Raw genomic sequence first — 57,671 nt, forward strand, 5'->3', positions numbered from 1 at the left:
CGCACACGCGATCGATCGTAGCCAGGGCCTACGCCCCTTCCGCGTCCCGGTGCGACTCCATCAGCTCGTCGTGCGCGGCGACGATGTCCCAGGCGAGGACGGTGACCATCTCCTCCCGGGTCGGCGTGGAGTCGCTGTGTGCGCGGAGTACAGCCGCAGATCGCGCTGCGCGGACGCCTTCGCGCACAGCTCGCGGGCGAACCGGGCGTTGCCCACCAGGTCGGCCTTGCCGCCGTCAACGATCGCCGTGCACAGCGAGTTGAGCACGTCGAGCGCGCCCGGGTCCGGTTCGTCGCCCTGCGACGCCAGCACCGACCGGGCGATCAGGACCAGTTCCTCGGCCGAGTACGAGGGGAAGTCGACGCGGGTGTTGAACCGGGAGACCAGTCCGGGGTTGGTGGCGAGCAGCTCCGACATCTCGTCCCGGTAGCCGGCGAGCACGACGACGAGCCGGTCCCGGTCGTCCTCCGCCCGCTTCAGCAGAACCTGGATCGCCTCCTTGCCGAAGGCGTCGCCGCCGTTGAGCCCGGTGATGTTGAGCGAGTACGCCTCGTCGATGAACAGCACTCCGTTCAGGGCCGAGTCGATGACCTCGTTCGTCTTGAGTGCCGTCGACCCCAGGTGCTGTCCGACCAGGTCGGCGCGCTGGGCCTCCACCACATGCCCCGAACTGAGCAGCCCGAGCCCGGCGAAGACCTGGCCGATGATGCGGGCCACGGTCGTCTTGCCGGTGCCGGGCGGCCCCGCGAAGACGAAGTGCCGGGGCCGGGCCCCGCCGGGCAGGCCCTGCTCCTCGCGCAGCGCGGACATCCGCAACTGCGCGAGCAGCGTCAGCACCTGGCGCTTCACCGGCTGCAACCCGATCATGGCGTCGAGCGCCCGCTGCGCCTCGGCGAGCACCCGGGCCCGGTCCTCGGCCGACAGCCCGCCGGCGGCGTCGCCCTCGCCGCCCGAACCGGTCGTGGCCGGACCGCCGCCGGCCGTCGCCGCGACCGGGGCCGCGGGCGCCGGGGCGGGCTTGCTCACCGGGCGGGCCTGGGCGCGCGACTCCACGTCGAGCAGGTCGGGCGCGCACCGGAACGCGTACTGGTACCGCTTCAGCGCCTCCTCCTCACGGCCCAGCGCCTCCAGCGACCGCCCCATGAAGTACTTCACCTCGGCGTCGAACCTGCTGCCCCGCTCCAGCTTGCCCGGCAGCGCGGACAGCACGTTCAGCGACTCGTGGCAGACCCCCTGGGCGAACAGCGCGCAGCCCACGTACAACTGCGCCTCGTCGCGCAGGAAGGCGTCACCGATCCCGGGCGCGAACTTCAGGACGAGCGGCCAGTCCTCCTTCAGGAACGCGTACCGGGTGCAGACGAAGCGGGTCTCGTCGCAGTCCAGCAGCGCCGTGGAGAGCCCCTTCCACGCCTCGTCGAGCCGCCGGTCGTCCAGGAACGCCGACATGGCCGCCAGCCACAGATCGCGGGAGTTCTCCAGCCGGAAGGTGACGTAGTGCCCGATCTGGAAGGTGGACCGGAACGGCGACCGGTGCTTCGAGCGCAGCGCCCCGAACTGCGCCGAGGACCGCAGCAGGCCGTCCAGCGCCGCTTTCTGGTCCGTGCCGGTCACATGCAGGCCCAGCCAGGCGTCGGCGGCCATCGGGTCGTGCCGCGTGGCGAGCGCGAACTGCGAGGCGGCACCCGCGTTGTCCCCCTGCCGCATGAGGACCATCCCCTGGTTCCACGCCTGCTCGGCCTTCCTGGCCGACCCCCGGCTCGCGGCACCCTGCACGTGACTCTCCCCTCGCCGGGCGCGCCCGTGGCCCCCCGGCCGCCCGTGATCACATCCGCAACGGTCGTCAGGATAGCCAACACCGGGCGAGCGGCCCCCGGACGCCGACCCCCTCGGATACGATTTCGCTCCCCGTCTCCGCTCCCCACCGTCACCGCCGGGAAGTCCGCCTGATGCCCGCCCTCCCCAGCAGCCGGACCCCGGACCGGCTGCTCCGCAAGGGGGTGCGCGCCGCGCTCACCACCCTCGGCACCGGCTTCCTGCGCCACCCCGCCAACACGGCCCTGTGGGCGAACGCCGACGCCCCCGCCCTGCACAACGCCCTGCTGCGCCTCGTCTTCCGGCTCCTCTTCCTCTTCGTCACCGAGGACCGTGACGCACTGCTGTCCCCGGAGGCGACCGCGCGGGCCAGGGCGCGGTACGCGGCGCACTTCTCCACGGCCCGCCTCCGTGCCCGCGCCCGCGGCGCCGCGGAGCACGGGAATCCGTACGCGGCGCTGCGCGCCGTACTCGACGCCCTCGGCAATCCGGACGGGGACCCCGGCCTCGGCCTGCCTTGGCTCGGCGGCGTCTTCACCGCCACGGAGGCCGACGCCCCGCTGCACGGCCTGTCCCTGTCCGACGCGGACCTGCTCGCCGCGGTGCGCCAGTTGTCCGAGGTCCCGGAACCGGGTACGCGGCGCGCCCGCACGGTCGACTTCGGCCGCCTGGAAGCGGAGGAACTGGGCTCCGTCCACGAATCGCTCCTCCAGTTCGTCCCCCGGATCGACGCGGCGGACCGCACCTTCGCGCTGGTCGGGCTCCCCGGCAACGCCCGTAAGACCTCGGGCTCCTACTACACCCCGGCCGCGCTGGTGGAGTGCCTGCTCGACGCCACCCTCGACCCGGTCCTCGACGCCGCCGTCGCACGCGGTGAGGCTTCGGACGCCGCCGACCCGGGCGAGGCGGCGGCCCGGGAACTGCTGGCCCTCACCGTGTGCGACCCGGCCTGCGGCTCCGGCCACTTCCTGGTGGCGGCGGCCCGGCGCATCGCCAGGCGCGTCGAGGCCGTGCGCGGACGCGGCACGGAGCCGTACCGCGACGCGCTCCACGCGGTCGTCGCCCACTGCGTGCACGGGGTGGACCTGGACCCGACGGCCGTCGAACTGGCCAGGATGGCCCTGTGGCTGGAGGCCCCGGAGCCCGGCCGGCCACTCACCTTCCTCGACGCCCGCGTCAAGCACGGCAACGCCCTGATCGGCGCGGTGCCGGACCTGCTGCGGCACGGCATCCCGGACGCGGCGTTCACCCCGCTCGCGGGCGACGACCGGGCGCAGGCCAGGGCCCTGAGGAAGCGCAACAGGGGCGAGCGGAATGCCTCGTGCGGCCCGGCCGACGAGCCGGGACGCGACGCCGCCGATGCCTGGTGCGCCGCGTTCCTGTGGCGCAGGACGGCGGACGCCCCGCCGGCGGTGACCGACGCGGTCCTCCGCGATCTGCGGGGCGCGCCCCGGGCCACCCACGAGGAGATCGCGCGGTTGCGGGACCGGTACCGGTTCTTCCACTGGCACCTGGAGTTCCCCGAGGTCTTCGGCGCGGACGCCGGCGGCGGCTTCGACTGCGTCCTCGGCAACCCGCCCTGGGAGCGCATCAAGCTCCAGGAGCAGGAGTTCTTCGCCCAGCACGACCCGGAGATCGCCGCCGCGAAGACCGCCGCCGCGCGCAAACGCCTGATCGCCGCGTTGAAGGAGGATCCGGACCGCACCGCCCTGCACACGGCGTTCGAGGCGGCCAAGCGTACGGCGGAGGGGACGAGCCACTTCCTGCGCAACGGCGGACGCTATCCGCTCACCGGGCGCGGTGACATCAACACGTACGCCGTGTTCACCGAGGCGGGCCGTGCGCTGACCGGTCCGCGCGGCCGGACGGGCATGATCGTGCCGACGGGCATCGCCACGGACGCGACGACCCGCTTCTCCTTCAAGGACCTGGTCGACAGGCGCGCGCTCGCCACCCTGTACGACTTCGAGAACGCCGCGCCCGTCTTCCCCGACGTCCACCGCTCGTTCAAGTTCAGCATGCTGTCCCTCACCGGCCGGGCGCTGCGCGAACCCGCCGCCAGATTCGCCTTCTTCCTCCGCGATCCGGCCGAACTCCGTGAAGAGGGGCGGGTGTTCACGCTCACACCCGAGGAGATCAGGCTCCTCAACCCCAACACGGGCACCTGCCCGGTCTTCCGGACCCGCCGCGACGCCGAGATCACCCTCGGCATCTACGCGCGGCTCCCCGTCCTCATCGAGGAGGGCGCCCCGGACGGCAACCCGTGGGGCGTCGCCTTCGGCACGATGTTCCACATGGCCAACGACTCGCACCGCTTCCGTACCCGCGAGGAGCTGACGGCCACCGGCTGGCAGGCGGCCGGAAACCACTACGTCAACGGGGAGCGGGTCATGCTCCCGCTGTACGAGGCCAAGATGGTCGACGCCTACAACCACCGCGCGGCCGACGTGGTCAAGAGCGCCACCGCCGTCAAGCGCCAGAACCAGCCCGCCTATCTGACGGCCGACGCCTGGGCCTCCGCGTCCCGCCTGGCCGTCCCCGGCAACTGGGTGGACCGTGCCGACACGCCACCCGGTACCCCGCCCGGCCGCCTCGCCTTCCTCCGTATCAGCAGCCCCACCAACCAGCGCACCATGATCTCCGCGATCCTGCCCCCGGCGGCGATCGGCGACTCCGTCTTCCTGCTGCACACCAGGAGCTCACGCGACAGCGCCGCCCTGGTGGCCCACTTCAACTCCTTCGTCTACGACTACGTCACCCGCCAGAAGGCCGCCGGGCTCAACCTCAACTTCTTCTACATCCGCCAACTCCCCGTCCTGCCACCGGAGACCGTCCACCGCCACACCGGATTCCTGACCCCGCGCGTCCTTGAACTCACCTGCACCGCACACGACATGGGGCCCTTCGCCGCCGACCTGGGCGACACGGGCGGCCCGTTCCGCTGGGACGAGGACCGCCGCCGCCAGATCCGCGCGGAACTCGACGCGTTCTTCTTCCACCTGTACGGGGTCGGCCGCGCCGACACCGCGTACATCCTGGACACCTTCCCCATCGTCCGGCGCAAGGACGAGGCCCGGTACGGCGGTTACCGCACCAAGGACCTCATCCTCACCGAGTACGACCGCATGGCCGACGCGGGCCTCGTGACGGGCGGCACGTACACCTCGCCGCTGAGTCCGCCGCCGGGCGAAGGGCCCCGGCACCGGTGCCGCGCGTGACCTCGGCGAGCGCGTCGTAGCAGGCGCGGGGCCGCCGCTCGAAGTCCGTCCGGGCGGACACCGCTCAGCCGGGGCCGACCAGGCCCACCGTGACCAGCGGAAGCCCGGACAGGATCAGCCGGTCGGAGAGCGCGATGCGCGCGTCGTAGATGTCGTCGTCCTGGCCCAGGGCGTACAGCTGTCCCTTGTCCGCGCCCTCCGCGACCACGAAGCCGGGGGTCCAGCCGTGCGCGGTCCCGGAGCCGTAGGAGGGTGTTGCGGGCCCGTTCCTGCCTGCTCCGGGCAGTTTGCCGGGGTGCCCGGGGAATGGACCCGGCCGCGCTGGGTAGGTTCGCCGACTGTTCCGCCCGGCGTCATTCCGTGCACACTGCAAGGGTCTTACGCGGAGACCGGCGGGTCTGGAACACTCCAGTCGCTTCCCACCCCACATCCCCCCACCGCGAAGGCTCCCACCCATGGCAGAAATCGACCGCCGCCGGCTCCTGAAGCTCGCCGGGGGCTCCGTCGCCCTCACCGCCCTGTCGAGCAGCATCGCCCGCGCCGCGTCCCTTCCCGCGCGGGGACGAACGGGGACCATCGAGGACGTCGAGCACATCGTCGTCCTGATGCAGGAGAACCGTTCCTTCGACCACTACTTCGGGACGATGAAGGGCGTACGCGGCTACGGCGACCCACGGCCCGTCACCCTGCCCAGCGGCAAACCGGTGTGGCACCAGGCGGACGCGGCCGGCAAGGAGGTGCTGCCGTTCCGGCCGCCGGCCGACGCGCTCGGGATGCAGTTCCTCCAGGACCTGAACCACGACTGGGCGGGCGGCCACCGGGCGTTCAACAAGGGGGCGTACGACCAGTGGGTGCCCGCCAAGACGGCGACCACGATGGCCCACCTCACCCGGGAGGACATCCCGTTCCACTACGCGCTCGCCGACGCGTTCACCGTCTGCGACGCCTACCACTGCTCGTTCATCGGCTCGACCGACCCCAACCGGTACTACCTGTGGAGCGGTTACACCGGCAACGACGGCGCCGGCGGCGGCCCAGAGCTGGGCAACGACGAGCGTGGGTACGGCTGGACGACCTACCCGGAGCGCCTTGAGGAGGCCGGGGTGTCGTGGAAGGTGTACCAGGACATCGGCGACGGCCTGGACGCCGCCGGGTCCTGGGGCTGGATCGGGGACGCGTACCGGGGCACGTACGGCGACAACGCGCTGCTGTACTTCACCTCCTACCGCGACGCCGAGCCCGGTGACGTCCTGTACGAGAAGGCCCGCACCGGCAGCGACCTGAAGAACGGGGGCAGTCTGCTGGACGACCTGAAGGCCGACATCAAGGCCGGCACACTGCCCTCGGTGTCCTGGATCGTGGCGCCCGAGGCATACAGCGAGCACCCCAACTGGCCCGCGAACTACGGCGCCTGGTACATCGCACAGGTGCTCGACGCGCTGACCCCGGACCCGGAGGTCTGGGGCCGCACCGCCCTCTTCATCACGTACGACGAGAACGACGGGTTCTTCGACCACGTCGTGCCGCCGTACGTCCCGTCCGGGCCCGCGCAGGGGCGGTCCACCGTGGAGACCGCCGCCGACTACTTCCCGGGCGACCTGCGGTACGCGCCGGGTCCCTACGGACTCGGCCAGCGGGTGCCGATGACCGTGGTGTCGCCGTGGAGCACCGGTGGCTACGCCTGCTCGGAGGTCTTCGACCACACGTCCGTCATCCGGTTCATGGAGCGGCGCTTCGGGGTGCGCGAGCCGAACATCTCTCCCTGGCGGCGGGCCGTCTGCGGCGACCTGACCTCGGCCTTCGACTTCCGGCGTACGGACCCCTCCTCGCCCGAGCTGCCGTCCACCGCCGCCTACGAGCCCCCGGACGGCGACCGGCACCCCGACTACGTGCCCGTCCCGCCCGCCACCGGTGCGGTGCCGAAGCAGGAGCCCGGGGCGCGTCCCACCCGCCCGCTGCCCTACGCACCCCTGGTGGACGGCGCCGCCGACCCGGCCGCCGGGACCTTCCGGCTCACCTTCGGCGGGGGACCGGCGGCCGGCGCGCAGTTCCTCGTGACGTCCGGCAACCGCACGGACGGGCCCTGGACCTACACCACGCACGCGGGCGCCTCGGTCGCGGACACCTGGAACACCGCGTACTCCAAGGGCGTCACCGACCTCACCGTGCACGGCCCGAACGGCTTCCTGCGCGCCTTCCGCAACCCCGGCAGGGCCGCGGGACCGGAGGTGACGGCCCGTCACAACGCGGCGACCGGCTCCCTCGAACTCACCCTCACCCACACCGGCACCGGCTCCGTGCGGCTGACCCTGCGCAGTGACGCCGCCTACGGGGGAGAGGTGCGGACCTTCGCCGTACGCGCGGGCACGTCCGTGGCGCACACGCTCGACCTGCGCCGCAGCAAGCGCTGGTACGACGTCACCGTCACGAGCGACGCGGACGCCACCTTCCTGCGGCGCTTCGCCGGGCATGTCGAGACGGGAGCGCCCGGGGTGAGCGACCCGGGGCTGCGGACCGGGTGAGGGGGCACGCGGACCGGCCGGTGCGACCGTCCAGGGTTCGGGATTGATCGCGAATGACCATCCTGCTGCACATAAAATCCTTATAGTGAGCGAGAGTTGACCGCGTGATCGTGGCGCGTGCAGTCGTCCGCCACAGGAGTCAGGATTCATGACGCGCCCCTCCCCGGCCGAGTCCGCGCCGGCGTCCCCGAACGCCCCGACCGGCTGCCCGGCACACGCCGGCGCCGTGCCCCTCTGGGGGCCCGGCTTCCAGGCCGAGCCCCAGAGCGTCTACCGCGCGATGCGCCGCGAGCACGGGCCGGTCGTCCCCGTCGAGCTGCTGGGCGGCTTCCCGGCCTGGCTGGTCATCGGATACCGGGAGCTCCACCGGGTCACCAGTGACGGCGGGCTGTTCCCGCGCGACGTGGGCCTGTGGAACCAGTGGCCGAACGTCCCCGACGACTGGCCGCTGCTGCCGATGGTCGGGCGGCCCCTGCCGTCCATCTACTTCAGCGCGGGCCAGGAGCACCTGCGGCACGCCCGCATGGTCACCCCCGCCCTCGAAGCGGCCGACCCGTTCCGCATCCGGCAGCACTGCGAGCAGCTCGCCGACCGGCTGATCGACGCGGTGTGCGCCCGGGGCACCGCAGACCTCGTCGCGGAGTTCTGCGAACCGCTGCCCGTGCTCGTCCTGGCCCGGCTCGTGGGATTCCCCGACGAGGAGGGCGGCGCCATCGCGCGCGTGCTGAAGGACCTCGCGGACGGCGGGCCGGAGGCGCAGAACGCCCATCAGCGGTTCGGGGAGCACATGGCCCGGCTGCTCGCCGCGAAGCGGGCCGAGCCGGGGGACGACGTGGCCTCCCGGATGCTGGACTTCCCCGAGGAGTTCACCGACGAGGAGTACACGCTCGACCTGATGGCCGTCACGGCCGCCGGGCACCTGCCGACCGCCGACTGGATCAGCAACTCGGTCCGGCTCATGCTCACCGAGGACGAGTTCGCCGACTCCATGGCCGGCGGTCGGCGCAGCATCGGCGAGGCCATGAACGAGGTGCTGTGGGAGGACACCCCCACCCAGATCCTGGCCGGCCGCTGGGCCGCGCGCGACACCCAGCTGGGCGGGCAGCGCATCCGGGCCGGGGACATGCTCCTCCTCGGGCTCGGAGCCGCCAACACCGACCCGCTGATCCGCCAGGGCGTCTCCGGCGGCACGGGGCCCGCCCGGGGCGGCAACGGCGCGCACCTGGCCTTCAGCCACGGCGAGTACCGGTGCCCGTTCCCGGCCCAGGAGATCGCCGAGATCATCGCCAGGACCGGCATCGAGGTGCTGCTCGACCGGCTGCCCGACCTCCGGCTCGACGTCGCCGTCGAGGACCTGGTCCGTCGGCCCTCCCCCTTCCTGCGCGGCAACACCACGCTCCCCGTCCGGTTCACCCCCGTACGCATGACAGGAGATTCCTCGTGAACTGCCCCCACGCCGCCCCGGCCGCGGCCCAGCAGGGTGCCACCGTCGTCATCGACCCCATGGTCCAGGACCTCGACGGCGAGACCGCGCGACTGCGCGAAGCCGGTCCGCTGGCCCGGATCGAACTCCTCGGTGTGCCGGCGTGGACCCTCACCCGGCACGCGGACGCCCGGCGGCTCCTGGTCGACCCGCGCCTGGTCAAGGACATCGACGCCTGGGGGCTGTGGCAGAGCGGTGAGGTGACGCACGCCTGGCCGCTCATCGGCATGATCGACGCCGGACGGTCCATGTTCACCGTCGACGGCGCGGAGCACCGCAGGCTGCGGACCAAGACCTCCCAGGCGCTCACGCCCCGCCGTCTGGAGGCGATACGCCCCGACATCGAGAAGTTCACCGCCGAGCTGCTGGACGCGTTGGAGGAGGGCGGCCGGGACGGGGCCGTGGTGGACCTCAAGTCGGTGTTCGCCCAGCCGCTGCCGATGCGGGTCGTCGGCATGCTGATGGGGGTCGACCCGGCGGAGAACGCCATGCTGACCCGGCAGTACAAGGCGTTCTTCTCCATGCTGACCCCGCAGGACGAGCGGCTCGCGCTCCTCGCCGACCTGGACGTCTTCTACGCCGGACTCGTACGCGAGAAGACCGCGCACCCCACCGACGACCTGACGTCGGCGCTGATCCTGGCCGAGGAGGGCGGCGAGCCGCTGACCGAGGAGGAGGTCGTCGGGAATCTCAAGGCGATGGTCGCCGCCGGGCACGAGACCACGATCGGGCTCATCCTCAACGCCGTACGCGCCCTGCTGGCCCACCCCGACCAGCTCCGGATGGTCCTCGACGGCGAGGTCTCCTGGGACACCGTGATCGAGGAGACCCTGCGCTGGGACACCCCGACCACCCATCTGCTCATGCGGTTCGCCACCGAGGACATCCAGGTCGGCGACGCGGTCATCGCCAAGGGCGAGGGCGTCGTGATCTCGTACCGGGTGATCGGCCGCGACCCCGAGCAGCACGGCCCCGACGCCGACGCCTTCGACATCACGCGCCCCACCCCGATCCGGCACATGACCTTCGGGCACGGCCCGCACATCTGCCCCGGCGCGGCGCTCTCCCGGGTCGAGGCGGGCATCGCCCTGCCGGCGCTCTTCGCGCGCTTCCCCGGCCTGCGGCTCGCGATCCCGGACACCGAGCTGCGCAACCTCCCGGTGATGACGCAGAACGACATGGAGTCCTTCCCCGTCCTGCTCGGCAGCTGAGCCGGTGTGAAGCGGAATCGGGCGGCGGGCATATCGTTGCGGTAGCCGACGCGTGCAGAGGTATCGAAGCGCTTCGACAGTGGTCTGGACATGCCGTCACGGCAGGGCTAGGCTCGCGCTGTCTCTCCACGTCACGGCTGGAGAGAGCGGAGTCGAAGCGCTTCGCCACATCTGACCGTGAGGGAGAACCGCATGGTCACCCTGGCCGAGGTCGCGCAGCACGCCGGAGTCTCCGCGAGCACGGTGAGCTACGTCCTGAGCGGAAAACGCTCCATCTCCGTCGCCACCCGCGAGCGCGTCGAGCGGAGCATCCAGCAGCTCGGCTACCACCCCAACGCCGGGGCCCGGGCGCTCGCCAGCAGCCGGTCGAACATCATCGCGCTGATGGTGCCGCTGCGCACCGACATGTACGTGCCCGTGATGATGGAGATCGCCATCGCGGTCGCCACCACCGCGCGCACCCACGGCTACGACGTCCTCCTCCTCACCGGCGAGGAGGGGCCCGCGGCGGTGCGGCGGATCGCCGGCAGCTCGCTGGCCGACGCAATGATCCTGATGGACGTCGAACTGCACGACGAGCGCCTGCCGTTGCTGCGCGAGGCCGACCGGGCCGCCGTGCTCATCGGCCTGCCCGCCGACACCGCGGGGCTGACCTGCGTGGACCTCGACTTCGAGGCGACGGGAGCGCTCTGCGTGGAGCACCTGGCCGGCCTCGGACACCGCGAGATCGCCGTCATCGGCGAGGCCGCCGCGGTCTACGAGCGCCATACCGGATTCGCCGAGCGGACCGTCGACGGCGTACGCGCCAAGGCGCAGGAGACCGGCGTGCGCATCCTGCACCGGCCGTGCGAGGGAGGGTACGCGGCGATGGCCCAGACCCTGGCCCGGATATTCGACGAGCGCCCCGGCACCACCGGCTTCATCGTGCAGAACGAGGCGGCCGTCGAGCCCCTGCTCAACCTGCTGCGCCAGCAGGGCCGGGCCGTGCCGGAGGACGTGTCGGTGGTGGCGATCTGCCCCGAGCAGGTGGCCACCCAGGCATCGGTGCGGCTGACCTCCGTCGCCATACCGGCCCAGGAGATGGGCCGCCGCTCCGTCGAACACGTGGTCGCCAAACTGTCCGGCCGCGGCACCGACGAAGTCGAGCTGCTGGCCCCGGAACTGACGGTACGTGAGAGTACCGGTCCGGCCCCGGCGTGACCCATGAGCCGGCCCCCGCGCGGGGGCCGGCTCCTCAGGTGGTGCGGGTCAGCTCGCGGAGACGCCGAATCCGTTCGTACGGAAGTCGAGGCCGCCGGCCGACGAGGTGATCTCGTAGCCGAACTGGACGTCACCGATCGTCTCGTTGCCCCACCAGCCCTTGGTGTCCTTGATCCACTTCAGGATCGGCAGGATGTCCACCGTTCCCGACGTGGAGTCCGAGGTCCGCAGGAACGAGAAGACCTGGTTGGAACCGTTGTCGCCCTTGTAGACGGTCCAGGTGTGCCCGCCCAGCGTCAGCGTGCCCTGCGAGGTGCCCAACGGGCCTACGGCACCGTTGTAGTTGACCCAGAGCATGACCTCATAGTCGTAGTCGCTGTCCCAGATGTCGTACGAGGTGTTGTACGCGCCGGACGACGGGACGGTGACGCTGTACGTGCTCCTGAGCGACGACAGCGAGCCGATCGGCTTGTTCACCACCTTCTTGGCGTTCGGGTACGACTTGATGCCGCCGGTGTTCGGGTGGTCGGCCCGGACGCCCCAGTCCGAGGAGGAGTTGGCCCAGATGGACTGGGTGCCCGCGCCGGAGCCCCAGATGTTGTTGTAGAGGGTGTAGTTGTCGGCCGTGGTGTACGTGCCCCACTGGTCCGACGTGGACCAGACGGCCGCCTGGGCGGGGGCGGACGCGAAGCCGACGAGGGCCGCCAGGGCCACGGCCGGGGTCAGGGCGAGCCTGGTGAGGGTGCGGGTGCGTCGTGCCATGGTTGTCCTTCCATGGTGGGTGGGGGGAGAGCTACCGCGGCCGGAGTTCCAGCACGCGGTCCACGCCGGCCGTCAGGTCCAGAAGGGCCGAGGGGGAGCCGGCGGAGGCTTCGGTGAGGGTGTGGGCCTCGCCCGTGCGGACGTCGATCCGGGCGTCGCGCGCCGGGCGGAGCACCGCCGTCGCGGTGCCGTCCGCAGACCAGTGCAGGTTCACGGTCGCGCCGAACCGCGTACGCACACCGCGCAGTTCACCGCCCGCGCAGCCCGCGAGCGGTGCGGCCAGCAGGACCAGGCGGTGCGGGGTCGACTGGACCAGCGACTCGATGACGGCCGCGGGCAGGGCGTGCGCCGCGTCCGCGTTGTACACACGGCGGGCCGGGTAGTGGGCGCTCATCAGCGAGTCGTGGAAGAAGTCGCCCGCCAGCACCGAGCGGACCGCCGCCGAGGCCCGGGCCCCGTCCCGCAGCCGGGCCGCGATCAGCGCGTGGTGCAGATGGCCGTGGGCAGAGTCGTTCTCCGCGCCCCGCAGTTCGAGCGCCCGGTGCGCGGCGGCGGCAAGCCGGGGCGTGTCGTACGGGTTGATCGCGTCCAGCGGCCACACCGGGTACAGGTGGCTGAGGTGGCGGTGGTCGTACGTCTCCGCCAGGCCCGGCCACGCCCACTCGGCGAGCGCGCCGTCCTCGTTGACCCGGTAGTCGGCGAGCCGGCCCGCCAGCGCACGGCGGCGCTCGGCGGCCGGGTCATCGGGGGAGCGGTCGGCCGAGGCGGTGAGCGCGTGGCGGGCCGCCGCGAGGTCCATCGTCGCGTCGACCGTGCCCCAGCTCGCGTTGGCCGGACGGTTCTCCGGCGAGTACGAGGGCACGACGGCCACCCGCCCGTCGGGGCCGGTCCGGCTGAGGAAGTCCTCGTAGAAAAGGGCCGTTTCGTGCAGGGCGGCGGTCAGCCGGGGGTCCTCGGTCCCCGTCGTCTCCGCGTGCTCGATCAGCGGCTCCAGCAGCCAGTCCGCACCGGCCGTCCACAGATGCAGCGGGTAGGCGCGCTGGTAGTGGCGGGTGTGCCCGGACTCGCCGTCCGTGTGCGACGGGGCCACGATGCCGCGGGCCCCGAAGATCGCCCGAGCGTTGTCCCGCCAGTCCGCGAGCTGTCCGTGGACCAGCGCCGCATGGGCCTCGGACACCTCGGGCAGCGCCGCCGCCGCGGCGGAGGCGATCTGGAGATTCAGGTTGGCGTTGGTGGTGAACGCCCCCGACCAGGCGGTGTCCCAGTCGCCCGTCCAGAGTCCGGTCAGCCGGGGCGGCAGGGCCCCGGACGCCGACAGCAGGTGGTAGCGGCCCGCCGCGCACAACCGCTCCAGCAGGGCCGGACTGTCCGCCCGCCGCACCAACTCGGAGCCGTGCAGCGCCCGTTCGGCCGGGTCCGCGTCCAGGGTGAGTGCCGCCCGCTCGAAGGCCGGCCGGTGCAGCGCCACATGCCGGGCCAGCAGCGCCTCGTAGCCGCCACCGGGCAGCGCGGCGCACTCCGCGGCCAGGTCCAGGTGGCCCGCGTGCCGGCGCACCCGGGTCAGCAGCAACAGGCTCCTCGCCCCCTCGACCCGGACGCCCTCGCCCGCCACCGACACCCGCCCGCCCTCCGTGCGGAGCACCGTCGCGCCGGTGTACGCGAGGTCGCTGTCGGGGTAGCCCGCACGCAGCGACAGCCGGGCCCCGTCCGGGGTGAGCACGGTGCTCCGGCCGACGGCCAGCCGGGGCGGGGCGCCCGGCAGGGCGTGGTCGAGCGTCACGTCCACGGCCAGCCCCTGGCCCGTGACGTACTGGACGATCACGTCGTCGGCGCGCGAGACGAAGACCCGGCTGCGCCACGACTCGCAGACGGCGGTGATCTCACCGGTGGCGAAGTCGACCGCCCTGCGGTACGCCGCGGCCGGGTCGGCGGCGTTCCCGGGCACCGGCCGGACGCGGGTCTGGAAGGCCGGGTGGAAGGGCTGCACCCACACCAGCGGCCGGCCCGCGCCGAAGCGCTCCGCCGCCAGGGTGTCCCCGGCGAGCAGCGCGCTCTGGAGCCGGCCCAGCCGGTCCGCGAGCTCGGGCGGCCGGAGGTGCTGACTGCCGTTGGGCCGGACCAGGGTGTGGTGGTTGACGATCACGCGGTCGTCGGCAGGGTCGCCGTACACCATGGCACCGTGCCGGCCGTTGCCGCCGAGGAAGGCGTCCTCCCAGCGGGCGGCGGGGCGCGGCTCCCAGGTGCCGTCGATGTCCGTGCGCCCGGTCACGGCGCGGATCTCCGCAGCACCGCGACGCCGTAGCGGCCGAGCGCGATCCGGTCCGTCACCGCCCGCCCGGTGAGCAGATCCTCGTACGTCCCGGGCACGGCGACGGTGACCATCTCGCGGCGGTGGTGCAGCAGGAACAGCAGCTCGCCCCGGCGGACCGCCTCCACCCCCTCGGGCAGCCCGGCGAGGACCGGCTCCACCCCGGCCTCCCGGACCACGTCGGCCACGAGGGCCCGCAGCGCCGGGGGCTCCGGGAGCGTCGACACGTACACCGCGCCGCCCCGGCGCAGCACGGCGGGCAGCCCTGCGAGCTCGCCGTCGCGGTAGGCGGCCAGCACCTCGGTGCCCTCGGCTGCCTCCAGTTCCTCGGACCAGAGGGTGCCCCGGAATCCGTCGCACTCCACGGTCTCGTCCGCGTCCAGCGGCCACCACTCGTGCAGGGTGGCGATCCCGAACAGCTCGCGCAGGCGGGCGTCCATGCCGCCCGGCCGGACGCGGTCGTCCACGTCCGCGATGCCGCTGAAGAACCCGCACACCAGGCGCCCGCCGCCCCGCGCGTACGCCACGAGGTTGTCGATCGCCGTGTCGTCGAGCAGGTAGAGGTGCGGGACGAGGACCGCCTTGTACCGGCTGAGGTCGGCGTCGGGACGGGCGAAGTCCGTGGGCGTGCCGTTCTCCCACAGGGCGCGGTGCCAGCGCCGGATGACCTCCGCGTAGTCGAGGAGCGCGGACGGGCCGCCCTCCTGGGCGCCCGCCCACCAGGCGTCCCAGTAGTGCAGGACGGCCACCTCGGCGGCCACGTCCGTACCGGACACGGCGGATCCGATCGCGGCCAGTTCGCCGCCCAGCTGCCGGGTCTCGCGGAAGGCGCGGCCCCGCTCACCGGCGTGGCCGAGCATCCCCGAGTGGAACTTCTCGGAGCCCTGCCGGGACTGCCGCCACTGGAAGTAGCAGATCGCGTCGGCGCCGCGCGCCACCGACTGGAGCGACCAGAGCCGGTTCAGCCCCTCCGGCTTCGGGTGGTTGACGCCCCGCCAGTTCACCGCACCGGCCGCCTGTTCCATCAGCATCCACGGGCCGGCGGCCTGTGAGCGCGTCATGTCGGCGAGCATGGCGTTGTACTGCCCGCCCCACGGGTCGCGCGGGTCCGGGTAGACGTCGACCGAGACGATGTCCTCCTCGGCCGACCAGGCCCAGGCGTCCTGCCCGGACCACAGCGGCATGAAGTTCGTGGTCACCGGGATGTGCGGGGTGTGCCGGGCGACGATGTCCCGCTCGGCGGTGAAGCACTCCATGAGGGCGTCGGACGTGAAGCGTTTGAAGTCCAGTACCTGGGTGGGGTTCCTCATGTACTGCGCCTTGCGCGGCGGCAGGATCTCCGTCCACGCGTCGTAGCGCTGACTCCAGAAGGCCGTGCCCCACGCCTCGTTGAGCGCGTCCAGCGTTCCGTACCGGTCGCGCAGCCAGCGGCGGAAGTGGCCCGCCGTCTCGTCGCACCAGCAGTGCGTGCAGTACTCGTTGTTGATGTGCCACACGGTGAGCGCCGGGTGCTCCGCGTACCGAGCGGCCAGGTCCTCGGTGAGCGCGGCGGCGTAACGGCGGTAGACCGGCGAGCTGGGGCAGAACTGCTGGCGCGAGCCGTACCAGACGATGGACCCGTCCTCCGCGCGCGGCAGGGTCTCCGGGTGCCGCGCCCCCATCCAGGGCGGCGGGGACGCGGTCGGCGTCGCCAGCACGACGCCGATGCCGTGCGCGTGCATCAGGTCCATCAGCCGGTCCAGCCAGTCGAACTCCCGGGCACCGGGGCGTGGTTCGATCTTCGCCCAGGAGAAGACGCCGAGGGTGACGGAGTTGACCCCGGCCTCCTTCATCAGCCGGACGTCGTCCTCCCACACCTCCTCGGGCCACTGCTCGGGGTTGTAGTCGCCTCCGAAGAGGATGCGGCCTCGGGCCGCGTCGCGCAGGGACGGCATGGCGTCTCCGGTTTCCTACTGGGGTTCTGCGTACTGGATGCCGCGGCCGTTGGTGCCCAGGTAGACACGGCCGTGGACGTGGGGATCGCCGGTGATCACTTCGCCGGTCCAGCCCCACTGGTGGGAGTCGTCGTTGATCCGCACCCACGAACGGCCCGCGTCGTCCGAGCGCAGGACGGCCACACCGTCGTACGTGTCGGCGACCCTGCCGGTCTGGAAGACCGCCGGATAGCCCGCCCCGGGCCGCCTGCGGTCCCGCACCGGCGCGGCCTTGCCGAAGCCCAGCGCGTGGGACGCCTGGCAGCCGGGGACGGCGGCGAAGGTCCGCCCGCCGTCCGTGGAGCGGAACAGGCCGTTGTCCTTCGCGGACAACCACAGGTCGCCGCTGCGTCCGGGCGCCGCCACCACCTTGAACTGTGCGTCGCCGGAAGGCAGTCCGGCCGCGCCCGGGGTGAAGGTCACCCCTCCGTCCCGGGAGACGAAGACGGTGCCCGTGTCGGTGTCGTACACGTAGAAGCGCCGGGGGTCGAGCGGGTCCGCGACCGGGGTGCCGCCCTTGGGGAAGCTCACCACCTCCGCCCAGCTCGCACCGCCGTCGGAGGACCGGTGCGCCGGGTACGTGGTGCCGTCCCAGTGGATGAACGACCAGAGCAGCGTCGAGCCGTCCGCCGAGACCGCGACGGGTCCGGGCGCGGAGGGTGCGATCGCGGGCTGGGCGGCGAACGGCTGCCAGCTACGCCCGCCGTCGCGGGAGAAGGCGCCGGCCGCGTCGGAGCCGGACGGCCAGCCTGTGCGCACCACGTACGAGGGCTTCAGCGCGGCGACCGCGAGGCCGGTGGCGGTGCCGAAGACCGGGTTCGCGGCCATGCCCCGGGACGGGGACGCGGTCAGCGAGTCGTGGTACATCACCCCGATGTCGCCGAGGCCGCTCAGGAGCCGGGCACCCTTGCCGGGTGGCGCGACGAGGAAGCGCACCGACGACTCCTCCAGGCCCCGGATCTCCGGCGCCCAGTGGACGAGGTCGCGCGTCCCGAAGACGGTCGCGCCGGTCCCGAACACGATGTGGTGCGAGTCGAAGGGGTCGACGGCGACGGACTGGATCCACCAGCCGAACTTGGGCTCCGCGCCCCAGCGCAGGAACGGTGTCTCCGAGACGTCCAGGACGGCGGTGTCCTTCAAGGATGTCCAGCTCCCGCCGCCGTCCGTGGACCGGAACACCGTGTCGATCCGCCCCCAGCGGTTGTTGGTGGTGACGACGAGCGTGCCGGCCCGGCGCGCGTCGACCGCGACCCCGCCGTACCCGAAGCCGTCGCCGGCCGCGGCGTCCGGCTTCACCGGGGTGACCTCGCTCCAGGCACCCGTCACCGTGTCGAAACGGTGGACCGCGCCGTCGGACTGCCCGTTGGGCCCCGGGGCGTCCGCGTACGTCACGTACAGCGCCCGCCCCCGGGCGTCGTACGCGGCCCGCACCGGGACCTTCACCGCCGCGCTCCCGGACGGCTGCCCGGGGACGGCCTCCCAGCCGCCCCGGCCGTCCGTCCGGTAGAGCGCGCCGCCGCCGTCGCCCCAGCCCGCGTAGACCGTCCGGCCCGCCGCGACGAGGAACATCACGCCCTGGCCGGTCTCCGACGGGGTCGCCGGGAAGGCGGCCGGTGACCAGGTCGCGCCCCGGTCCGTGGAGCGCAGCAGCCCGTCGTGCCGGGTGCCCAGCCACAGCGTCCCGCTGTCGCGGGGGTCCACGAGCAGCCGCTCGCCGGCGCCGCGCCCGTCCTCGTTGGCGCCGAGCCGCACCGTCAGGTCGGCCCGCTCCCAGGTCGCGCCCCGGTCGTCGGAGCGCAGGACCGCGCCGGGGGACGCCCAGGACTGCGCGTAGGTGCCGCAGGCCAGGTAGAGGCGGTCCGGGTGGGCCGGGTCGACGGCCATGGCCTCGATGCCGAGGAGGTTCCAGTCGTCCCAGCCGATGTGGTCGGTGAGCGCGGTCCAGCGGGCCTTCGCCGCGTCCCAGCGGTAGGCGCCGCCGATGTCGGTCCGGGCGTAGGCCAGGCCCTTCACCGAGGGGTGGAACAGCAGCCCGGTGACGAACCCGGTGCCGCCGATCGCCGCCGTCCGCCAGCGGTGGGGCTGGTGCCGGCCGTCGTGGCGGTGCCCTCGGGCGGCCGCGGTGCCGGCGGCGGGGAGGGCGGTGGCGGCGGCGGCGACGGCCGCCGTGGCGAGCACGGTTCTGCGGCGGGGCGTGGGCACGGACGAAGCGTGCATGACGAACACCTTCCGAAGAGCGGGGGAGGAGGGAGGAGCGGGGCGGAGCTGGCGGTCAGCCCTTCACGGCGCCGGTGAGCATGCCCTTCTGGAAGTGCTTCTGGACGAACGGCGACAGCACCGCGACCGGGATCAGCGCGAGGATCATCACCGCCATCTGCACGGCGAGGCTGTTGATCTGCCCGTTGCTCACGGCCGCGCCCATCGCGCCCGGCGGCACCTGGTGCTGGAGGACCAGCTGACGCAGGATCATCTGGAGCGGGTACTTGTCGCTGTCCTGGATGTAGAGCATCGCGTTGAACCACTGGCTCCAGTAGCCGACCGCGTAGAACAGCGAGATCACGGCGATCACCGCACGCGACAGCGGCATGATGATCTGGAGCAGGATGCGCCACTCGCCGGCCCCGTCGATGCGGGCCGCGTCGATGAGTTCGGGCGCGGTGTCCATGAAGAAGCCGCGCAGCACCAGCACGTTGAAGACGCTGATCGCGCTGGGCAGGATCATCGACCAGTAGCTGTCGCTCAGCCCGATCCCGGTGACCAGGAGATACGTCGGAATGAGCCCCGCGCCGAAGAACATGGTCGCCATCAGCGTCATCAGCAGCGGGCGGTGCGCGTAGGAGTCGCGGCGGCTCAGCCCGTACGCGCAGAGGACCGAGACGACCATGCTGACGGCCGTGCCGACGACCGTGAGTCCGACGCTGACGGCGGCGGCACGGGTCACCGCGCCCCCGCTCAGCAGCTCCTTGTAGGCGATGAACGTGATGTGCTTCGGCCAGACGACCAGGCCGCCCGCGTCGTTGATGGTCTTGGTGTCGGAGAGGCTGGTCACCAGCACCACCCAGATCGGGATGATGACGACCGCGCAGATCGCGACGAGCCCGAAGCCCTTGAAGGCGAGGCCGGCCTTCGTCGGCTCCTCCTCCCATACGGGGCGCGGCTCGATGCGCAGGGCGCGCTGGAAGCGTGTCTCGGTGGGGGCCGCCGGGTTCGTCGGCTGGTCCAGGAGAGTTGTCATTTCTTGGAGTACACCCCCTGCTCGCCCAGCATGTGGGCGACCTTGTTGGCACCCAGCACCATGGCGACGCTGAACAGTCCCTTGAAGATGCCGGCGGCGGCCGCGTAGCCGAAGTCGCCGGTCTTGATGCCCGTCCACCAGATGTAGGTGTCCAGGATTTCCGAGGCTCCCGCGCCCACCTGGTCGCGCTGGAGCAGGATCTGCTCGAAGTCGAGGTTGAGCGCGCTGCCCACCCGCAGGACGAGGAGCAGGGCGATGACCGGGCGCAGCGCGGGCAGCGTGACGTGCCACATGCGGCGCCAGCGGCCGGCCCCGTCCACGGCGGCAGCCTCGTACAGATCGGTGTTGACGGCGGCGAGCGCGGCCAGGAAGACGATGACGCCCCAGCCGGCGTCCTTCCACACGGCCTGCGCGCTGACCAGGAACTTGAAGAAGCCCGGATCGGTCATCAGGTCGAAGCCCTCGTGGCCGTGCTCGCGCAGCCACTGGGCGACCAGTCCGGCGCCGCCGAACATCTGCTGGAAGACGGTGACGACGAGCACCCAGGAGAAGAAGTGCGGCAGGTAGACGACCGCCTGCACCCAGGCCCGGACCCGCGCGCTCATGATCGTGTTGAGCAGGAGCGCGATGGCGATCGGGATGGGGAAGAACAGGACCAGCTGGGTCACGAAGATGACCAGCGTGTTCACGAGGACTTCCCAGAAGCGGTAGTCCTCGAAGATCCGGGTGAAGTTGTCGAACCCGACGAACGGGCTGCCCGTGATGCCCAGGTCGTACACGTCGTAGTCCTGGAAGGCCACGATGTTCCCGAGCAGCGGGATGTAGTTGAAGATCAGCAGCAGCGCGATGGCCGGCATCGTCATCAGGATCAGCGTGCGGTCGCGTCGCAGCCGCTGGCGCCAGGTGATGCCGCCCGCCGGTGCGCCCCCGCCCTTGCCCCTACGGGATCCGCGGACGCCGCCCGCCCGCGTCCTGCCCGCCCGGACGCTCCTCGTCTCCCCGCCGTCACCGTCCCCGGCGCCGCTCCCGCCGGCCGGGGCGCTCGCCCCGTCGGCGGTGCGGTCCGGGCCGGCCGCGACCGTGGCCCGTGCCTTCACCCTGTGCTCCCCATGTCGTGCTCCTGACCCCGGCCGCCGGGCAGCGTGTGCCCGGCGGCCCCTTCCCTCTCGTGCGTACGTGCGGTGCGCGGCGTACGCGTCAGTTGCCGGAGCCGTTCTTGTCGAGAATGTCCTGGTACCAGTCGCGCAGCTTGTCGCCGCCGCTCTTCTTCCAGGTGTTCACCGCTTCGTCGACGTCGCTGACCTTCTTGCGGCCGCGCCGGATGTCCTTCTGGAGGTCGTCGAACGGGGTGTACAGGGAGGCGTAGCGCTGCGGCTCGACGACCTGCATGCCGAAGAAGAGGGGCTTCTTGACGTGCGGTGCCTGCCGCGCCATCCAGGCGGCGTAGTCCTTGGCCAGCTGCGGCTGGTCCGGGTAGGCGATGGAGGTGGGCGGCGAGGCGAGGAACAGGAAGGTGGAGGGCTGGGCCTCCTCGACCCCCTGCGGGGTGTACGTGGGGGCGCCGTCCTTGATCGTGTAGTGGGTGCCCTTGACGCCGTAGTTGGTGAGCATGAACTCCTCGGTGCCGAACGGTGCCGCCGCGTAGTCGGCTATCGCGAGGAACTCCTCGATCTTCTCCTTGGACAGCTCCTTGCTGAGGAAGGTGAAGATGCCCGCCGGGTCGTCCTGCCACAGCACCGGGTCGCCGCCGTCGTGGCCGAAGAAGTCGAGCGCCTGCATGTCGAACTTCGGGTTGGCGGTGGACTGCTCGGTGACCATGCCCTTCCAGCCGCCCGTGCCGTCGTTGTACATGACGACGTGGCCGCTGGTGAAGCGGATCTTGGCGTCGGCGTCCTTGTTCGCCTCGGCGTCCGGGTGGACGTAACCGCCGTCGTGGAGCTTGCGGGCGAAGGCCAGCGCCTCGCGGTACGCCTTCGTCTCGATCTTGTGGACCAGCTTGCCGTTCTCCAGCTGCCAGTAGTGCGGCGCGTCCGGGAGCAGGCCGAAGATCTTCTGGATGCAGGTCCACAGGTCGTCGAAGGCCCACACCTTCTTCTTGGGGGCCGTGTACTCCTTGCCGAAGGCCAGCAGGTCCTCCGTGCTCGCGGGGACGGCGCCGGAGCCGATCAGGTCCTTGCGGTAGAAGATCGCGTTGCCGATGATCGGCGTCGGCATGGGCAGGCCGCGCAGCTTGCCGCCGAAGACCGAGTACTGCCAGGCGCCGGTCGGGATGTTGGCCAGATTCGGGTACTTCTTGACGGCGTCACCCGCGAGGTACGGGGAGAGGTCCGCGAACTTGGCGGTGATGGCGTTGCGGATCTGCCCCTGCATGTTCCAGCCGGGGATCGTCATGACGTCCGGGATGTCCGAGCCGGCGAGGACCGCGCCGATCTTGTCCTGGTAGGTGTTGCCGTCCTGCGGGTCGAAGTTCAGCTTCGCGCCGACCGCCTTGTTCACGGCCGTGTAGTACGGGTTGTTCTTCTTCGGCACCGTGCCCCACAGCGGGGTCATGACCCGGAACTCCGAACCCTTGCCCGGTACCGACTTGACCGAGACCACCAGCGGGTCCGGGAGCTTGGTGAAGCCCGGGCTCGAACCGTTGACGCCGGGGACATCGGGCTCGACCAGGTTCAGCGGGACGTAGCTCGGCACGACCTTCTTCAGGGCCTTGCCCGTGGTCGTGCCCTCCTTCTTCCCGGCACCGGAGCCGGAACCGCCGCACGCGGCGAGCAGCGGCACCCCGCCGGCCACGGCGACGGCCGCCACCGCGCCCGTGGCGAGGAAGCTTCTCCGGCTCGGGGCCGTGGAGGAGGGGGAGGAATTCGGCGTCATTGCGTCAACCCTTCGAGGCGCACCAGGACGACACGTGGCGGGGCGACCGCCGTTCGGTTCCTGTGTCTGAGGTGGAGCGTTGCTGGCTGAGCCGGTGTCACCGGCCCCAGGTGAAGCGGTTCAACGGGGAGGCGGCAGAACGAGTCGCCGTCCCGGGAAAACAAGGGCGCCGGGCGCCCCATCGATGCGCCGTCGAAGCGCTTCGATGTTGCAGCGAGGTTAAGTGAAGGGTCTGTGTCGCACAAGACTTCGTTGCCGGAATCCTCCGATGCGTTTCCGAACCGTTTCCCGAGGCGGAGGAGGAGAACCGGAAGCGCGGGTCGGCCACCGGCCCTTGACACGCGCAGGGTTGGCCGTCGAGCATCGAAGCGCTTCGAAAGATCGTCCGAGGCTGCTCAGTGGCCCGCACGACGCGCCGGCACCGCCATACCTCCCACCTTTGACGAAGGACCCGCACGTGACGGAACAACCGCAGCCCTTCCGCGACCCGCAGCTGCCCTTCGCGGAGCGCGTCGACGACCTGCTCCGGCGGCTGACCCCCGACGAGCGCGTCGCGATGCTGCACCAGTTCGCCCCGGCGGTCGACCGGCTCGGGCTCGCCGCCTTCCGCACCGGCCAGGAGGCCCTGCACGGCGTCGCCTGGATGGGGCGGGCCACGGTCTTCCCGCAGGCCGTCGGGCTCGGCGCCACCTGGAACGACGACCTCGTCCGCCGCATCGGCGAGGCCGTCGGCGACGAGGTCCGCACCAAGCGCGCCCACGACGACCGGGTCGGGCTCAACGTCTGGGCCCCCACCGTGAACCTGCTGCGCCACCCGCTGTGGGGGCGCGGCGAGGAGGGGTACAGCGAGGACGCCGGGCTCACCTCCGCCATCGCGGTCGCGTACACCCGGGGCCTGCGCGGCGACCACCCGCACTACTGGCGCACCGCCCCCGTCCTCAAGCACTGGCTCGCCCACAACAACGAGACCGACCGCGACACCTCGTCCTCCTCGGTCCGCCCGAGGGTGCTGCACGAATACGACCTCAGGGCCTTCCGCGACGCCGTCCGGGCGGGCGCGGTGGCCGGGGTGATGCCCGCGTACAACCTGGTCAACGGCCGCCCCAACCACGTGTCGCCGCTGCTCTCCCGGCACCTGCGCAGCTGGACCGAACAGCCCCTGGTGGTCTGCTCGGACGCCGGAGCGCCGAGCAACCTGGTCGACTCCGAGCACTACTTCGACACCCACGAGGAGGCGACCGCCGCCGCCCTGCGCGCCGGCGTCGACAGCTTCACCGACCACGGCCAGGACTCCTCCGTGATGACCGGCCGCATCCAGGACGCCCTGAAGCGAGGCCTCCTCGACGAGAACGACATCGACACCGCCGTCCGCCGCCTGCTGCACATGCGTTTCGCCCTCGGCGAGTTCGACCCCGGTCTCGACCCGTACGCGGACACCGAGGCCCTCGACACCGAGGCGCACCGGGCGCTCGCCCTGGAGGCCGCCGAGCAGGCCGTCGTGCTCCTCAAGAACGACGGCCTGCTCCCGCTCGACCCGGACGCCGGCCGGACCGTCGCCGTCGTGGGGCTCCTCGCGGACGCCTGCAAGCTCGACTGGTACAGCGGCACCCTGATCCACCGTTCGACCCCGCTCGACGGACTCCGCGAGCGGTTCGGCGCCGACCGGGTGATTCACGCCGAGGGCGCCGACCTGGTCCGCGTCAAGTGCGCGGACGGCTGGCTGCACATCCCCGAGGCGGACCCGGCCGGGGACGCGGCGCGCGGTGCGGAGGGCGCCCTCGACCCGGCGCTGCTCGCCGGCCGCACCGACCTGCCGCCGCTGACCTGCTCCGACACCCCGTCCGAGCTGGCGCTCGTGGACTGGGGCGGCGGTGTGATCACCCTGCGGGAGCCGGACGGCCGCTACCTCTCGGTCGCCGAGGACGGCTATGTGCGCGCCTCCGCGGACGAGCCGGGCGGCTGGATCGTCCAGGAGACCTTCCGGTGGGAGGCGGTGGAAGGTCATGCCGGCGGTCACCGCCTTCTGCACATCGGAACGGGTGGGTATGTCTCAGTCGCCGCCGACGGCGTAAAGGTTGCCGCCCCGGACGAGGAAAATTCCGCCGCCGCCCCGGGCACCGTCTTCGAGACCGAGGTGACCGAGCGCGGCGAGGACGCCGTCGCCCGCGCGGCAGCCGCCGCCGACACCGTGATCGTGGTCGTCGGCAACGACCCGCACATCAACGGTCGCGAGACCGAGGACCGCGCCACCCTCGATCTGCCCGCCCAGCAGGAACGCCTCTGGCGCGCCGCTCACGCCGCCAACCCGCGCACCGTGCTCGCCGTCACCTCCGCCTACCCGTACGCCCTCGCCGATGCCGCCGCCACGCTGCCCGCGCTGCTGTGGACCGCGCACGGCGGCCAGGCGGCGGGCACCGCACTCACCCGCGTCCTCGCCGGCGACGTCTCCCCGGCCGGCCGGCTCCCGCAGACCTGGTACGCCTCCGACGCGGAGCTGCCCGGCCTCCTGGACTACGACATCATCGGCTCACGGCAGACCTACCTCTACTACGACGGCACCCCGCTCTACCCCTTCGGCCACGGGCTCACCTACAGCGACTTCGCGTACAGCGACCTGACCGCCGCCCGTGAGGGAGACCTGCTCCAGGTGTCGCTGAACGTCACCAACACCGGCACCGTCGCCTCCGACGAGGTCGCCCAGCTGTACGTACGAGCGGTGGCCCCGTCCGTACCCCGCCCGCTGCGCCAACTCGCCGGGCACCGCAGGCTGCACCTGGCACCCGGCGCGACGGAGCGCGTCGCGTTCACCGTGCCGGTCGAGGAGCTGGGCCACTGGGACGTGGCGCACGGCCGCTGGACCGTCGAGCCCGGCGCGTACGAGCTCCAGGCGGGCGCCTCCAGCACGGACATCCGGACCGTCACGGTCGTGACCCTCGACGGCGAACCGGCCGGGCCGCGCCCGGTCCTGGTCCGCGGTCTGGAGGCGGCCGACTACGACGAGCAGCTGGGCACCGAGATCGTGGACCGCGCGAAGACGGACGGCGACGCGGTCACCGCCACCGCCGAGGCCAACGAACTCCTCTACCGGCGCTGCGACTTCGGCGCCGGTACGAACGGGGTCGAGGTGCTCGCCTCGGGCGAGGGGGCCGTCCTGATCACCGTCGACGGCTCCACCGTCACCGTTCCGGTGCCCGCCACCGACGGACCGTACGACCACCGCACCTTCCACGCCGGTCTGACCGCCTCCGGCGTCGACGATCTGCGCGTCGCCCTGCGCGGCACGGTCCGGCTGGCCCGGCTCGGCTTCACCGGGGCCGGCGCGTGATGCGCCGCCGCCTCCCCGTTCCCCCTCCCGTTGCCCCTGGCAAGGAGTCCGCATGAAGTTCACCGACGGCTTCTGGCTCATGCGTGAGGGCGTACGCGCCTCCTACGCGACCGAGATCCGCGATCTGCGCGTCAGCGCCGACCAGTTCACCGCGTACGCGGCGGTGAAACGGGTGGCCGCGCGCGGCGACACCCTCAACACCCCGCTCATCACCGTCGACTGCTTCTCCCCGGCCGAGGGGATCATCGGCGTCCGCACCACGCACCACGCCGGGAAGGCCCGCCGCGGCCCGGACTTCGCCTTTCCCGGGCTCGATCCGGCGGGCTCCGGCGCCCGCACCCGGCAGGACGGCGGCGTCACCGAACTCACCAGCGGACCGCTGACGTTGCGCATGGACGCCGACGGCCCGTGGGGCCTCACCTTCCTCGACGCCGAAGGGCGCCGCCTGACCGGGGTCGACGCCAAGGGCACCGCCTTCGCCGCCACCCCCGATGGCGCCCACCACATGATCGCCCAACTCGCCCTGGACGTCGGTGAGAACGTCTACGGGCTCGGCGAGCGCTTCACCCCGTACGTGAAGAACGGCCAGAGCGTCGACATCTGGCAGGCGGACGGCGGCACCAGCAGCGAACTGGCCTACAAGAACATCCCGTTCTACCTCTCCTCGCGCGGGTACGGCGTCTTCGTCAACCACCCCGGGAAGGTCTCCTTCGAGGTCGGCTCGGAGTCGGTTGGGCAGGTGCAGTTCAGCGTCGAGGACCAGTCGCTGGAGTACTACATCGTCGCCGGTCCGACGCCCAAGGAGGTGCTGGCCCGCTACACCGCCCTCACCGGCCGCCCGGCGCTCCCGCCGGCCTGGTCGTTCGGCCTGTGGCTGACGACGTCCTTCTGCACCTCGTACGACGAGGAGACCGTCACCTCGTTCGTGGACGGCATGGCGGAACGCGGCATCCCGCTCTCCGTGTTCCACTTCGACTGCTTCTGGATGCGCGAGTACCAGTGGTCGGACTTCCTGTGGGACCCGGACGTCTTCCCCGATCCGGAGGGCATGCTGGCCCGGCTCAAGGAGCGCGGGCTGCGGATCAGTATGTGGATCAACCCGTACATCGCCCAGAAGTCGGCGCTGTTCGCGGAGGGCGCCGAACTCGGCCACCTGGTCCGGCGCCCCAACGGTGACGTCTGGCAGTGGGACCTGTGGCAGCCCGGCATGGCCCTGGTCGACTTCACCAGCCCCGCCGCGCGCGAGTGGTACACCGGCAAGCTGCGGCTGCTGCTCGACCAGGGCGTCGACTGCTTCAAGACGGACTTCGGCGAGCGCGTCCCGACCGATGTCGTCTGGCACGACGGCTCGGACCCCGAGCGGATGCACAACTACTACGCGCAGATCTACAACAAGACGGTCTTCGACCTCCTGGAGAAGGAGCGCGGCCACGGCGAGGCGGTTCTCTTCGCCCGCTCGGCCACGGCCGGCGGCCAGCAGTTCCCCGTCCACTGGGGCGGCGACTGCTTCGCCTCGTTCACGGCGATGGCGGAGTCCCTGCGCGGCGGCCTGTCGCTCAGCCTGTCCGGCTTCGGCTTCTGGAGCCATGACATCGGCGGCTTCGAGGGCACCCCGGACCCGGCGGTCTTCAAGCGCTGGCTCGCCTTCGGCCTGCTCTCCTCGCACAGCCGGCTGCACGGCAACGTCTCCTACCGGGTGCCGTGGGAGTTCGGCGAGGAAGCGGTGGACGTCGCCCGCGCGTTCACCCTGCTCAAGCACCGCCTCATGCCGTACCTGTACGGTGCCGCCGCCACCGCCCACCGCACGGGCATCCCGGTGATGCGGCCCATGCTGCTCGAATTCCCGGACGACCCCACCACCCGCATGCTGGACCGGCAGTACATGCTCGGCCCCGACCTGCTGGTCGCCCCGGTCTTCACGGAGGACGGGCAGGTCGAGTACTACGTCCCCGAGGGCACCTGGACCCACCTGCTCACCGGCGAGACGGTCACCGGCCCCGTCTGGCGCCACGAGACCCACGGCTTCGACAGCCTCCCGGTCCTCGTCCGCCCCGGTGCGGTCCTGCCCTGGGGCGGCGACGACCAGCGCCCGGACGGCGACTGGCTGGACGGGCTGACGCTGCGCGTGTTCGGCGGGGGCGCGGAGGGGGACGGTACGACCGTCACCGTGCCGGACCACGCGGGTGCCACGGCTGCCACCTTCCAGGTGGCGCGCGACGGCGGCACCCTGACCGTCACCTCCGAGCGCATCGACCGCCCGTACCGCGTGGTCGACGAGGCGACGGGAGCCACGCGGGAGGGGACGGGGACGGTGACGGTGACGGTGCGGGGGGCGTGACGGCGCCTTGAGCCCTTCTGTATTTGCCTAAAACCCTTAGGTACGCGCATGATGGCCGTCCCCGGACGAGGAGGCGACCATGGTGCGCGCGGGTCTGACCGCCGAACGCCTGACCAGGGCGGGCGCCGAGCTGGCCGACGAGGTCGGCTTCGACCGAGTCACGGTCTCGGCGCTCGCCCGGCGGTTCGACGTCAAGGTCGCGAGCCTGTACTCGCACCTGAAGAACTCCCACGACCTGAAGACCCGGATCGCCCTGCTCGCCCTGGAGGAGATGGCCGACCGGGGCGCCGCCGCGCTCGCGGGCCGGGCCGGCAAGGACGCGCTGAGCGCCTTCGGCGACGTGTACCGGGACTACGCCCGCGAGCACCCCGGCCGTTATGCGGCGGCCCAGATGACACTGGACCCCCAAGCGGCGGCGGCCAGTGCCGGCGGGCGGCACGCGCGGATGACCCGGGCCATCCTGCGCGGCTACGACCTGACCGAGCCGGACCAGACCCACGCGGTGCGGCTGCTGGGCAGCGTCTTCCACGGGTTCGTCAGCCTGGAGGCCCAGGGCGGGTTCAGCCACAGCGCCCCCGACTCGCAGGAGTCCTGGACCCGGGCCCTGGACGCGTTGGACGCCCTCCTGCGCAACTGGCCGGCGCCGGGGCAGGCGTGACACCGCCCGACCGCACCCCGCGACCCCAGGTGGAGCCATGAGCACCGACACGCCCGCACCCCTCCCGTTCACCACCCCCGTCACCGCCGCCCTGCTGCGCGGCGCGCTCGAAGTGGAGCGCACCGAGGCCGGCCTGCTCCCGCACCGCCTGCCCGCCGCCGCCCGCGCCCAGGCCCCGGACGGCCAGATCGCCCTGGCCGAGGCCCAGCCCTCCGGGGTACGGCTGGTGTTCCGGACCCGGGCCACGGTGGTCGAACTGGAGGCGCGGCGCACCCGCACCGTCTACCAGGGCGTCCCGCCGAGGCCCGGCGGGGTGTACGACCTGCTGGTGGACGGCGTCCTCGCGGCGCAGGGCTCGGCGAGCGGCGGCAACGTCCTCGATGTCGACATGACGACCGGGGCGACGCGCTTCCGCCCCGGGCCGGTCGGGTCCGTACGGTTCGACGGCCTCGCGGACCGCGAGAAGCACGTCGAGCTCTGGCTGCCGTACAACGAACGCACCGAGGTCGTCGCCCTGCACACCGACGCGCCCGTCACGCCCGCCCCGGCCTCCGGCCGCGAGGTGTGGCTGCACCACGGCAGTTCGATCAGCCACGGCTCCGACGCCGCGAGCCCCACGACCACCTGGCCCGCGCGCGCGGCGCTGCTCGGTGGCGTCGAACTGGTCAACCTGGGGCTGGGCGGCAGCGCCCTGCTCGACCCGTTCACGGCCCGCGCGATGCGGGACACCCCCGCGGACCTGATCAGCGTCAAGATCGGCATCAACCTCGTCAACGCCGACGTGATGCGCGTGCGCGCCTTCGCTCCGGCGGTGCACGGCTTCCTCGACACCATCCGCGAGGGCCACCCGGACACCCCGCTCCTGGTGGTCTCACCCGTGCTGTGCCCCATCCACGAGGACACTCCGGGCCCCAGCGTCCCCGACTTCAGCCGCCTAGGCGAGGGGCGGGTCCGCTTCGCGGCGATGGGCGACCCCGAGGGCCGCGCCACCGGCAAGCTGACGCTCCGCGTCATCCGCGACGAACTGGCCCGCCTGGTGGAGCAGCGGTCCGCCGACGACCCGCATCTGCGGTACCTGGACGGCCGCGAGCTGTACGGCGAGGCGGACACGGAAGACCTCCCCCTCCCCGACGCCCTCCACCCGGACGCCGCCACCCACCTCCGCATGGGCGACCGCTTCGCCGCGCTGGCCTTCGGGGCGGAGGGGGCGTTCGCCGGGCGGGGCGCTTAACGCAGCCGGACCGGCCCCCGAAGCACGGGCCGGTCCGGCGGGCGGGCGATCCGTCAGGCGCCCGGCGGCACGTGGGACGGGCGGCCCCGGCCCCGGGTCACGGTGTAGCCGAAGACGCCGGCCAGGGCGGCGAGCACGCCGCCGGCGGCCGTCCACAGCCAGCGGCTGGTCCACCAGCCGGAGGACCAGCCGTCCTCGGGCTCACCGGCGAGCGCGACCGGTTCGGCGGAGGCGTCCGTGCCGTCGTCCGAAGCCTGCTCGGCCGAGGAGACCCCGGGGACCAGCGGCTTCGACAGGCTGCCGTCCACGTCGACGGACCCGCCCTGGTCCTTCGAGCCGACCTCCACCTCGGTGCGCACCGGCAGGCCGAGGTCGGCCTGGGCGAGGTCCACGACCGTGAGGCGCACGTAGTAGCTGCCCGGCAGCGGGTCGTTGGCCCACGGCTCGGCGTTGGCCCGGACGGTGCGCAGCACACAGGTCAGCTCGACCGTCGCGGCGTCGGCCGCGGCGGTGCCGGTCTGCTTGCCGTACATGCACGCCTGGCGTCGGCGCAGCCCGTCGTACACGTCGACCTGCCAGGTCTGGGCCCCGTGCCGGGTGGCGCTCTCGGGCAGGGTGACCTTCGCCGTCACCGTGGCGCGCTGCCCGGCGTCGGCAGGGAAGACCCAGTACAGGTAGTCGCCGGTGGAGGCCCCGGCGGTGGCGGTCTCGCCCTGCTGGATCGCCGTGGCGGTACGGAAGGTGGTGCCGGCCTCCGTGGGCCCGGAGCCGTCACCGGAGGCGCTCGGGCTCGGCGACGCGTCGTCGGCCGCGGCGGCCGACGCCCCGGTCAGCAGGGCCAGGCCGGTCAGCAGCGCGCCCGCGAGCGCGCGTCTCGTACGGGACATCAGCGGGTCCTCCAGACAGCGATGCGCCAGCGCGAGATCCAGCCGAAGAGCAGACCCACGATCAGGCCGGTCAGGGTGAGCAGGCCCAGCAGCCACCAGCCGCGGCCCAGGCCGAACGCGGCGACGTCCGCCGCCTCGTCGGGGGCGTCCACCACGTCGACGGTCAGTTCCAGCGGCATGCCGGGGGTGGTCTTCACCGAGGCCGGGGCGGAGAACGAGTTGCTGACCTGGAGGCACACGGTCTCCGCGGCCGGCTTGGCGTCGTCGTCGTCCTGCGCGGCCTTCGGGTAGCGCAGCCCGGACGAGATGGCGTCGGTGCGCCCGGTCCCGGATTCGGAGCCCCGGACGATCTCGCGGCCGTGCGTGGTCACCGCGCGCAGCAGCATCCCGTAGTCGTTGTTGACGGCGCGGTCGGCGAACACGCTGACCGAGGCGCGCAGTTCCTGACCCGGCAGCACCTCGACCTTGTACCAGCGGTGCTCGGCGAACTTCTCGCGGTCGGTGTAGAGGCCCGGCTTCAGCTCGGGCGCGTCCGTGCAGCTGTCGGCGCCCTTCGTGGCGACGGGGGTGACCACGGGCTCGGCCGCCCGGTCCACCAACTGCTTCACGCGGCCGGACAGTTCGTCGGTGTGCTGGACGGCGGTGTAGGTGCCGCCGGTGGCCTCGGCGATGCAGGTCAGCTGCTGGCGGATCTTGGCGTTGGGCACCAGGCCCAGCGTGTCGATGACCAGGTGGATGCCGCGCGCCGCGATGTCGCGGGCGACCTCGCACGGGTCGAGCGGGCCGCAGGTGTCCTCGCCGTCGCTGATCAGCACGATCCGGCGGGTGGCGTCGCCGCCCTCCAGGTCGTCGGCGGCGCCCAGCAGCGCGGGGCCGATCGGGGTCCAGCCGGTGGGGGCGAGCGTGGCGACGGCGGTCTTCGCCTCGGTGCGGTCCAGCGGGCCGACCGGGTACAGCTGCTTGGTGTCCTTGCAGCCCACCTTGCGGTCGTCGCCCGGGTAGTCGGCGCCGAGGGTACGGATGCCGAGCTGTACCTGCTCCGGCACCGCGTCCAGAACCTCGTTGAACGCCTGCTTCGCCGCGCTCATCCGGGACTGGCCGTCGATGTCCCGGGTCCGCATGGAGCCGCTGACGTCGAGGACCAGCTCGACCTTGGGGGAGGCTTGGGTGGGGGTTTCGTCGGCCGATGCCGGCAGCGCCGAGCCGAGCCCGGCGGTCAGGGTGGCGAGCAGGATGCCCACCCCGACCGTCAGCCTTCTTCTTATGATCATCGCCGGATAGTAGTGAACATCAGTTCGCTAACCAAAACGGCTGGTTGCCGCTGTACGCGCGTACCTCGGGCGTACAGCGGCCCTTGACGGCCGATCAGCCGTTGCGGTCCCCGCCGAGCAGCGGCCCCGCCGCCCGTTCCAGCACCGAACCGACCCGCTCCCATGCCGTCAGATCCCGCTCCACCGCCTCCAGAAGCAGGTCATCGCCGGTGTCCCAGCCGGCGGCGACCGCCACCGGGTCCGCCCCCGTCGCCGCCGAAGCGGCGAGCGCCGCCGCCCCGAGCGCCACCAGCTCCCCGGCGCCCGGCACGATCACCGGCCGCCCCGACAACCGCCGTACGGTCTCCACCCAGACGCGCCCCTGCGCGCCGCCGCCGATCAGGCGCAGCGGCCGGCCCGCCACCTCGGGGTCCGCCGGGTCGAGACCGCAGGCCCGCGACAGCTCGTCGAGCGCCCGCAGCACGGTCACCACCGCGCCCTCGTAGGCGGCGCCGAGCAGTTGCTGCGGGGTCGTGTCGTGCCGCAGTCCGGTGAGGAGACCGGCGGCCGTGGGCAGGTCCGGGGTGCGCTCGCCGTCCAGGTAGGGCAGCAGGACCGCCTCGCCGCCGGGCACCGCGTCATTGCGGTCCAGGCCGAGCAGGGCCGCCACCTTGTCCACGGCGAGCGTGCAGTTGAGGGTGCAGGCCAGCGGCAGATACGTACCGTCCGCCGCCGCGAACCCGGAGAGCGCGGCCGACGCGGGCCTGGTCCGGGACGCCGCGAAGACCGTGCCCGAGGTGCCCAGGCTCAGCACCGGGTGGTCGAGCAGCCCGCCGCCGCCCAGGCCGAGCCCGACGGCGGCGCTCATGTTGTCCCCGGTGCCCGCCGCGACGGCGATCCCGGCGGGCAGGCCCAGCGCTTCGGCGGCCGCGTCCGTCAGCGAACCGATCCGGGCGCCACCGCTCGGCGCCACCTCGGGGAGCAGCGCGGGGTCGAGGCCGATGAGTTCCAGGAGCTCGGGGTCGTAGGCGCCGGTCGCGGTGGAGTACCAGCAGGTGCCCGAGGCGTCGCCCGGGTCGGTGACGGCCCGCCCGGACAGCCGCTCGGTCAGGAAGTCGTGGGGGAGGCGCACCGCGGCGGCCGCCTCGGCTGTCTCCGGCTCGTTCTCCCGAAGCCACTGCCACTTCGACGCGGTCATCGCGGCCACCGGGACCGAACCGGTGCGCGCGGTCCAGGCGTCCGGCCCGCCGAGCGCGGCGGTCAGGGCGGCGGCCTGCGGGGCGGACCGGGTGTCGTTCCACAGCAGGGCCGGGCGCAGCGGACGGCCCTCGGCGTCCAGGACGACCAGGCCGTGCTGCTGGCCGGCGACCGCGATGCCCACCACGTCCGTCGCGGCGATCCCGGACTCCTTCAGCCCGGCGGCGACCGCGTCGCGCAGGGCCTGCCACCAGACCTCGGGGTCGCTCTCGCGCGCACCGCCCTCGCCGGTGACCACGTGCGGGGCGCGGCCGACGGCGAGCAGCCGGCCGGTGGCGGTGTCGGTGAACGCCGCCTTCGTGGACTGGGTGGAGCTGTCCACACCGATGACGACGGTATGCGGCGGCATGGCTGACCTCATTCGCTGGTGTATTTGATCGTACGCAAAACAAATTACGTGATCGAACCCGTCCGGAACAGGCCCGGTCGCAGGTTCGCGGCGGCGGCTCGCGGATGTCTCCGCTCCTGGGGCTTTACGTCGCACGGGCTGCCCGTGCATGATTAGTCATGACAGTGAACAAATTGAGGTTCGGCCGACCGACCGGCTGCGGACCCACGGCCCTGAAGGCGGCACCACCATGACGGAACGCTTCGCACCGACCCCTGAGGACAAGTTCACCTTCGGCCTGTGGACCGTGGGCTGGCAGGGCCGCGACCCCTTCGGTGACGCGACGCGCGCCGCGATCGACCCGGTCGACTCCGTCCAGCGCCTCGCCGAGCTGGGCGCGTACGGCGTGACCTTCCACGACGACGACCTGATCCCCTTCGGCTCCTCGGACACCGAGCGGGAGGGCATCGTCAAGCGCTTCCGCCAGGCGCTCGACGCGGCCGGCCTCGTCGTCCCCATGGCCACGACGAACCTCTTCACGCACCCCGTCTTCAAGGACGGCGCCTTCACCGCCAACGACCGGGACGTCCGCCGCTACGCCCTGCGCAAGACCATGCGCAACATCGACCTGGCCGTCGAGCTGGGCGCCACCACCTACGTCGCCTGGGGCGGCCGGGAGGGCTCCGAGTCCGGCGCCGCGAAGGACATCCGCGTCGCGCTCGACCGCATGAAGGAAGCCTTCGACCTCCTGGGCGACTACGTCACCGAGCAGGGTTACGACCTGAAGTTCGCCATCGAGCCCAAGCCGAACGAGCCGCGCGGCGACATCCTCCTCCCCACCATCGGCCACGCCCTCGCCTTCATCGAGCGCCTGGAGCGCCCCGAGATGGTCGGCGTCAACCCGGAGGTCGGGCACGAGCAGATGGCCGGGCTGAACTTCCCGCACGGCATCGCCCAGGCCCTGTGGGCGGGCAAACTCTTCCACATCGACCTGAACGGCCAGTCCGGCATCAAGTACGACCAGGACCTCCGCTTCGGCGCCGGCGACCTGCGCCAGGCGTTCTGGCTGGTCGACCTCCTGGAGAACTCCGACTACGCCGGCCCGCGCCACTTCGACTTCAAGCCGCCGCGCACCGAGGACTACGACGGCGTCTGGGCCTCCGCCGCCGGCTGCATGCGCAACTACCTCATCCTCAAGGAGCGCGCCGCCGCCTTCCGCGCCGACCCGGCCGTCCAGGACGCCCTGCGCGCCTCCCGCCTGGACGAGCTGGCCCAGCGCACCGCCGAGGACGGCGTGGCCGGCCTGCTCGCCGACCGCTCCGCGTTCGAGGAGTTCGACGTGGACGCGGCGGCCGAGCGCGGCATGGCGTTCGAGGCCCTGGACCAGCTGGCGATGGACCACCTGCTCGGCGTCCGCTGACACACGGGCACGAAGAGGGGGCGGACGCGCAGCGCGTCCGCCCCCTCTCCCTTGCCTCCCTGCGGCTCAGGCCATCGCCGGACGCGCGTACGCCACCGGGTCGGCCAGCACATCCGTCATCACCAGCGCCGCCGCGCCCCGCGCCGCGTCCCCCGCGACCGACGACGCGCGCAGCCGGCCCCCGCCGGGCGCCCAGAGCCCGGACACCACCCGGCCCGTCAGCTCCTCGTCGGCCGGCGCGGCCAGCCACGGCATCAGGTTCCGGTAGATCCCGCCGAGCACCACCGCGTCCGGGTCCAGCAGGTTGACCGCCCCCGAGAGCACCCGCCCCAGCATCCGCCCGGCCTCCGCGACCGCGCCGACCGCCCGCCCGTCGCCCGCCCGCACCCGCTTCTCCAGCTCCGCGACACCGAGCCCGCCGCCCCCGTCGACCCCGGCCGCCCGCAGCAGCGCCGCCTGTCCCGCGTACTGCTCCAGGCAGCCGCGCGAACCGCACCGGCACTGCGGACCGCTCGGGTCCACCACCACATGGCCGATCTCCCCGGCGAAGCCGTGCGCCCCGCGCAGCAGCTCGCCGTCGATGACCAGCGCACCGCCCACGCCGATCTCGCCGGTCAGATAAAGGAAGCTGCGGATGCGCTCGAGGCCGCCGAACCACAGCTCGGCCAGGGCCGCCAGATTCGCCTCGTTCTCCGAGCGGACCGGCAGCTCCTGGTGGCCCGGGTGCTCGGCGGTCAGCGCGGCGGCGAACAGTTCCTCGGCCGGGACCTGGTTCCAGCCCAGGTTCGGCGCCTGGCGCACCGCGCCGCCCGAGACCAGGCCCGGCAGCGCCAGGGCCACGCCGACCGGGTGCAGGTCCTGCTCCCGTGCCGAGTCCAGGGTGCGCGCGGCGATCCGGGCCGCCCGTGCCAGCACCTCGGCGGGCGGGGTGCCCCGGTTGTCCAGGTGCTCGGTGAGGCGGACCCGGCCGGTGCCGGCCAGGTCGACCACGCACACCGACACGTAGTCGATGTTGACCTCGACCCCGAGCCCGGCCGGACCCGTGCGGGCCGTCTTCAGCGCGGTCCCGGGGCGGCCGGCCTGCCCGCTGAACGTCTTGCCGGACTCGGTCAGGAACCCGGTTTCGAGCAGCTGCTCGACCAGCGAGGAAACGGCGGCCCGGGTCAGCCCCACGCGCGCGGCGACACCGGCCCGGGTCGCCTCGCCCTCGCCCTCGTCGCGGACGGCCCGCAGGACGAGGCTCAGGTTGCTGCGCCGGACGGTGTCCTTGTCGGCCTTGGGCCCCAGCGGCGTGAGGTTGCTCTTCATATCGGACCTGAGCCTATGCGATTCCGTACGTCAGTACGGTCGCGATCCGGGCAAACCGGGCCCCGTGCGGTGGCGGGGCCCGGCTCGTCTCAGGAGGTGGACGCCCCGCGCTCCTTGAGCATGTCCGCCATGAGCGCGATCTCCGACTTCTGGGCCAGTGCCATGCCCGACGCCAGGTTCCTGATCTCCTTCGTACCCGCCGCCGAGGCCGCCGCCCGCGCCATCTCGGCTCCGGCCTTGTGGTGCGCGGTCATCAGCTTCAGGAAGCGGATCTCGGCGTCCCTGCCCTTGGCCGCCCGCAGCGCGTCCAGTTCGGCGTCGGTGGCCATACCGGGCATCAGCGCGCCGTCACCGCGCGGGGTGAAGGCGTGCCCCATCCACGCCATGGGCGGCCCGGGGGAGCTCTTCGCCCGTCCCCACATCTCCAGCCATCCGAGGAGCATGCCGCGCTGGTTGGCCTGGGTGTTGATGATGTCGAACGCCAGCCGGCGCACCGCCTCGTCCGAGGTGCGGTCGCGGACGAGGAACGCCATCTCGACCGCCTGCTGGTGGTGGACCGCCATGTCGCGTGCGAACCCCACATCGGCCGAGGACTCGGCCGGCGCGGACGCGGACGCCGCCGCCGCGGGCGCCGACGTCGAAGGGCGTACGAAGGTCAGCGCGATCAGGGCGAGCGCCAGCAGCAGCACCGCACCGCCGGCCAGCACCAGGGGCCGCGAGGTGCGCGGGGCGGCCGTCACTTGGCGATCCCGCCGGTGCAGGCGGCGCCCGGCTCCGGGGTCTGCGGGCCCTGCACGTACTTCGTGAAGAACTGCGCGACCCGGGCGTCGGTGGCGCTCTTCACCGTGAGCTGCTTCCCCCAGGCGCTGAGCATCAGCGGCGCCGCCTGGTCCTCCACCGGGCTCATCAGCGAGTACGGGGTGGACGCCACCCGCTCGTTCAGCTTCTTGAGGTCGGCGGGCTTCGCCTTGCTGGTGTACGTGACCCACACCGCGCCGTGCTCCAGCGAGTGGACGGCGTTCTCCTTCGGTATCGACTGGGTGTAGACGTCACCGTCGCAGTTCATCCACACCGGGTTGTGGTCGCCGCCGACCGGCGGGTTCATCGGGTAGTCGACGGTCTTCTCCACATGGTTCTGCGTGAGCTTGTCCCAGCTCTTCTCACCGGTGACGGGCGAGGTCTTGGCCTGGGCCTCGGCCTTGTCCTGCTCATCGGCCGCGTTCATCAGATAACCGCCCCCGACGACGAGGCCGGCGACCACCAGTACGCCGACGGAGAGCGTGATGATCCGGGAGCGGCGCTCACGGGCCCGCTCCTGACGGCGGGCCTCCTCCAGCTTGGCGCGGCGGGCGGCGGCAGTGCTGTTCTGCCTGCCGGTGTTCTGCTTGACGGTGTTCTGCTTGTCGGCGGGAGCCATGACGGGTCCTTCGGTTCATAGGATCGTGAGACGGACTGCGTACGGCAGGGGGAGCCGCCGCACCCGGGAACGGGCACGGGGCATCCCCGGCCGTCCTAGGTCCGCTGAACCTGAAGGCGCAGGGGGTCGACCTCGCCGACCGCGTCGTTGGAAGGACCCCGGATCGACTCGCCGCCGGCCGGAGGGCGGTGCGGGAGCAGCGCCACGGCCGTCGAGGGGACCGCCGCCGGGCCCGGCCGGGCGGGCAGCACGACGGGTGCCGAGTGCTCCGAGGCGTCGTGGCAGGAATCACCCACACCCCGGTCGCCGGGGGCGTCGGCCACCACGACCCGGACCACCGTGAGGTCGGTCAGCGTCGCGAGGGCCGAGGCGGGGGCGAACTCGGGGGAGGAGTGGGGGCGTACGGACTGGGGCGCGCAGCACGAGACGAGCGCGACCAGGACGAACAGCCAGGCGAGCACGACCGGCGCACCGGTGCCGCGCAGCCGCTCCGCCCCCTCGCTCACTCTGTTCATCCCGCACATCGTACGTGGCGCGTTGAAGTTTCAAGCAGTGCGCGGGGAGAAGCGGTGAACCTGTGGATCCATGGGCGAGCGGTTCGCTTTTGGCCATGGCGAGATAGTGTGCGCCGGTGACCACGCACTCGAACGTATCTGCGGGCTGGTATCCCGATCCGCACGGCGCCCCTCAGCTGCTGCGCTACTGGGACGGTTCCCGGTGGACGGAGCACACCCACCCCGCGGGCGACCAGGCCCAGGCTTCCGCTCAGCCGCAGCCGCAGCCGCAGGTCCAGATGCCGCAGCCGCAGCCGCAGGTCCACATGCCGCAGCAGCCCGCGGCCGTCCCCCAGCAGGGTGCCCCGCAGCACCCGCAGGGCGGCGCCCCCGGCGGCTCGCTCTTCGATCAGCAGGTCCTGGTCGTGAACCAGAAGGCCAAGCTGATCGAGCTGACGAACGAGTACAGCGTCTTCGACCAGCACGGCAACACCGTCGGCTCGGTCGTCCAGGTCGGCCAGGGCGCCATGCGCAAGGTGCTGCGCTTCCTGACCAGCGTCGACCAGTACCTGACCCATCGCCTTGAGATCCGCGACGCCTACGGTCAGCCGCAGCTGCTGCTGACCCGCCCCGCGAAGTTCATCAAGTCCCGGGTCGTCGTGGAGCGCCCCGACGGTCAGCCGGTCGGCGAGATCGTCCAGCAGAACGCCATCGGCAAGATCAACTTCGCGATCATGGCCGGCGGACAGCAGATCGGCGCGATCAAGGCCGAGAACTGGCGCGCCTGGAACTTCGCGATCGTCGACCACAACGACCAGGAGGTGGCCCGGATCACCAAGACCTGGGAAGGGCTCGCGAAGACGCTGTTCACGACGGCGGACAATTACGTCCTCCAGATCCACTACCAGCTGCCCGAGCCGCTGCTGAGCCTCGTGGTGGCGACGGCACTGACCGTGGACACCGCCCTCAAGCAGGACGCCCGCGGCCTGGGCTGAGCCCCGGGACCGCCCGTGCTCCCCGTGCGGGGGAGCGCGGGCTCTTCCGTGGGTGACGTCCTACTCCACGTCGGCGGCCCGGTGGACGCCGAACGCGGCGCCCTGGGGGTCCGGGACGGCGGCCACCCCCGGGCCGTACGGGATGTCCGTGGGCGGCATCAGGAGCTCACCGGCCGCGCCCCGCACGGCGGCAGCCGTCGCGGCGACGTCCTCGGAGGAGAAGGACGGCAGCCAGTGCGGCGGCACCTCCGGCGAGAACGTCTCGTCCATCACCAGCAGGCCGCCGAAGTCCTCGCGCCGACGCCGCACTGCGGATACGACTCCAAGACGCGGACGGACCGGCCGAACACCTCGGCGCAGAAGGGGAGCGCCCGGTCCCGCTCGCGGGTGAGCAGCTCGGCCCGGCCGAGCGTGCCGGGCGCGTGGAACAGGCCGGCCCCGGCGAACGCACGCCCCTGCCGGAACGAGAACGCCGCATCCGCCGGGTCCGCCACCACCGCGAACCTGCCCTGGTCGAAGACGTCCATCGGGCCGGCCGGCAGCGATCCGCCCGCCGCCGTCGCCCTCGCGACGGCCGCGTCCGCGTCGTCGGCGGCGAACGAGACCGTCCAGGCCGGCGGCCGGCCGGGCTGGCGGAGAGGGCTCAGTGCGGCGACCCCGGACTCCCCGAGCCGGGCGCTCGTGTAGCCGCCCGCCTCCTCGCGCGGATCGGTCTCGCAGCGCCGGCCGAACACGGCCGCGTAGGACGTCTTGGCCGCCGGTACGCCGAGGGTGCTCAGCCCGATCCAGCAGGGACCGCCGGGCGCCGGTGCGGTGCGCTTCACGCGGGCCACGCCCGGCCCGCGCGTCCGGAGCGGCCATCGGAGCGGCAACGGCGGCAATATCGATCCAGGTGTTTTACTTGTGTAATACCTGCTAAAGTATCTGGGTGAGTGATACAACCATCGAGTCCCGCCGGACCGCCGCCCGCAGGCTCCCGCTGACCGGCCCGCTGCGGCTGAACCGGCCGTCCGACATGTGGTTCAAGCCCGCTACCAGCGTCGTCGTGGCCACCGCGATACCCAACCTGGTGCTCCTCGCCTTCGGCCGGCTCGACCTGGTCATGTACACGATGGCCGGCTCGCTCTGCGCGCTGTACGGCCACAACCTCCCGTACGCCCGCCGTGCCGGCACCGTCGCCGGGGTCGTCCTCGGCATGACCGTCGGTCTCGGTGCCGCCCTCGTCGTCGCCTCGCTCACCGGATCGGCCGCCGTCCTCATCGCCGTCGGCGCGCTGCTGGCCGCCGGGCAGAAGCTGCTCTGCGACGCGACCCGGATCGGGCCGCCCGGACCGGTGATCTTCACCTTCGTCAGCTCCGCCGCCCTCTTCGTCCCCCAGACGCTCGCCCAGGTCCCCGGCCACCTCGCCCTGACCCTCGGCGCGGGCGCCGTCGCCTGGCTCGTCGCCGTCGTCGCCCCCGCGCTCGTCCGCCGCGACGGCCCCGAACGCCGCGCCACCGCCCGGGCCCTCGCCGCAGCCGCCGCGCACGCCGCCGACCCCGGCCACGCCACCCGCCGCGCCGCCGTCGCCGCCGTGCACGGCGCCTGGCAGACCCTCCTCGCCGCCGGCCGCCCCACCACGGGCCGCCGCGCCCTCGAACGCCTCGTCGTCCACGCCGAGACCTCGGTCCTCGCGGGCACCCCCGACCCCGCCGACGCCGGCCGCCTCCGCGAATGGGCCCGGCTCACCCGCGCCCGGGGCCCCGTGCCCACCCCGCCGCCCGCCCCCGGCACCGGCGCCGAACTCTTCGGCCTCGACGCCGAACGCACCGCCCTGGCCGGCCGCCCGCTCCGCGCGCTGCTGGGCCGCATGGCCCCCGGCTCCCCGCTCCTCCCGGTAGCCGCCCGCACGCTCGTCGGCTGCGCCCTCGCCGGGTACGTCTGCTCGGCCGTGGGCGTCGGCCGCCCGTACTGGGCGATCGTCACCGCCGCCTCGCTCTACCAGGCCAACGTCACGCTCTCCTGGAACCGCACGCTCCAGCGCACCCTCGGCAACCTCATCGGCGTCCTGGTCTTCGCCGCCGTCCTCCCGGCCGCCCGGACCGCCCCGCTCGCCCTCATCGGCTTCTGCCTCCTCTTCGGCTTCGCGGCCGAGGCGCTGATCACCCGCAACTACTGGCTCGGCTCCGTCGCCGTGACCCCGATGGCCCTCCTCGTCCTGGAGTACGCGGGCAGCCACCCGGCCGGTGAGCTGATCGGCGACCGGGTCCTGGACACCGTGATCGGCGCCGCCGTCGGCTTCCTCGCCGCCGTCCTGGTCACCAACCGCCGCGCCACCGGCCGCGTCGAACGCGCGCTGGCCGACGCCGAACGCGCCCGCGCCCACGCCGTGCAGGCCCTCGCCGCGCCCGAACCGGCTCCCGCCGCCCTGGACGCCGCCCGCCGCCGGCTCACCGGCACGCTGGTCGAGCTGCGCGAGGCGGACGACACCGCCGCCGGCGAATGGTGGCAGCCCGCCCTGCCCCGGGAGGCGGTGCTCGCCGCCGAGCAGGCCGGACACCGTACGCTCGCGGCGACAGCGAAACGGCAGGGGCTGCTCGTCCCCGCCCAGGAGAACGGAGCGGTGTGACCGACGACATCGTCGCCTCGGTGGTCCGGCAGTGGCAGGCCGTGAACCCGGAACTGGACACCGGGCCCATGGAGCTCATCGGCCGGATCAACCGCTGCTCCGCGCTGCTCCAACAGGCCGAGGACGCCCCGCTGCGGGCGGCCGGACTGACCCGCGCGGAGTTCGACCTGCTCGGAGCCGTACGCCGTACCGACCGGGAACTGACCCCCGGTGAACTGGCCCGGGAGACCTTCTCCTCCGGCGCCGCCGTCACCAAGCGGCTGCGGGTCCTCCAGGAGCGCGGCCTGATCGCCCGGCGGGGCGACGAGCGCGACCGCAGGGTCGCCTACGTCCGCCTCACCGACGAGGGCCGCGACCTGGTCGACGGACTGCTGCCCCGGCAGCTGGCGTACGAACGCGCGGTCCTCTCCGGCCTCGACGCCGAGTCCCGCGACCGGCTCAGCGCACAGCTCAGCGAGCTCCTGGTCCAACTGGAGGGGCGCATCGGCGGCACCCGCCGCTAGGGCCTGTCCGGCGGATCTTCCGGACAGGCCCTGGACGGCTCCGCCCAGCATCACTCGTACGAGCGCTCTCGTTCGTATGTGCCCATCTCTCACCCTGCGGGGCGATTCTTCCTTATTCCTCCACCCCGTCACTCCCCGCACACGCGCGAAGGCGGTGCGTGCAAAAACTCGTGAGCGTACTACCGCGGGAGCGCTCGCGCAGGGGGTTGGAGGAATGTGCGAAAGCACTGATTCGATCTGACTAAGCTCACGCGCAGTGAAGCCGAGTTGAGGTGAATTCGCGCGCTTGTTCCCTTCATTCACACAAGCGCCGAATCTCCGGAATACATCCCGAATCAACCGCCAGAGGTTCAGATGGCCCGTGTTGAATCACCGCCGGCCGGCCGGGAAGCCCCCGTCGCCCGCGCCCTGTTGCTTCCCGTCGTCGTGATGGCGGGGGCAACCGCCGCCGCGGCGGCGCTGGTTGCCGAGCCCGCGCGGATACCAGTCGTCTGGTGCGGAGCGGTCGCGACCGTCGTGGTCGCCGCGCTCGCCGTGGAGATCGCCCGCCGGGGCCGGACGATCCGCCGCCGAAACACCGAGTACCAACAGCGCGTCTCCGCCCTGGAACGGCGCATCGCCGAGCACGACGAAGAGACCGTCCGCATCAGCAAGGAGCTGCTGCCGTCGGCCATCCACCGTCTGCGCGTGGGCAATTCGCCCGACGAGGTGCTGCGCGCCGTGGTGGACTCCGACCCGGTCTACCGCCACCTGCCCGACTCCCAGCGCTCCCTCGTCTACACGGTGCTCGACATCATCGACAACGAGGAGGCGACCCGGGACTCCGCGCAGCGCGCCTTCGTCAACGTCGCCCGCCGCGTCCAGGCGATCGTCCACCGGCAGGCCAGTGAGCTGCGGGAGATGGAGGAGCACCACGGGCGCAACCCCGACGTCTTCGACGACCTGCTCCGCATCGACCACGGCACCGCGCTGATCGGCCGCCTCGCCGACTCCATCGCGGTCCTCGGCGGGGCCCGCCCCAGCCGCCAGTGGCCCAAGCCCGTCCCGCTGTTCAGCGTGTTGCGCGGCGCCATGTCGCGCATCCTGGAGTACCCGCGCGTCGACCTGCACTCGATCGCCAAGGTGGCCATCATCGGCACCGCGGTCGAACCGCTCATCCACGCCTGCGCCGAACTCCTCGACAACGCCACCCGCTACTCGCCCCCGCAGACCCGGGTGCACGTCACCGCAGTCGAGGTGCAGACCGGCATCGCCATCGAGATCGAGGACGGCGGCGTCAGCCTCAGCGAGGAGGCCCGCGCCCGCGCCGAGAACATGCTCGCCCGTGCCCAGGCCGGGTCCAGCATGAACGACCTCGGCGAGTCCCCGCGCCTCGGCATGGCCGTCGTCGGCCGCCTCGCCCGGATGTACGACCTCCAGGTCTCGCTGCGCCAGTCCGCGTACGGCGGCGTCCGCGCCGTGCTCATCGTGCCCCGCGCCATGATCACCACCGGCCCGGCCCCCGGCATCGCCCACGGCATCGGCGCCACCTCGCGGCCCACCAGCGACATCGACCTCGCCGACATGAAGCACGTCGTGCCGCCCCGCGGCAAGCGCCGCAAGCCCAGCCCCGTCGCCGCACGCCCCGCGACCGGCCCGGTGGTCTCCGAGCCCCGCCCGGCCACCCCGGCCGTCGCCATGCAGGACGACGTGCCCGTCGTGACCGAGTGGACCGCCGGCGGACTCCCGCAGCGCCGCAGCCGCGGCCGCGCCCCGCTCGGCTCGCACAACCTCCCCGCACAGGCCGCCGACCCCACCGCCGGCCGCACCAACGGCCACGGCCACGGCTACGGCCAGGACAACAGCAAGGAACCGCCCCCCGGCATCTGGCTGGAGGCGTTCACGAAGGCCGCCAACGGTGTGCCCCAGGAGCCCAGGGCCGGCGAAGACTCTGACGACGCGTGGGACAAGGGAGATCAGCGGTGATCCAGCAGCGGGGCAACATGGACTGGATGCTCAAGGAACTTGCCGACGACGTCCCGGACATCCACCAGATCGTCGTGCTCTCCGCCGACGGACTGCGCATCGCCCAGCACGGCGGCGACCCCGACGTCGCCGACCGGCTCGCGGCGGCCTGCGCCGGCCTCCAGAGCCTGGCGGCGGCCGTCGCCTCCGAGATCCCGTACAGCGACGGCCGGATGAGGCTCGTCGTCATCGAGGTCACCGGCGGCTTCTTCTACCTGATGGCCGCGGGCGCCGGCGCCTACCTCGCGGTGCTCGCCGGCGAGACGGTGGACGCCGGGCACGTCGGGGCGCGGATGCGCGACATGGTCGTACGCATCGGGGGCCACCTCACGAGCCCGCCCCGCCACGACGGGCAGGCCGGATGAACTCTCCCCGACGAGAACGCCGCAAGGCCGATCCGGCGCTGAGCGACCCGGAGAGGCTCTACGTCATCACCGGCGATCCCGACGGCAGCGAGCGGGCAGCGCTCGACCTGGTCACGATGATTGTCTCGAAGTCGGAGCCGTCCCCGACGGTCCAGCCCGAGCAGGCCGTGATCCTGCGGCTCTGCCAGGCCCCGTTATCCGTCGCCGAACTCTCCGCCTACCTCAGCCTGCCGTTCAGCGTGGTGACCTCACTCCTCACCGAACTCCTCGCCACCGGTCTGATCGAATCGCGCGCGCCCATCGTCCGCGCGACCCTTCCGGACCGTTCCCTCCTCGAAGCGGTGATGCATGGACTTCAGAAACTCTGACACGATCACGGGCCCCCGCAGCGAGGACGTCCTGCCCACCACGGCCACCGCCGCGGTGAAGGTCGTGATCGTCGGAGGGTTCGGGGTCGGCAAGACGACCATGGTCGGCTCGGTCAGCGAGATCCGGCCGCTGACCACCGAAGAGACGATGACGCAGGCCGGCGTCGGCGTGGACGACAACTTCGGCGTGGAGAGCAAGACCGCCACCACCGTCGCCATGGACTTCGGCCGGATCAGCATCAGCGAGGAGCTGATCCTCTACCTCTTCGGCACCCCCGGCCAGGAGCGCTTCTGGTTCCTCTGGAACGGCTTGTTCGAGGGCGCTCTCGGCGCCGTCGTCCTCCTCGACACCCGCCGGCTGGAAACCAGCTTCGACGTCATCGGACGCCTGGAGGAACGCGGGGTGCCGTTCGTCGTCGCCATCAACACCTTCCCCGACGCACCGAAGCACCCCGTCGAGGCGCTGCGCGCCGCCCTGGACCTCTCGGAAGAGGTCCCGATAGTCGACTGCGACGCCCGGCTGCGAGGCTCCAGCCGCGATGTGCTGATGACCCTGATGCGCTACCTGCACAGCATCGCCCTCCCGCTCGGCTGAGCCCTCCCGCGCACCCTTCCGAACCCGTTCCGCGCGTCCCCACCGCGCCCCCGACCGTCAGGCCCCCGAGGCCCGACCCCTGGAGCGATCGTGACAACCCCCTTCCCCTACGAGCACGGCCCTGTCCCGCCCCCCGAGTGCCCGGCCCACGGCCTGGGCGTCGGCCCCGGCGGCCTGCGCCGCCTCTACGGACCCGAGGCCGAGCAGGACCCGCACGGCCTGTACGAGAAGCTGCGCGCCGAACACGGCACGGTGGCCCCCGTCCTGCTGCACGGCGACGTGCCCGCCTGGCTGGTCCTCGGCCACAGCGAGAACCTGCACATGACCCGTACGCCCTCGCAGTTCTCCCGCGACTCACGCCGCTGGCGGGCCCTGCAGGACGGCAGCGTCGCCCCCGACCACCCGTTGGCGCCGATCTTCACCTGGCAGCCGATCTGCGTCTTCGCCGACGGCGCCACCCACGAACGCCAGCGCGGCGCCGTGACCGACTCCATGGCCCGCATCGACACGCGCGGCGTGCGGCGCCACGTCAACCGGTACAGCAACCGGCTCGTCAACGGCTTCTGCCGGGAGGGCCGCACCGACCTCGTCGCCGAGTTCGCCGAGCGGCTGCCCATGATGGTCATGTGCGCCATCCTCGGCATGCCGGAGGAGTACAACGACCGGATGGTCGAGGCGGCCCGCGACATGATCAAGGGCACCGCGACCGCCGTCCAGAGCAACGCCTACGTGGTCGGAGCGCTCACCCGTCTGGTCGAGCGCCGCCGCCGCGAACCGGCCGACGACTTCGCGACCTGGCTGGTCGAGCACCCCGCGAGCATGAACGACCAGGAGGTCGCCGAGCATCTGCGGCTCATCCTGATCGCGTCCTACGAGGCCACCGCCAACCTCATCGCCAACGTCCTGCGCATGGTCCTCACCGACCCGCGCTTCCGGGCCCGGCTCAGCGGCGGCCACATGACCGTCCCCGAGGCGGTCGAGCAGACCCTGTGGGACGAGCCGCCGTTCACCGCCGTCTTCGGCCGCTGGGCCGTCGGCGACACCGAACTGGGCGGGAAGCACATCAAGGCCGGCGACGCCCTGATCGTCGGCATCGCACCGGCCAACACCGACCCCGTGGTCCGCCCCGACCTGACCGCCAACATGGAGGGCAACCGCTCCCACCTGGCGTTCAGCGGCGGCCCCCACGAGTGCCCCGGACAGGACATCGGCCGCGCCATCGCGGACGTCGGCGTGGACGCCCTCCTGATGCGGCTGCCCGACCTGGAACTCGCGGTGGACGAGAAGGAACTGCGCTGGGTCGGCAACTTCATGAGCCGTCACCTGGTGGAGCTGCCCGCCGAATTCGCCCCCCGCTCCCCGCAGGACGACCGCGAGCCGCCGTCCATGGGCCGGCCCAACGCGGCCCGCCAGGACTGGGAGGTCCAGTCCGCCGTACGGCACACCGCCCCGACCCCCGTCCGGGCCCCCCTGGAGGGGGCCGAAGCGCCGTCGACCGCCGCCCCGGCCGGGGCGACCGCGACGGCCGACGGATCGGCGGACGCGCTGTCCGGAACCACCGGACGTGTCCCGCGCCAGCGCAAGCCCGGCGGGCCCGCCCGGCTCTGGCGCGTCGTGACCCGCTGGTGGAACGGCGACTGACACCGGAGCGGTCCCGGGGCGGCCCGGTGGACGGGGGCGACGACGCCCCTCGCCACCGGGCCGCCCCACGTACCATGCGGAAGCGTGAAGCTGACAATTCTGGGCGGCGGCGGATTCCGGGTTCCACTGGTGTACGGGGCGCTGCTCGCCGACCACGCCGAGGGCCGGGTCACGGCCGTCACCCTCTACGACACGGACACCGACCGGCTGACCGCCGTGGCGCGGGTCCTCGCCGAGCAGGCCGGGGACATCCCGGACGCGCCCGCCGTCCGCGCCACGACCGATCTGGACGAGGCCCTGCGCGGCGCCGACTTCGTCTTTTCGGCGATCCGGGTCGGCGGCCTCGCGGGCCGGGCCGCGGACGAACGCGTCGCGCTCGACGAGGGCGTCCTCGGCCAGGAGACGGTCGGCGCGGGCGGCATCGCGTACGGGCTGCGCACCGTGCCGGTCGCCGTCGACCTGGCGCTCCGCATCGCCCGGCTCGCCCCGGACGCCTGGGTCATCAACTTCACCAACCCGGCCGGGCTCGTCACCGAGGCGATGTCCCGGCACCTCGGCGACCGCGTCATCGGCATCTGCGACTCGCCGGTGGGCCTCGGCCGCCGCATCGCCCGCGTCCTCGGCGCCGACCCGGACCTGGCCCGCGTCGACTACGTCGGCCTCAACCACCTCGGCTGGGTGCGCGGGCTGTACGTCGACGGCCGCGACGAACTCCCGCGCCTGCTGGCCGACCCCGGGCTGCTGGGCTCCTTCGAGGAGGGCCGGCTGTTCGGCGCCGACTGGCTGCGCTCGCTGGGCGCGATCCCCAACGAGTACCTGCACTACTACTACTTCAACCGCGAGGCCGTCCGCGCCTACCAGGAGGCCGCGCAGACCCGGGGCGCCTTCCTCCGGGAGCAGCAGGAAGGCTTCTACGGCCGGATGAAGGACCCGGCGACCCCCGCCCTGGCCACCTGGGACCGCACCCGCGCGGAGCGGGAGGCGACCTACATGGCGGAGAACCGGGACGTCGCCGGGGCCGGGGAGCGCGAGGAGAGCGACCTGGAATCCGGCGGCTACGAGCAGGTCGCCCTCGCCCTCATGCGGGCGATCGCCCGCGACGAGCGGACCACCCTGATCCTCAACGTCCGCAACCGGTCCACCCTTTCCGTCCTGGACGCGGACGCCGTGATCGAGGTCCCCTGCCTGGTCGACGCCAACGGCGCCCGGCCCGTCTCCGCCGAGCCCCTGCCCTACCACGCGGTCGGCCTGGTCACCTCGGTGAAGGCCGTCGAGCGCGCGGTCCTGGACGCCGCGGCGAGCGGATCGCGCGCGGACGCGGTCCGGGCCTTCGCCCTGCATCCCCTGGTCGACTCGGTCTCCGTGGCCCACCGCCTGGTGGACGGCTATGTGAAGGCGCACCCGGGGCTGGCGTATCTGGGTGCCGTACGGTCATGACGCGGCGTCCTCGGTGAGCGCGGTCAGGTCGGCCAGCAGCTCGGACGCGGTCACCGCGTCCAGCCCGTCGAACCGCAGGTCGTGGGGGCGGCTGCGCCAGTAGTCGGACGGTTCGACGTCGAGCCAGACGGTCTCCAGGGTCTGCTCGGGGTAGGTGTCGACCGAGCCGATCGCGATGCCCCCGTCGAGGGCGATCACGAGGTGGCAGTCGCCTCCCAGCCGTTTGGAGATCCAGCGCTCCACGCCGTTGTCCTCCGGATTGCCGCGCTGCCAGCCGTACCGCTCCAGACCGAGGACCTTGCCCGTGGGCACCGTGATCCCCTCGAAGCGCTGGAGGCGGTGGCCGGCGGCCTCCTGCTCGGTCAGCGCGAACACCCGGCGCCCGAGCTGGGGGAACGGCTGCACGATCGCGTGCTCCGCAAACACATCCGACCAGGCGGCCACCGCCTCGCCCAGCCGCAACGGGTGGGGCAGCCGCACGGTCGCCCCCTCGGGCAGGGCGAACGGGTCGCCCCCGACACCGGCGAAGGTGCGGTCCTCCGCCACCCGGAACGCCGTGGTCACCCCGTCCGCCTCGCTCAGCCACACCAGCCGGCGCACCAGGTGCCCCACCAGCGGGTGGCCGACGAACAGCTCGGTGAACTCCCGTGCCGTCCAGGAGCGGTCCGCCACCATGGCGGCCTCCAGCCGGCGGACCTGGTCGGAGGCGAGCGTCCGGACCTCCTTCTTCAGGGCCATGAAGCGCTTGCGCTCGGCCGGAGCCAGCTCCGGGTCGTCCTTCGCGCCGGGCTTCGGCAGGTCCTTGCGGAGCTTGCCGTCGCCGTCCTGGACGTAGGGCCGCAACTGCTCGTCGAAGCCCACGGTGAACGTCCGGCCACCGTAGTCCACGACCGTGGAGCCGTCGGCGTCGAGACCGAGGTCGGGCACCAGCCGGTCCGCGAGCTGTTCGCCGGTCAGGCCGAGCCCCGCCGCGACCTCGGCGATCTTCTCCGTGGCCCGCACCTTCAGGGCCTTGAACTTCACGCGCTGCGCGATGCCGTGCAGCTGGAGCAGGGCCGCGTCGCTGCCGATCGCCGCCAGGACGTCGAGCCCCTCCACCGCCCGGTGGTGGGCGTTCTCGCCGGGCCAGGCGCGGATCACCGGGGTCAGCCGGTGCACCGTGCCGTCGTCGCCCAGCAGACCCAGGGCGTGCAGCGCCCACGCCTCCTTGGCAGGCAGGAGGGCGGCGCGCCACTGCTCGAAGAGCGCCCAGGCGAAACCGGCTGCCGAGGCCGCGTCCACGGTCGCGAGCGCGTCGGCGAGACCCGGATACGGCTCACCCGGCTTGGACAGGGCGAGCATGGTCAGCAGATGGCGGACGGACTCCTCGGGCAGCGCCCCTCCCGACGCCACCGCGAGCTGCGGCAGCAGCGCGGGGTCCGCCCACTGCGGCAGCTCCGGCATGGCGGCGGGCAGCGCCCGCTCCAGCGGATCGGCGGCCAGCAGCGCGGTCACCGCGTCCGCCGCCTTCTCGCCGTACCCCTCGGCGGCCTCGCGCACCACCGCGTCGCCGTGCAGTCCGGCGATCAGCAGCAGCGCCTGCTCGGCGGCGCGCCGTGCGGCCCCGGCCCTGCCGACCGCGTCCGGCACGAGCAGCGGCGCCGCGCGCACGCCGTGCCGCTCGAACCACGCGTGGGCGACGGCTGCCGTGGACTTGAGGCGCACCGCCCAGTCGGCCATGTGCCGGGCGACCCGCGCGTCGACGTACGGCATCAGGAGCGGCGCCAGGGAGCTGGGCTGGCGCGGCACGACGCGCAACAGCAGCGGCAGGGCGGCGAGCCCGAAGCGGGCAGCCACCGGCTTCAGGGTGTCCACACCGTCCCACAGGCTGGTCGGGTCCCAGACGTCGAGCAGGGGCGCGACCCGCTCCTTCGGCCCGTGGACGTAGATCCACGCCGGGTGCAGGTCCGACGCTTCGCGTCCCTGGCCCAGGGTGGCGAGCGTCCGCTCCCAGTCGGGAGCCGCCTCGGGCCGGGTGTACCAGCTGCCGGTGGCAGCCCACTCCTCCCGCTCACCGGCCTGCCACCGCACGGCCTTCCCCTCGTCAGCCGTCAGACCGGTGACGGCCTTGGGACGCGCCGTGGTCCGCTGCCGGGTCCACGGTGGTGCGGTGAGCACGGCCGGAAGGACGTCGGCGGGCGCGTCCGCGATGCGGCCGGCCGGGTTCAGCAGGGGCTCCACGACGGCCGCGAGGCCGTCGTCCAGCGTCGGCAGCACCCGCTGTACGAGGGTGCGGTGCCGGGCGATGTGCGTGCGCAGCAGGCCGGACGCCGAGGCGGCCGAGGCCGCCGGGAACCCCGCCCGGTCGCGGGCGTCCGCGGCGAGCAGCCGCAGGGCACGGGCCGGATAGCGGGCCATCGCGTCCAGGAGGGCCGGGCGGACCTGTTTGTTGTCCGCGTGGGCGAGCAGGGCCCCGAAGGCGTCGTCGGTGGGAAACTCGGCCAGCGCCTCGGCCAGCTTCTTCATCCCGTCCGCGTAGAAGTGCCCCCTCTCCAGCTCCTTGGTGAGCATGGGCACGACCGCCGTCCCGATGCCCTCGGCGGCCGTGGCGATCACGGCAGGGGACCGGTCGAAGCCGAAGGTGTGCGTGTAGAGCGCCGCCTGATCCGGCGAGTCGAGTGTGCAGAAGACGAGGGAGAGGAGCCCGGTGTCGAGCTGCCCGGTCGTCTCGGGGCCGGCGGTGAGCTCCGCGACCCAATCGGACTCGCTCGGCGCCAGGTAGGCCGTGATGATCTTCCGGTGGGCGTCGGTGCGGCAGGCGGACAGGGCCTCGACGGTCGCCCGGTAGGTCTCGTCGTCCGCGGCGGCGAGCAGCGCCCGTACCCGGTCGGCGGCGATCCGGCTGTCATGTCCGGACAGGGCCTCCTGCGCGGCGGACCCCGCCTCCAGCCAAGCGCCGTAGCGTCGCATCCCGCTCTGCATGTAGTGCACCTTGGTCATGAACAGCTCCACCGCGGTGCGGGCCGCGAAGGGCAGCCCGTGCAGCCGTACCCAGCTGTCCGCCCAGGCGTTCGCCGGAGGCGCGTACATCCCCACCATTCGCGCCACCGCCGCCGCTCCGGCGGGCGAGGGCTCCCCGTTCAGATGCCGGCGGGCCTCGGCGACCAGGGCGGCGTCACTGCGCGGCGCGTCCAGATACTCCTTGATCCAGGCGTGCTCCTCGGCCGTCCGCTCCGCGACCGCGGCGAGCTGCTTCGCGTCCGTCCTGGCCGGCGTCCTCGCGACGCCCCCGCGCCGGGGATGGACCAGCCGCCGCCAGCCGTCCGGGAGGACGAACGTGTCCTCGTCCGTCCCGGTCTCCTCGAACTGCGACGCACCGCCCTCGAAAGGCTCCACAGCACGCACCGGCCCGCCCCCTTCACACCCGTTGACCCCGTATTCCACGGGTTCTCGATCAGTGGTTCCACAGTAGAACCGACCACTGACAACGCAGGGTGACCGGGGCGGGGAGGGGCCGGGGACGCGGTCCGGATCAGGGGGCGGAGACGGCTCGGGGCCCGTACGCCTGGGTCCACGACGGTGTCACGCCCGTCACCTGGCAGACCATCAGGAACAGCGGGATGGGAGGGGTGTAGGGCGTGCGGCTGTCGGGCTGATGGATGAGCCGGGGGCGTACCGCGGGCACACACGCCCCCCGCGCGTACGCCACCTGCTCGGGCCAGTCGAGGTCGAGGTCGGAGCCGGCCGGGACGATCCACCACCAGCGCTCGGCGTCCGCGAAGACGCAGCCGGTGCGCGGCAGATGGGACATCAGGCGGAAGCCGTGGCGCGCGGGCACGCCGACCGCGTCGCAGCCGAGGCTCGCCGAGAGGGTCGTGGGCAGCGGCAGCTGGACCCGGCCTGCGGAGCCGGGGGAGCCGACGGGCTCACGGGAGCGGCGGTGTCCGAGGAAGTGGTTCATGGCGTTCTTCAGCATGAGTGCTCCGAGCCGTGCGGCAGTTCCGCCCAGACGATGCGGCCCGATCCGTCCCCGGCGTCGCGCGAACCCCAGGAGCGGGCCAGTGAGTCGACGAGCAGCAGGCCGCGTCCGTGCTCGTCGTCCGCACCTCTGCCGAGGCGTGGTCCGTCCGGCTGGTCTCCCTGGTCCTGCACGGAGACGCGCAGCCGGCCGTCGAGGCACCGCAGTTCGCACAGGACCCGCGCGCCGGCGGTGTGCACCACCGCGTTGGTGACCAGTTCGGACACGATCAGGACCACGGAGTCGACGGTGTCGCCGCCCGTGCGCCACTCGCCGAGCCGGGCCTTCGTCAGGCGCCGTGCGACGGCGACCGATTCGGGAAGCGCGGGCAGCGCGAAGCAGTGATGGAGCGCTTCTGTCCCCGGGCCGGTCTCCGCGAACCGGGGGATGAGCGCACTGCCAGGTGCCACGACCGAATCCTCACAGTGGGGGCTGCGTCACGCTTCGCGATCTTCGAAAAGGCCGAGGGCGCGACAGGTCAACTGGTTCCGCACCCCAACTCTCCCCCTGTCGCGAACACTTGGCAAGGGGCACTCTGAAATTTCCAGAGTGGCTGTGTCCATGGCGGCGACCACATGGCACACTGCACGCATACAGCGCAGGGGGAGGTCTGAAGTGAGCGAACCGCGGTCCGCCCCGACCGTGGGCCAGGTCGTTCTCGGCAAGCGTCTGCAGGATCTGCGGGAGCGTGCCGGCATGAGCCGGGACCAGGCCGCCAAGGTGCTGCACGTCGCCCCGGCGACCGTACGCAGGATGGAGACCGCCGAGGTCGCACTCAAGATCCTCTACGTGCAGGCGCTGCTCAGGGCGTACGGGGTCTCGGACGCCGAGACGGACGCCTTCGTGGAGCTCGCGGAGGAGGCCAACCGACCCGGCTGGTGGCAGCGGTTCCACGATGTCCTGCCGGACTGGTTCAGTATGTACGTCAGCCTGGAGGGCGCCGCGAGCCTGCTGCGCATCTACGAGCCCCACTTCGTGTCCGGACTCCTCCAGACCGAGGACTACGCGCGCACCGTGATGCGGACCGGGGCCGTGGGCCAGGTCAGGGCCGAGGACATCGAGCGCCATGTGGCGCTGCGGATGGAGCGCCAGGCCCTGCTGACCAAGCCGGACGCCCCGCGCCTGTGGGTGGTGATGGACGAGACCGTCCTGCGCCGTCCGGTGGGCAGCGCCGACATCATGCGCGCGCAGGTGGACAAGCTCCTCGACGCGACATCGATGCCCAATGTGACGCTGCAGATCGCGGAGTTCTCCACCGGTCACCACCCGGGGACGTACGGGCCGTTCGTGCTGTTCCGGTTCGCCGTGCCCGAACTGCCCGACATGGTCTACAGCGAATATCTGACCGGGGCCGTCTACTTCGACGCGCGCCCGGAGGTGGCCTCCTATCTCGAGGTCATGGACCGCATGGCGGCCCAGGCCGCGACGGCACAACGCACGAAGGAACTCCTCCGGGACTTCCGCAAGGAGCTGTGATGACACCCATATACAACGGCATGCCGGCCGCTGACCTCGGCTCCGAAGGCTGGTACAAGCCATGGAGCGGTGGCAACGGCGGTACCTGCGTCGAGGCCATGAAACTGGCCGACGGGAGAATCGCCATGCGCCAGTCCGCGGACCCCGACGGTCCGGCCCTCATCTACACCCCCCACGAGATCGCCGCGTTCATCCAGGGCGCCAAGGCCGGCCAGGCCGACTTCCTGCTGACCTGAGCCTCACGTCGGGGCCGCGCGCCCGCGCACGTCACAATGGACCCATGTCCCGACGCACCTCCCGCCCCCGGCGCCCGTCCGCCGCGGGCCCCCGCACCGCCCCAGCCCCCGAGATCAGCGCGGCTTCGCCGTGCCCATGCGGGCTGCCCGCGGCCTACGCCGAGTGCTGCGGCCGGCTGCACGCGGGGGCTCCGGCGGCCACGTGCGAGGCGCTGATGCGGTCGCGGTACGCCGCCTTCGCCGTCCGGGACGCCGGGTACCTGCTGCGCACCTGGCACCCGGACCACCGCCCCGACGTGCTCGACCTCGACCCCGGGCAGCGCTGGCAGGGCCTGGAGGTCCTGGAGACCACCGAGGGCAGCGCCTTCCACACCACCGGAACCGTCACGTTCCGCGCGCACTACACGGCGGGCGGGCAGGCCGGCTCCCTCCACGAGAAGAGCCGCTTCGTACGGCACGAGGGCGCCTGGGTGTACGAGACCGCCGTCTTCGCGGACTGAGGGCACCCCGGCTCAGACCGGCGCGCCCGCCGGTGCGACCGGAGCCAGCTCCTGCGTCAGGTCCTCCGCGAGCAGCCGCTTGGCGATGACGTCGACCGCGGCGCGCAGCCGGGCGTCGTCCGGGCGCCCGCCGTCCTCGCCCAGCTGGTCGTTGAGCCAGCGGGCCCAGGCGTCCGTGATGGTCCGCGCCTCGCGGCTGCCGGCCGCGGTGTGCGTGAACAGACGGCCGTCGCCGGTGAGGAAGCCCTCCTCGATCATGCGGTCGAAGACCGGCACCAGGACCTCGGGCGGAATCCGGTGCCGGGCCGCGATCAGCCGGAGCCCCGCGTGGCCGACCATCCGCGTGAACAGCTCGACCTGCATCACCGCCCAGGCGCCCGCCATGTCGAGCCGGGTGTCCGACTCCGCGACGATCCTCCGTGCCGTCTCCGGGTCCACCCGCCGCAGCACCTTGGCCACCGAGAACTCCAGCAGCCGGGCCGAGTCCTGGGTGTTCGGCGAGGCGAAGCCCTCACCCATGTCCGTCGAGCCCGCCCGTACGGTGTCGCGCAGCTTCACCTGCTTGAGGAACAGCGCGACGAAGAACCCGAGCAGCGCCACCGGCACCGTCCACAGGAACACCGTGTGCAGGGTGTCCGCGTACGCCTGCGCCAGCGGCTCCGACTGGGCGGCGGGCAGCGAGTGCAGCCCCTCCGGGCTCTGGGACGCCTTCGCCAGCACGGCGGGATCACCGCCCGCCCGCGCGGCCTCGGCGATCCCGTCCCTGAGGTGCGGGCCGAGGGCGTTCGCGTAGATCGTGCCGAAGACCGCGGTGCCGAAGGAGCTGCCCAGCGTACGGAAGAAGGTGACGCCCGAGGTCGCCGTGCCCAGGTCCGCGTAGTCCACGGTGTTCTGCACGGCGATCGTCAGGACCTGCATGGAGAGCCCGATGCCGATGCCGAGCACCAGCATGTACAGCGACTCCAGCCAGACCCCGCTGTCCGGGCCCATCCGGGAGAGCAGGAACAGACCGGCCGCCATGACCAGCGAGCCGATGATGGGGAAGATGCGGTAGCGGCCGGTCTTGCTGACCACGTTGCCGCTGAAGATCGACGCGGCGAGGAGGCCGACGACCATCGGCAGGGTCCGCACGCCCGACAGGGTCGCCGAGTCGCCGTCCACGTACTGGAGGTACGTCGGCAGGAAGATCATCGCGCCGAGCATCGCGAACCCGACGATGAAGCTGAGGATCGAGCAGACTGTGAAGACCGGGTTGCCGAAGAGGCGCATCGGCAGCATCGGCTCCTTCGCCCGGAACTCGACCAGGCAGAACAGCGCGAGCGCCACGAGCCCGAGGACGAACAGGCCGATGATGACGCCGGAGCCCCAGGCGTACTCGTTGCCGCCCCAGCTGGTGGCCAGGATCAGGGCACTGGCGCCCACCGTGACCAGCGCGATGCCCAGGTAGTCGATGACCGGCCGCCCGGCCGCCTTCACGGACGGGATCGTCCGGGCCGCCGCGATGACCACCACGATCGCGATCGGCACATTGACGTAGAAGGCCCAGCGCCATGTCAGATGGTCGGTGAACAGCCCGCCGAGCAGCGGACCGATCACCGTCGAGACACCGAAGACGGCGCCGATCGCGCCCTGGTACTTGCCCCGGTCGCGCAGCGGGATGACGTCGGCGATGAGCGCCATCGAGGTGACCATCAGACCGCCGGCGCCGATGCCCTGGAGGCCGCGCCACACGATCAGCAGCGTCATGTTCGTCGCGAGCCCGCAGAGGAACGAACCGGTGATGAAGATGACGGCGGACAGCTGGAAGACGATCTTCCGCCCGAACAGGTCGCCGAACTTGCCGACCAGCACCGTCGCCACGGTCTCCGCGAGGAGATAGGCGGTGACCACCCACGACATGTGCGCGGCGCCTCCGAGGTCCGAGACGATCGTCGGCAGCGCGGTACCCACGATCGTCTGGTCCAGGGCGGCCAGCAGGATGCCCAGCACGATCGTGGCGAAGACGATGTTGCGGCGGCGCGGATCGAGCACGGGCGGCGCGGCGGCACTCTGCGCGGCGGGGGCGGTCTCGCTGGCAGTGGTCACCTTCGCACCCTCACATCGCGTCGTGTCACCCGCATGCGGGGAACGCCCGGACGGGTCAGGCGAGCAGGTCCCGCAGTGACGTCGTCATACGGGCGGCGAATGCCTCCCGTACGGGGGCTGCTACCCGGTCCAGCGAGAGATACGGGTTGAGGTCCTCCAGCTCTACGAGGAGCAGGTCGCCGTCCGCCGTCCGGCAGGCGTCCACGCGCTGGATGCCGTGGTCCAGCGTGTTCCACTCCACGAACGACCGGGCGAACGCCAGGTCCGCCGCGCTCGCCCCGTACGGCTCCAGCACCCACCGCCGCTCAGGGTCCGGGGCGTGCAGCGCGTACTGGAAGTCGTGGTCCACGTAA

At 72.5% G+C, this 57,671-nt stretch carries 46 protein-coding genes (2 of these 46 only partly in view); 22 read left to right on the top strand and 24 right to left on the bottom strand.

Annotation, left to right across the window (positions count from 1 at the left end; genetic code table 11):
* Together ABZ565_RS08980 and ABZ565_RS08985 are read right to left on the bottom strand one after the other, a co-directional pair.
* Positions 1 to 7 carry the start of a response regulator transcription factor gene (locus tag ABZ565_RS08980; RefSeq protein WP_361022372.1) on the bottom strand. 722 nt of this gene lie to the left of the window's left edge, so the window shows 7 of its 729 coding nt (coding positions 1–7); the start codon lies at positions 5 to 7; its stop codon lies off the left edge, out of view.
* Positions 8 to 60: 53 nt separating this feature from the next.
* Positions 61 to 1,773 carry an AAA family ATPase gene (locus ABZ565_RS08985; protein ID WP_361022374.1) on the bottom strand — a complete coding sequence of 571 codons (1,713 nt, stop codon included), beginning with the start codon at positions 1,771 to 1,773 and terminating at the stop codon, positions 61 to 63.
* A 173-nt stretch (positions 1,774 to 1,946) separates the two neighbouring features.
* Between ABZ565_RS08985 and ABZ565_RS08990 the strand changes: the two genes are divergently transcribed.
* Positions 1,947 to 5,030, top strand: a complete 3,084-nt coding sequence (locus tag ABZ565_RS08990; RefSeq protein WP_361022377.1) for a DNA methyltransferase — start codon at positions 1,947 to 1,949, stop codon at positions 5,028 to 5,030.
* 64 nt (positions 5,031 to 5,094) lie between these two features.
* On the opposite strand, the gene ABZ565_RS08995 is transcribed toward ABZ565_RS08990, so the two are convergent.
* Positions 5,095 to 5,238 carry a hypothetical protein gene (locus tag ABZ565_RS08995; protein ID WP_361022380.1) on the bottom strand — a complete coding sequence of 48 codons (144 nt, stop codon included), beginning with the start codon at positions 5,236 to 5,238 and terminating at the stop codon, positions 5,095 to 5,097.
* A gap of 247 nt (positions 5,239 to 5,485) precedes the next feature.
* Between ABZ565_RS08995 and ABZ565_RS09000 the strand changes: the two genes are divergently transcribed.
* The 4 genes from ABZ565_RS09000 to ABZ565_RS09015 all read left to right on the top strand — a co-directional run bounded on the left by ABZ565_RS09000 (position 5,486) and on the right by ABZ565_RS09015 (position 11,446).
* Positions 5,486 to 7,552, top strand: coding sequence for a phosphocholine-specific phospholipase C (locus ABZ565_RS09000; RefSeq protein WP_361022383.1), 2,067 nt, complete (start codon positions 5,486 to 5,488; stop codon positions 7,550 to 7,552).
* Positions 7,553 to 7,700: 148 nt separating this feature from the next.
* Complete coding sequence (locus tag ABZ565_RS09005; protein WP_361022386.1) at positions 7,701 to 8,996, top strand: cytochrome P450; 1,296 nt, start codon at positions 7,701 to 7,703, stop codon at positions 8,994 to 8,996.
* Complete coding sequence (locus ABZ565_RS09010) at positions 8,993 to 10,246, top strand: cytochrome P450 (protein WP_361022389.1); 1,254 nt, start codon at positions 8,993 to 8,995, stop codon at positions 10,244 to 10,246. Before ABZ565_RS09005 ends, ABZ565_RS09010 begins: the two co-directional genes overlap by 4 nt.
* 177 nt (positions 10,247 to 10,423) lie before the next feature.
* Positions 10,424 to 11,446, top strand: coding sequence for a LacI family DNA-binding transcriptional regulator (locus tag ABZ565_RS09015; protein ID WP_361022392.1), 1,023 nt, complete (start codon positions 10,424 to 10,426; stop codon positions 11,444 to 11,446).
* Between the two features lie 48 nt (positions 11,447 to 11,494).
* Here ABZ565_RS09015 and ABZ565_RS09020 read toward each other — a convergent pair whose 3' ends face one another.
* From ABZ565_RS09020 to ABZ565_RS09050, 7 genes are all read right to left on the bottom strand, one after another.
* A complete protein-coding gene (locus ABZ565_RS09020) occupies positions 11,495 to 12,208 on the bottom strand; it encodes a hypothetical protein (protein ID WP_361022395.1) in 714 nt (237 codons plus the stop codon).
* Between the two features lie 31 nt (positions 12,209 to 12,239).
* Positions 12,240 to 14,477: a glycoside hydrolase N-terminal domain-containing protein gene (locus ABZ565_RS09025; protein ID WP_361022398.1), complete on the bottom strand. Its 2,238-nt coding sequence runs from the start codon at positions 14,475 to 14,477 to the stop codon at positions 12,240 to 12,242.
* Positions 14,474 to 16,450 carry a beta-galactosidase gene (locus ABZ565_RS09030; protein ID WP_361022401.1) on the bottom strand — a complete coding sequence of 659 codons (1,977 nt, stop codon included), beginning with the start codon at positions 16,448 to 16,450 and terminating at the stop codon, positions 14,474 to 14,476. Before ABZ565_RS09030 ends, ABZ565_RS09025 begins: the two co-directional genes overlap by 4 nt.
* 15 nt (positions 16,451 to 16,465) lie before the next feature.
* Positions 16,466 to 18,706, bottom strand: a complete 2,241-nt coding sequence (locus ABZ565_RS09035) for a 1,4-beta-glucanase (RefSeq protein ID WP_361022404.1) — start codon at positions 18,704 to 18,706, stop codon at positions 16,466 to 16,468.
* A 55-nt stretch (positions 18,707 to 18,761) separates the two neighbouring features.
* Positions 18,762 to 19,724, bottom strand: coding sequence for a carbohydrate ABC transporter permease (locus ABZ565_RS09040; RefSeq protein ID WP_361022407.1), 963 nt, complete (start codon positions 19,722 to 19,724; stop codon positions 18,762 to 18,764).
* On the bottom strand, positions 19,721 to 20,821 hold the full coding sequence (locus ABZ565_RS09045) for an ABC transporter permease subunit (protein ID WP_361022410.1): 1,101 nt from the start codon (positions 20,819 to 20,821) through the stop codon (positions 19,721 to 19,723). The genes ABZ565_RS09040 and ABZ565_RS09045 overlap by 4 nt, the downstream gene beginning before the upstream one ends.
* A gap of 100 nt (positions 20,822 to 20,921) precedes the next feature.
* Positions 20,922 to 22,529, bottom strand: a complete 1,608-nt coding sequence (locus ABZ565_RS09050; protein ID WP_361022643.1) for an extracellular solute-binding protein — start codon at positions 22,527 to 22,529, stop codon at positions 20,922 to 20,924.
* 523 nt (positions 22,530 to 23,052) lie between these two features.
* Here ABZ565_RS09050 and ABZ565_RS09055 point away from each other — a divergent pair.
* The 4 genes from ABZ565_RS09055 to ABZ565_RS09070 all read left to right on the top strand — a co-directional run bounded on the left by ABZ565_RS09055 (position 23,053) and on the right by ABZ565_RS09070 (position 30,147).
* Complete coding sequence (locus tag ABZ565_RS09055) at positions 23,053 to 25,920, top strand: glycoside hydrolase family 3 C-terminal domain-containing protein (RefSeq protein ID WP_361022414.1); 2,868 nt, start codon at positions 23,053 to 23,055, stop codon at positions 25,918 to 25,920.
* A gap of 52 nt (positions 25,921 to 25,972) precedes the next feature.
* Complete coding sequence (yicI, locus tag ABZ565_RS09060) at positions 25,973 to 28,258, top strand: alpha-xylosidase (RefSeq protein WP_361022417.1); 2,286 nt, start codon at positions 25,973 to 25,975, stop codon at positions 28,256 to 28,258.
* Between the two features lie 79 nt (positions 28,259 to 28,337).
* On the top strand, positions 28,338 to 28,916 hold the full coding sequence (locus tag ABZ565_RS09065) for a WHG domain-containing protein (RefSeq protein WP_361022420.1): 579 nt from the start codon (positions 28,338 to 28,340) through the stop codon (positions 28,914 to 28,916).
* Positions 28,917 to 28,953: 37 nt separating this feature from the next.
* Complete coding sequence (locus tag ABZ565_RS09070; protein WP_361022423.1) at positions 28,954 to 30,147, top strand: GDSL-type esterase/lipase family protein; 1,194 nt, start codon at positions 28,954 to 28,956, stop codon at positions 30,145 to 30,147.
* Between the two features lie 53 nt (positions 30,148 to 30,200).
* On the opposite strand, the gene ABZ565_RS09075 is transcribed toward ABZ565_RS09070, so the two are convergent.
* The 3 genes from ABZ565_RS09075 to xylB form a co-directional block, all read right to left on the bottom strand.
* On the bottom strand, positions 30,201 to 31,034 hold the full coding sequence (locus tag ABZ565_RS09075) for a hypothetical protein (protein WP_361022427.1): 834 nt from the start codon (positions 31,032 to 31,034) through the stop codon (positions 30,201 to 30,203).
* Positions 31,034 to 32,305: a VWA domain-containing protein gene (locus ABZ565_RS09080; protein WP_361022431.1), complete on the bottom strand. Its 1,272-nt coding sequence runs from the start codon at positions 32,303 to 32,305 to the stop codon at positions 31,034 to 31,036. Before ABZ565_RS09080 ends, ABZ565_RS09075 begins: the two co-directional genes overlap by 1 nt.
* A gap of 94 nt (positions 32,306 to 32,399) precedes the next feature.
* Complete coding sequence (xylB, locus tag ABZ565_RS09085) at positions 32,400 to 33,890, bottom strand: xylulokinase (RefSeq protein ID WP_361022434.1); 1,491 nt, start codon at positions 33,888 to 33,890, stop codon at positions 32,400 to 32,402.
* 229 nt (positions 33,891 to 34,119) lie between these two features.
* Between xylB and xylA the strand changes: the two genes are divergently transcribed.
* Positions 34,120 to 35,289 (top strand): xylose isomerase, encoded by a 1,170-nt coding sequence (xylA, locus tag ABZ565_RS09090; RefSeq protein WP_361022437.1) that lies wholly within the window; start codon positions 34,120 to 34,122, stop codon positions 35,287 to 35,289.
* A 66-nt stretch (positions 35,290 to 35,355) separates the two neighbouring features.
* Here xylA and ABZ565_RS09095 read toward each other — a convergent pair whose 3' ends face one another.
* The 4 genes from ABZ565_RS09095 to ABZ565_RS09110 all read right to left on the bottom strand — a co-directional run bounded on the left by ABZ565_RS09095 (position 35,356) and on the right by ABZ565_RS09110 (position 38,529).
* Entirely contained in the window at positions 35,356 to 36,597 is a 1,242-nt protein-coding gene (locus tag ABZ565_RS09095) for an ROK family protein (protein ID WP_361022440.1), read from the bottom strand.
* An 89-nt stretch (positions 36,598 to 36,686) separates the two neighbouring features.
* Positions 36,687 to 37,337, bottom strand: coding sequence for a DUF305 domain-containing protein (locus ABZ565_RS09100; RefSeq protein ID WP_361022443.1), 651 nt, complete (start codon positions 37,335 to 37,337; stop codon positions 36,687 to 36,689).
* Positions 37,334 to 38,014 (bottom strand): DUF3105 domain-containing protein, encoded by a 681-nt coding sequence (locus ABZ565_RS09105; RefSeq protein WP_361022446.1) that lies wholly within the window; start codon positions 38,012 to 38,014, stop codon positions 37,334 to 37,336. Before ABZ565_RS09105 ends, ABZ565_RS09100 begins: the two co-directional genes overlap by 4 nt.
* A 95-nt stretch (positions 38,015 to 38,109) precedes the next feature.
* On the bottom strand, positions 38,110 to 38,529 hold the full coding sequence (locus ABZ565_RS09110; RefSeq protein WP_361022449.1) for a hypothetical protein: 420 nt from the start codon (positions 38,527 to 38,529) through the stop codon (positions 38,110 to 38,112).
* Positions 38,530 to 38,645: 116 nt separating this feature from the next.
* On the opposite strand from ABZ565_RS09110, the gene ABZ565_RS09115 reads away from it, so the two are divergent.
* Complete coding sequence (locus ABZ565_RS09115; protein WP_361022452.1) at positions 38,646 to 39,503, top strand: phospholipid scramblase-related protein; 858 nt, start codon at positions 38,646 to 38,648, stop codon at positions 39,501 to 39,503.
* Positions 39,504 to 39,563: 60 nt separating this feature from the next.
* Here ABZ565_RS09115 and ABZ565_RS09120 read toward each other — a convergent pair whose 3' ends face one another.
* Both ABZ565_RS09120 and ABZ565_RS09125 read right to left on the bottom strand, forming a co-directional pair.
* Positions 39,564 to 39,812: a hypothetical protein gene (locus ABZ565_RS09120; protein ID WP_361022455.1), complete on the bottom strand. Its 249-nt coding sequence runs from the start codon at positions 39,810 to 39,812 to the stop codon at positions 39,564 to 39,566.
* Complete coding sequence (locus ABZ565_RS09125) at positions 39,773 to 40,327, bottom strand: VOC family protein (protein WP_361022457.1); 555 nt, start codon at positions 40,325 to 40,327, stop codon at positions 39,773 to 39,775. Before ABZ565_RS09125 ends, ABZ565_RS09120 begins: the two co-directional genes overlap by 40 nt.
* A gap of 104 nt (positions 40,328 to 40,431) precedes the next feature.
* Between ABZ565_RS09125 and ABZ565_RS09130 the strand changes: the two genes are divergently transcribed.
* The 8 genes from ABZ565_RS09130 (at position 40,432) to ABZ565_RS09165 (ending at position 49,024) form a co-directional block, all read left to right on the top strand.
* Positions 40,432 to 42,111: an FUSC family protein gene (locus ABZ565_RS09130; RefSeq protein ID WP_361022459.1), complete on the top strand. Its 1,680-nt coding sequence runs from the start codon at positions 40,432 to 40,434 to the stop codon at positions 42,109 to 42,111.
* Complete coding sequence (locus ABZ565_RS09135) at positions 42,108 to 42,614, top strand: MarR family transcriptional regulator (RefSeq protein ID WP_361022462.1); 507 nt, start codon at positions 42,108 to 42,110, stop codon at positions 42,612 to 42,614. Before ABZ565_RS09130 ends, ABZ565_RS09135 begins: the two co-directional genes overlap by 4 nt.
* A gap of 354 nt (positions 42,615 to 42,968) precedes the next feature.
* Positions 42,969 to 44,579, top strand: coding sequence for an ATP-binding protein (locus ABZ565_RS09140; RefSeq protein WP_361022465.1), 1,611 nt, complete (start codon positions 42,969 to 42,971; stop codon positions 44,577 to 44,579).
* Positions 44,576 to 44,983 (top strand): roadblock/LC7 domain-containing protein, encoded by a 408-nt coding sequence (locus ABZ565_RS09145; protein ID WP_018100234.1) that lies wholly within the window; start codon positions 44,576 to 44,578, stop codon positions 44,981 to 44,983. The genes ABZ565_RS09140 and ABZ565_RS09145 overlap by 4 nt, the downstream gene beginning before the upstream one ends.
* A complete protein-coding gene (locus ABZ565_RS09150; protein ID WP_018100233.1) occupies positions 44,980 to 45,351 on the top strand; it encodes a DUF742 domain-containing protein in 372 nt (123 codons plus the stop codon). The genes ABZ565_RS09145 and ABZ565_RS09150 overlap by 4 nt, the downstream gene beginning before the upstream one ends.
* A complete protein-coding gene (locus tag ABZ565_RS09155) occupies positions 45,332 to 45,946 on the top strand; it encodes an ATP/GTP-binding protein (RefSeq protein ID WP_361022468.1) in 615 nt (204 codons plus the stop codon). The genes ABZ565_RS09150 and ABZ565_RS09155 overlap by 20 nt, the downstream gene beginning before the upstream one ends.
* Positions 45,947 to 46,036: 90 nt before the next feature.
* A complete protein-coding gene (locus ABZ565_RS09160) occupies positions 46,037 to 47,587 on the top strand; it encodes a cytochrome P450 (protein ID WP_361022471.1) in 1,551 nt (516 codons plus the stop codon).
* Positions 47,588 to 47,671: 84 nt separating this feature from the next.
* Entirely contained in the window at positions 47,672 to 49,024 is a 1,353-nt protein-coding gene (locus ABZ565_RS09165; protein WP_361022475.1) for a 6-phospho-beta-glucosidase, read from the top strand.
* Here ABZ565_RS09165 and ABZ565_RS09170 read toward each other — a convergent pair.
* The 3 genes from ABZ565_RS09170 to ABZ565_RS09180 form a co-directional block, all read right to left on the bottom strand.
* A complete protein-coding gene (locus ABZ565_RS09170; RefSeq protein WP_361022478.1) occupies positions 49,019 to 52,408 on the bottom strand; it encodes a DUF4132 domain-containing protein in 3,390 nt (1,129 codons plus the stop codon). The genes ABZ565_RS09165 and ABZ565_RS09170 overlap by 6 nt on opposite strands.
* 127 nt (positions 52,409 to 52,535) lie before the next feature.
* Positions 52,536 to 52,979 carry a hypothetical protein gene (locus ABZ565_RS09175; protein ID WP_361022481.1) on the bottom strand — a complete coding sequence of 148 codons (444 nt, stop codon included), beginning with the start codon at positions 52,977 to 52,979 and terminating at the stop codon, positions 52,536 to 52,538.
* Positions 52,973 to 53,431 carry an ATP-binding protein gene (locus tag ABZ565_RS09180; protein WP_361022483.1) on the bottom strand — a complete coding sequence of 153 codons (459 nt, stop codon included), beginning with the start codon at positions 53,429 to 53,431 and terminating at the stop codon, positions 52,973 to 52,975. The genes ABZ565_RS09175 and ABZ565_RS09180 overlap by 7 nt, the downstream gene beginning before the upstream one ends.
* A gap of 205 nt (positions 53,432 to 53,636) precedes the next feature.
* Here ABZ565_RS09180 and ABZ565_RS09185 point away from each other — a divergent pair, with 205 nt between their 5' ends.
* Genes ABZ565_RS09185 through ABZ565_RS09195 form a run of 3 tightly spaced genes read left to right on the top strand, consistent with a single transcriptional unit; the run spans position 53,637 to position 55,233 of the window.
* Positions 53,637 to 54,497 carry a helix-turn-helix transcriptional regulator gene (locus ABZ565_RS09185; protein WP_361022486.1) on the top strand — a complete coding sequence of 287 codons (861 nt, stop codon included), beginning with the start codon at positions 53,637 to 53,639 and terminating at the stop codon, positions 54,495 to 54,497.
* The gene (locus ABZ565_RS09190) at positions 54,497 to 54,733 is read left to right on the top strand and encodes a DUF397 domain-containing protein (protein ID WP_164398581.1); all 237 of its coding nucleotides are present in this window, start codon (positions 54,497 to 54,499) and stop codon (positions 54,731 to 54,733) included. The genes ABZ565_RS09185 and ABZ565_RS09190 overlap by 1 nt, the downstream gene beginning before the upstream one ends.
* A gap of 44 nt (positions 54,734 to 54,777) precedes the next feature.
* The gene (locus ABZ565_RS09195; protein WP_361022490.1) at positions 54,778 to 55,233 is read left to right on the top strand and encodes a YchJ family metal-binding protein; all 456 of its coding nucleotides are present in this window, start codon (positions 54,778 to 54,780) and stop codon (positions 55,231 to 55,233) included.
* A 12-nt stretch (positions 55,234 to 55,245) separates the two neighbouring features.
* Here the strand turns inward: ABZ565_RS09195 and ABZ565_RS09200 are convergent, their stop codons facing one another.
* Both ABZ565_RS09200 and ABZ565_RS09205 read right to left on the bottom strand, forming a co-directional pair.
* Positions 55,246 to 57,318: an MDR family MFS transporter gene (locus ABZ565_RS09200; protein WP_361022493.1), complete on the bottom strand. Its 2,073-nt coding sequence runs from the start codon at positions 57,316 to 57,318 to the stop codon at positions 55,246 to 55,248.
* A 55-nt stretch (positions 57,319 to 57,373) separates the two neighbouring features.
* A protein-coding gene (locus tag ABZ565_RS09205) for a hypothetical protein (RefSeq protein WP_361022496.1) crosses the window boundary here: on the bottom strand, positions 57,374 to 57,671 show its 3' end. 530 nt of this gene lie beyond the right edge of the window; only the last 298 of its 828 coding nucleotides appear in the window; its start codon lies off the right edge, out of view; it ends in the stop codon at positions 57,374 to 57,376.

The organism is Streptomyces sp. NPDC016469, from assembly GCF_040632905.1.
Taxonomy (GTDB): Bacteria; Actinomycetota; Actinomycetes; order Streptomycetales; family Streptomycetaceae; genus Streptomyces.

Bases quoted from the DNA above. Each gene is read 5' to 3' on its own strand.
- ABZ565_RS09030 (WP_361022401.1), bottom strand. From the start codon at position 16,450: ATGCCGTCCCTGCGCGACGCGGCCCGAGGCCGCATCCTCTTCGGAGGC.
- ABZ565_RS09070 (WP_361022423.1), top strand. From the start codon at position 28,954: ATGAGCACCGACACGCCCGCACCCCTCCCGTTCACCACCCCCGTCACC.
- ABZ565_RS09040 (WP_361022407.1), bottom strand. From the start codon at position 19,724: ATGACAACTCTCCTGGACCAGCCGACGAACCCGGCGGCCCCCACCGAG.
- ABZ565_RS09190 (WP_164398581.1), top strand. From the start codon at position 54,497: ATGACACCCATATACAACGGCATGCCGGCCGCTGACCTCGGCTCCGAA.
- yicI (WP_361022417.1), top strand. From the start codon at position 25,973: ATGAAGTTCACCGACGGCTTCTGGCTCATGCGTGAGGGCGTACGCGCC.
- ABZ565_RS09000 (WP_361022383.1), top strand. From the start codon at position 5,486: ATGGCAGAAATCGACCGCCGCCGGCTCCTGAAGCTCGCCGGGGGCTCC.
- ABZ565_RS09140 (WP_361022465.1), top strand. From the start codon at position 42,969: ATGGCCCGTGTTGAATCACCGCCGGCCGGCCGGGAAGCCCCCGTCGCC.
- ABZ565_RS09105 (WP_361022446.1), bottom strand. From the start codon at position 38,014: ATGGCTCCCGCCGACAAGCAGAACACCGTCAAGCAGAACACCGGCAGG.
- xylB (WP_361022434.1), bottom strand. From the start codon at position 33,890: ATGCCGCCGCATACCGTCGTCATCGGTGTGGACAGCTCCACCCAGTCC.
- ABZ565_RS09020 (WP_361022395.1), bottom strand. From the start codon at position 12,208: ATGGCACGACGCACCCGCACCCTCACCAGGCTCGCCCTGACCCCGGCC.
- ABZ565_RS09035 (WP_361022404.1), bottom strand. From the start codon at position 18,706: ATGCACGCTTCGTCCGTGCCCACGCCCCGCCGCAGAACCGTGCTCGCC.
- ABZ565_RS09175 (WP_361022481.1), bottom strand. From the start codon at position 52,979: ATGCTGAAGAACGCCATGAACCACTTCCTCGGACACCGCCGCTCCCGT.
- ABZ565_RS09095 (WP_361022440.1), bottom strand. From the start codon at position 36,597: ATGAAGAGCAACCTCACGCCGCTGGGGCCCAAGGCCGACAAGGACACC.
- ABZ565_RS09005 (WP_361022386.1), top strand. From the start codon at position 7,701: ATGACGCGCCCCTCCCCGGCCGAGTCCGCGCCGGCGTCCCCGAACGCC.
- ABZ565_RS08990 (WP_361022377.1), top strand. From the start codon at position 1,947: ATGCCCGCCCTCCCCAGCAGCCGGACCCCGGACCGGCTGCTCCGCAAG.
- ABZ565_RS09150 (WP_018100233.1), top strand. From the start codon at position 44,980: ATGAACTCTCCCCGACGAGAACGCCGCAAGGCCGATCCGGCGCTGAGC.
- ABZ565_RS09065 (WP_361022420.1), top strand. From the start codon at position 28,338: ATGGTGCGCGCGGGTCTGACCGCCGAACGCCTGACCAGGGCGGGCGCC.
- ABZ565_RS09110 (WP_361022449.1), bottom strand. From the start codon at position 38,529: ATGAACAGAGTGAGCGAGGGGGCGGAGCGGCTGCGCGGCACCGGTGCG.
- ABZ565_RS09155 (WP_361022468.1), top strand. From the start codon at position 45,332: ATGGACTTCAGAAACTCTGACACGATCACGGGCCCCCGCAGCGAGGAC.
- ABZ565_RS09195 (WP_361022490.1), top strand. From the start codon at position 54,778: ATGTCCCGACGCACCTCCCGCCCCCGGCGCCCGTCCGCCGCGGGCCCC.
- ABZ565_RS09080 (WP_361022431.1), bottom strand. From the start codon at position 32,305: ATGATCATAAGAAGAAGGCTGACGGTCGGGGTGGGCATCCTGCTCGCC.
- ABZ565_RS09075 (WP_361022427.1), bottom strand. From the start codon at position 31,034: ATGTCCCGTACGAGACGCGCGCTCGCGGGCGCGCTGCTGACCGGCCTG.
- xylA (WP_361022437.1), top strand. From the start codon at position 34,120: ATGACGGAACGCTTCGCACCGACCCCTGAGGACAAGTTCACCTTCGGC.